Origin of the sequence: Aeromonas veronii bv. veronii (assembly GCF_000820225.1) — a bacterium.
Lineage (GTDB): Bacteria > Pseudomonadota > Gammaproteobacteria > Enterobacterales > Aeromonadaceae > Aeromonas > Aeromonas veronii.
The window spans coordinates 119,112-176,049 of sequence record NZ_CDDK01000025.1; the positions used below are offsets into that span (position 1 = coordinate 119,112).

52 protein-coding genes (2 of these 52 only partly in view) are annotated in these 56,938 nt (G+C 60.7%); 20 read left to right on the forward strand and 32 right to left on the reverse strand.

Annotated features, from left to right (window positions below; all coding sequences use genetic code 11):
- From BN1139_RS10855 to glnK, 4 genes are all read right to left on the reverse strand, one after another.
- Nucleotides 1-966, reverse strand: partial view of an ABC transporter ATP-binding protein gene (locus BN1139_RS10855; protein ID WP_005348891.1) — the 5' portion only. 69 nt of this gene lie to the left of the window's left edge; 966 of the gene's 1,035 nt are visible here — the first part of the coding sequence; the start codon lies at nt 964-966; its stop codon lies off the left edge, out of view.
- Nucleotides 967-1,047: 81 nt separating this feature from the next.
- Nucleotides 1,048-2,673, reverse strand: coding sequence for an ABC transporter permease (locus BN1139_RS10860; protein ID WP_005348889.1), 1,626 nt, complete (start codon nt 2,671-2,673; stop codon nt 1,048-1,050).
- A gap of 39 nt (nt 2,674-2,712) precedes the next feature.
- Nucleotides 2,713-3,720 carry a Fe(3+) ABC transporter substrate-binding protein gene (locus BN1139_RS10865; protein ID WP_005348888.1) on the reverse strand — a complete coding sequence of 336 codons (1,008 nt, stop codon included), beginning with the start codon at nt 3,718-3,720 and terminating at the stop codon, nt 2,713-2,715.
- A gap of 258 nt (nt 3,721-3,978) precedes the next feature.
- Nucleotides 3,979-4,317, reverse strand: a complete 339-nt coding sequence (gene glnK / locus BN1139_RS10870) for a P-II family nitrogen regulator (RefSeq protein ID WP_005341406.1) — start codon at nt 4,315-4,317, stop codon at nt 3,979-3,981.
- A 201-nt stretch (nt 4,318-4,518) separates the two neighbouring features.
- On the opposite strand from glnK, the gene arfB reads away from it, so the two are divergent.
- Together arfB and BN1139_RS10880 are read left to right on the forward strand one after the other, a co-directional pair.
- Nucleotides 4,519-4,935, forward strand: coding sequence for an alternative ribosome rescue aminoacyl-tRNA hydrolase ArfB (gene arfB, locus BN1139_RS10875; protein ID WP_005348886.1), 417 nt, complete (start codon nt 4,519-4,521; stop codon nt 4,933-4,935).
- A 30-nt stretch (nt 4,936-4,965) separates the two neighbouring features.
- Nucleotides 4,966-5,457, forward strand: coding sequence for a methylated-DNA--[protein]-cysteine S-methyltransferase (locus BN1139_RS10880; protein WP_005348884.1), 492 nt, complete (start codon nt 4,966-4,968; stop codon nt 5,455-5,457).
- Nucleotides 5,458-5,815: 358 nt separating this feature from the next.
- Here BN1139_RS10880 and BN1139_RS10885 read toward each other — a convergent pair whose 3' ends face one another.
- From BN1139_RS10885 to tapT, 4 genes are all read right to left on the reverse strand, one after another.
- Complete coding sequence (locus BN1139_RS10885; RefSeq protein ID WP_005340360.1) at nt 5,816-6,241, reverse strand: hypothetical protein; 426 nt, start codon at nt 6,239-6,241, stop codon at nt 5,816-5,818.
- 194 nt (nt 6,242-6,435) lie between these two features.
- The gene (yaaA, locus tag BN1139_RS10890) at nt 6,436-7,209 is read right to left on the reverse strand and encodes a peroxide stress protein YaaA (protein ID WP_005340358.1); all 774 of its coding nucleotides are present in this window, start codon (nt 7,207-7,209) and stop codon (nt 6,436-6,438) included.
- Nucleotides 7,210-7,256: 47 nt separating this feature from the next.
- Nucleotides 7,257-8,366, reverse strand: coding sequence for a type IVa pilus ATPase TapU (tapU, locus tag BN1139_RS10895; RefSeq protein ID WP_041202736.1), 1,110 nt, complete (start codon nt 8,364-8,366; stop codon nt 7,257-7,259).
- A 28-nt stretch (nt 8,367-8,394) separates the two neighbouring features.
- On the reverse strand, nt 8,395-9,429 hold the full coding sequence (tapT, locus tag BN1139_RS10900; RefSeq protein ID WP_005340354.1) for a type IVa pilus ATPase TapT: 1,035 nt from the start codon (nt 9,427-9,429) through the stop codon (nt 8,395-8,397).
- A 39-nt stretch (nt 9,430-9,468) separates the two neighbouring features.
- Here tapT and BN1139_RS10905 point away from each other — a divergent pair, with 39 nt between their 5' ends.
- The 5 genes from BN1139_RS10905 to BN1139_RS10925 all read left to right on the forward strand — a co-directional run bounded on the left by BN1139_RS10905 (nt 9,469) and on the right by BN1139_RS10925 (nt 12,465).
- The gene (locus BN1139_RS10905; RefSeq protein ID WP_005348880.1) at nt 9,469-10,170 is read left to right on the forward strand and encodes a YggS family pyridoxal phosphate-dependent enzyme; all 702 of its coding nucleotides are present in this window, start codon (nt 9,469-9,471) and stop codon (nt 10,168-10,170) included.
- Nucleotides 10,171-10,312: 142 nt separating this feature from the next.
- On the forward strand, nt 10,313-11,137 hold the full coding sequence (gene proC, locus BN1139_RS10910; RefSeq protein WP_005348877.1) for a pyrroline-5-carboxylate reductase: 825 nt from the start codon (nt 10,313-10,315) through the stop codon (nt 11,135-11,137).
- Nucleotides 11,138-11,148: 11 nt separating this feature from the next.
- Nucleotides 11,149-11,700: a YggT family protein gene (locus tag BN1139_RS10915; RefSeq protein ID WP_005341416.1), complete on the forward strand. Its 552-nt coding sequence runs from the start codon at nt 11,149-11,151 to the stop codon at nt 11,698-11,700.
- Complete coding sequence (gene yggU / locus BN1139_RS10920; RefSeq protein ID WP_005340341.1) at nt 11,700-12,002, forward strand: DUF167 family protein YggU; 303 nt, start codon at nt 11,700-11,702, stop codon at nt 12,000-12,002. Before BN1139_RS10915 ends, yggU begins: the two co-directional genes overlap by 1 nt.
- Before the next feature lie 43 nt (nt 12,003-12,045).
- Nucleotides 12,046-12,465, forward strand: a complete 420-nt coding sequence (locus BN1139_RS10925; protein WP_005340339.1) for a DUF4426 domain-containing protein — start codon at nt 12,046-12,048, stop codon at nt 12,463-12,465.
- A gap of 101 nt (nt 12,466-12,566) precedes the next feature.
- Here the strand turns inward: BN1139_RS10925 and BN1139_RS10930 are convergent, their stop codons facing one another.
- From BN1139_RS10930 to BN1139_RS10960, 7 genes are all read right to left on the reverse strand, one after another.
- Nucleotides 12,567-13,763 (reverse strand): NupC/NupG family nucleoside CNT transporter, encoded by a 1,197-nt coding sequence (locus BN1139_RS10930; protein WP_005348874.1) that lies wholly within the window; start codon nt 13,761-13,763, stop codon nt 12,567-12,569.
- 182 nt (nt 13,764-13,945) lie between these two features.
- Nucleotides 13,946-14,881 carry a LysR family transcriptional regulator gene (locus tag BN1139_RS10935; RefSeq protein WP_005348872.1) on the reverse strand — a complete coding sequence of 312 codons (936 nt, stop codon included), beginning with the start codon at nt 14,879-14,881 and terminating at the stop codon, nt 13,946-13,948.
- 82 nt (nt 14,882-14,963) lie between these two features.
- The gene (locus BN1139_RS10940; protein ID WP_005348870.1) at nt 14,964-15,500 is read right to left on the reverse strand and encodes a glutathione peroxidase; all 537 of its coding nucleotides are present in this window, start codon (nt 15,498-15,500) and stop codon (nt 14,964-14,966) included.
- Between the two features lie 58 nt (nt 15,501-15,558).
- Nucleotides 15,559-16,122, reverse strand: coding sequence for an NnrU family protein (locus BN1139_RS10945; protein ID WP_005348868.1), 564 nt, complete (start codon nt 16,120-16,122; stop codon nt 15,559-15,561).
- 232 nt (nt 16,123-16,354) lie between these two features.
- The gene (locus tag BN1139_RS10950) at nt 16,355-17,488 is read right to left on the reverse strand and encodes a glycerate kinase (RefSeq protein ID WP_005348866.1); all 1,134 of its coding nucleotides are present in this window, start codon (nt 17,486-17,488) and stop codon (nt 16,355-16,357) included.
- A 9-nt stretch (nt 17,489-17,497) separates the two neighbouring features.
- Nucleotides 17,498-18,760 carry a GntP family permease gene (locus BN1139_RS10955; protein WP_005340326.1) on the reverse strand — a complete coding sequence of 421 codons (1,263 nt, stop codon included), beginning with the start codon at nt 18,758-18,760 and terminating at the stop codon, nt 17,498-17,500.
- Between the two features lie 118 nt (nt 18,761-18,878).
- Complete coding sequence (locus tag BN1139_RS10960) at nt 18,879-19,994, reverse strand: sugar diacid recognition domain-containing protein (protein ID WP_005348863.1); 1,116 nt, start codon at nt 19,992-19,994, stop codon at nt 18,879-18,881.
- A 209-nt stretch (nt 19,995-20,203) separates the two neighbouring features.
- Between BN1139_RS10960 and BN1139_RS10965 the strand changes: the two genes are divergently transcribed.
- Entirely contained in the window at nt 20,204-20,578 is a 375-nt protein-coding gene (locus BN1139_RS10965) for a YacL family protein (protein WP_031227767.1), read from the forward strand.
- 66 nt (nt 20,579-20,644) lie between these two features.
- On the forward strand, nt 20,645-20,941 hold the full coding sequence (locus tag BN1139_RS10970; protein ID WP_005348860.1) for a hypothetical protein: 297 nt from the start codon (nt 20,645-20,647) through the stop codon (nt 20,939-20,941).
- 67 nt (nt 20,942-21,008) lie between these two features.
- Here BN1139_RS10970 and BN1139_RS10975 read toward each other — a convergent pair whose 3' ends face one another.
- The gene (locus BN1139_RS10975) at nt 21,009-21,746 is read right to left on the reverse strand and encodes a substrate-binding periplasmic protein (protein WP_005348858.1); all 738 of its coding nucleotides are present in this window, start codon (nt 21,744-21,746) and stop codon (nt 21,009-21,011) included.
- 120 nt (nt 21,747-21,866) lie between these two features.
- Between BN1139_RS10975 and BN1139_RS10980 the strand changes: the two genes are divergently transcribed.
- The 3 genes from BN1139_RS10980 (at nt 21,867) to BN1139_RS10990 (ending at nt 25,002) form a co-directional block, all read left to right on the forward strand.
- A complete protein-coding gene (locus tag BN1139_RS10980) occupies nt 21,867-22,697 on the forward strand; it encodes a CPBP family intramembrane glutamic endopeptidase (RefSeq protein WP_005348856.1) in 831 nt (276 codons plus the stop codon).
- A 206-nt stretch (nt 22,698-22,903) separates the two neighbouring features.
- Nucleotides 22,904-24,220 (forward strand): sphingomyelin phosphodiesterase, encoded by a 1,317-nt coding sequence (locus tag BN1139_RS10985; RefSeq protein ID WP_005348854.1) that lies wholly within the window; start codon nt 22,904-22,906, stop codon nt 24,218-24,220.
- Nucleotides 24,217-25,002 (forward strand): hypothetical protein, encoded by a 786-nt coding sequence (locus BN1139_RS10990; protein WP_005348852.1) that lies wholly within the window; start codon nt 24,217-24,219, stop codon nt 25,000-25,002. Before BN1139_RS10985 ends, BN1139_RS10990 begins: the two co-directional genes overlap by 4 nt.
- A 2-nt stretch (nt 25,003-25,004) precedes the next feature.
- On the opposite strand, the gene BN1139_RS10995 is transcribed toward BN1139_RS10990, so the two are convergent.
- Nucleotides 25,005-26,225 (reverse strand): DEAD/DEAH box helicase, encoded by a 1,221-nt coding sequence (locus BN1139_RS10995; RefSeq protein WP_005348850.1) that lies wholly within the window; start codon nt 26,223-26,225, stop codon nt 25,005-25,007.
- A 144-nt stretch (nt 26,226-26,369) separates the two neighbouring features.
- Between BN1139_RS10995 and BN1139_RS11000 the strand changes: the two genes are divergently transcribed.
- A complete protein-coding gene (locus BN1139_RS11000; protein WP_005348844.1) occupies nt 26,370-27,197 on the forward strand; it encodes a type 2 periplasmic-binding domain-containing protein in 828 nt (275 codons plus the stop codon).
- Between the two features lie 58 nt (nt 27,198-27,255).
- Here the strand turns inward: BN1139_RS11000 and tpx are convergent, their stop codons facing one another.
- Complete coding sequence (gene tpx / locus BN1139_RS11005) at nt 27,256-27,756, reverse strand: thiol peroxidase (RefSeq protein WP_005348842.1); 501 nt, start codon at nt 27,754-27,756, stop codon at nt 27,256-27,258.
- A 184-nt stretch (nt 27,757-27,940) separates the two neighbouring features.
- Between tpx and BN1139_RS11010 the strand changes: the two genes are divergently transcribed.
- Nucleotides 27,941-30,394: a zinc/cadmium/mercury/lead-transporting ATPase gene (locus tag BN1139_RS11010; protein ID WP_005348839.1), complete on the forward strand. Its 2,454-nt coding sequence runs from the start codon at nt 27,941-27,943 to the stop codon at nt 30,392-30,394.
- Nucleotides 30,395-30,594: 200 nt separating this feature from the next.
- Here the strand turns inward: BN1139_RS11010 and pulA are convergent, their stop codons facing one another.
- Complete coding sequence (gene pulA, locus BN1139_RS11015; RefSeq protein WP_013724136.1) at nt 30,595-34,659, reverse strand: pullulanase-type alpha-1,6-glucosidase; 4,065 nt, start codon at nt 34,657-34,659, stop codon at nt 30,595-30,597.
- Nucleotides 34,660-34,921: 262 nt separating this feature from the next.
- Between pulA and BN1139_RS11020 the strand changes: the two genes are divergently transcribed.
- A complete protein-coding gene (locus BN1139_RS11020) occupies nt 34,922-35,335 on the forward strand; it encodes a hypothetical protein (protein ID WP_005348835.1) in 414 nt (137 codons plus the stop codon).
- Nucleotides 35,336-35,382: 47 nt separating this feature from the next.
- On the opposite strand, the gene dmeF is transcribed toward BN1139_RS11020, so the two are convergent.
- Nucleotides 35,383-36,348, reverse strand: a complete 966-nt coding sequence (gene dmeF / locus BN1139_RS11025) for a CDF family Co(II)/Ni(II) efflux transporter DmeF (protein WP_005348833.1) — start codon at nt 36,346-36,348, stop codon at nt 35,383-35,385.
- A 71-nt stretch (nt 36,349-36,419) separates the two neighbouring features.
- Between dmeF and BN1139_RS11030 the strand changes: the two genes are divergently transcribed.
- The 3 genes from BN1139_RS11030 (at nt 36,420) to BN1139_RS11040 (ending at nt 39,012) form a co-directional block, all read left to right on the forward strand.
- Nucleotides 36,420-36,695, forward strand: a complete 276-nt coding sequence (locus tag BN1139_RS11030) for a metal/formaldehyde-sensitive transcriptional repressor (RefSeq protein ID WP_005348831.1) — start codon at nt 36,420-36,422, stop codon at nt 36,693-36,695.
- Between the two features lie 127 nt (nt 36,696-36,822).
- Complete coding sequence (locus BN1139_RS11035) at nt 36,823-38,019, forward strand: amino acid aminotransferase (protein WP_005348829.1); 1,197 nt, start codon at nt 36,823-36,825, stop codon at nt 38,017-38,019.
- A 60-nt stretch (nt 38,020-38,079) separates the two neighbouring features.
- Nucleotides 38,080-39,012, forward strand: coding sequence for a LysR family transcriptional regulator (locus tag BN1139_RS11040; protein ID WP_005348827.1), 933 nt, complete (start codon nt 38,080-38,082; stop codon nt 39,010-39,012).
- A gap of 63 nt (nt 39,013-39,075) precedes the next feature.
- On the opposite strand, the gene BN1139_RS11045 is transcribed toward BN1139_RS11040, so the two are convergent.
- From BN1139_RS11045 to BN1139_RS11070, 6 genes are all read right to left on the reverse strand, one after another.
- Nucleotides 39,076-39,399, reverse strand: coding sequence for a DUF1820 family protein (locus BN1139_RS11045; protein ID WP_005340296.1), 324 nt, complete (start codon nt 39,397-39,399; stop codon nt 39,076-39,078).
- A 138-nt stretch (nt 39,400-39,537) separates the two neighbouring features.
- Nucleotides 39,538-40,425 carry a YjjW family glycine radical enzyme activase gene (locus tag BN1139_RS11050; protein ID WP_005348824.1) on the reverse strand — a complete coding sequence of 296 codons (888 nt, stop codon included), beginning with the start codon at nt 40,423-40,425 and terminating at the stop codon, nt 39,538-39,540.
- 10 nt (nt 40,426-40,435) lie between these two features.
- On the reverse strand, nt 40,436-41,962 hold the full coding sequence (locus BN1139_RS11055; RefSeq protein WP_005348823.1) for a YjjI family glycine radical enzyme: 1,527 nt from the start codon (nt 41,960-41,962) through the stop codon (nt 40,436-40,438).
- 122 nt (nt 41,963-42,084) lie between these two features.
- The gene (locus tag BN1139_RS11060; protein WP_005340292.1) at nt 42,085-42,420 is read right to left on the reverse strand and encodes an AzlD domain-containing protein; all 336 of its coding nucleotides are present in this window, start codon (nt 42,418-42,420) and stop codon (nt 42,085-42,087) included.
- A gap of 1 nt (nt 42,421) precedes the next feature.
- Complete coding sequence (locus tag BN1139_RS11065) at nt 42,422-43,129, reverse strand: AzlC family ABC transporter permease (protein ID WP_005348822.1); 708 nt, start codon at nt 43,127-43,129, stop codon at nt 42,422-42,424.
- 120 nt (nt 43,130-43,249) lie between these two features.
- Nucleotides 43,250-43,729 carry a L,D-transpeptidase family protein gene (locus BN1139_RS11070; protein ID WP_005340284.1) on the reverse strand — a complete coding sequence of 160 codons (480 nt, stop codon included), beginning with the start codon at nt 43,727-43,729 and terminating at the stop codon, nt 43,250-43,252.
- Nucleotides 43,730-44,008: 279 nt separating this feature from the next.
- Between BN1139_RS11070 and BN1139_RS11075 the strand changes: the two genes are divergently transcribed.
- Nucleotides 44,009-47,176, forward strand: coding sequence for a S41 family peptidase (locus BN1139_RS11075; protein ID WP_005348821.1), 3,168 nt, complete (start codon nt 44,009-44,011; stop codon nt 47,174-47,176).
- A 15-nt stretch (nt 47,177-47,191) separates the two neighbouring features.
- Here the strand turns inward: BN1139_RS11075 and BN1139_RS11080 are convergent, their stop codons facing one another.
- The 6 genes from BN1139_RS11080 to BN1139_RS11105 form a co-directional block, all read right to left on the reverse strand.
- Nucleotides 47,192-48,484 carry a ferredoxin reductase family protein gene (locus BN1139_RS11080; protein WP_005348819.1) on the reverse strand — a complete coding sequence of 431 codons (1,293 nt, stop codon included), beginning with the start codon at nt 48,482-48,484 and terminating at the stop codon, nt 47,192-47,194.
- A 314-nt stretch (nt 48,485-48,798) separates the two neighbouring features.
- Nucleotides 48,799-49,134, reverse strand: a complete 336-nt coding sequence (locus tag BN1139_RS21545) for a hypothetical protein (RefSeq protein WP_158306550.1) — start codon at nt 49,132-49,134, stop codon at nt 48,799-48,801.
- The gene (locus BN1139_RS11090; protein WP_005348815.1) at nt 49,127-50,176 is read right to left on the reverse strand and encodes an HlyD family secretion protein; all 1,050 of its coding nucleotides are present in this window, start codon (nt 50,174-50,176) and stop codon (nt 49,127-49,129) included. Before BN1139_RS11090 ends, BN1139_RS21545 begins: the two co-directional genes overlap by 8 nt.
- Nucleotides 50,176-51,516 (reverse strand): glycosyltransferase family 2 protein, encoded by a 1,341-nt coding sequence (locus BN1139_RS11095; protein ID WP_005348812.1) that lies wholly within the window; start codon nt 51,514-51,516, stop codon nt 50,176-50,178. The genes BN1139_RS11090 and BN1139_RS11095 overlap by 1 nt, the downstream gene beginning before the upstream one ends.
- The gene (locus BN1139_RS11100) at nt 51,509-52,576 is read right to left on the reverse strand and encodes a TackOD1 domain-containing metal-binding protein (protein ID WP_013724139.1); all 1,068 of its coding nucleotides are present in this window, start codon (nt 52,574-52,576) and stop codon (nt 51,509-51,511) included. Before BN1139_RS11100 ends, BN1139_RS11095 begins: the two co-directional genes overlap by 8 nt.
- Nucleotides 52,577-53,336: 760 nt before the next feature.
- Entirely contained in the window at nt 53,337-55,169 is a 1,833-nt protein-coding gene (locus tag BN1139_RS11105) for a M3 family metallopeptidase (protein WP_005348808.1), read from the reverse strand.
- A 276-nt stretch (nt 55,170-55,445) separates the two neighbouring features.
- On the opposite strand from BN1139_RS11105, the gene BN1139_RS11110 reads away from it, so the two are divergent.
- On the forward strand, nt 55,446-56,938 hold the 5' portion of the coding sequence (locus BN1139_RS11110) for a methyl-accepting chemotaxis protein (protein ID WP_005348806.1). 190 nt of this gene lie beyond the right edge of the window; 1,493 of the gene's 1,683 nt are visible here — the first part of the coding sequence; it begins with the start codon at nt 55,446-55,448; its stop codon lies off the right edge, out of view.

A 56,938-nucleotide genomic window follows, 5' to 3' on the forward strand; every position in this document is an offset into this window, starting at 1 on the left:
GGGCTCGCCAATGCTCGCCTCCAGCTGCAGATCGCCACACTCGAACAGCACCCGGCAGTGGTGGCCGAGGAACTGCTGCTCCACCACCTTGAGCTCGCCATCTGCGGCGCTCTCCAGCAGCAGTTGCTGGGGTCTGAGCATCAGCTGCAACTGCTCACCCACCGCGCGGCCATGAGGCTCGCTGCCACAAATGACCCCGAGCGCCGTCTGTACGCAGTGGCTGTCCACCACCTCGGCAGCCAGATAGTTGACCCCGCCGAGAAACTCCGCCACGAAGCGGTTTTGCGGGCGGCGATAGAGCTGCTCAGGCTGGCCCACCTGCTCGATGTGACCGGCGCGAAACAGCGCCAGCCGATCGGCGAAGGCGAACGCCTCCTCCTTGCTGTGGCTGACGAAGATGGCGCCGATCCCCTGCTGCTTGAGCAGGGCGCGGATCTCGAGGATCAACTTCATCCGCACCTGGGTGTCGATGTTGGAGAAGGGCTCATCCAGCAGCATCAGCCGCGGCTTGCACACCAGCGCCCGGGCGATGGCTACCCGCTGCTGCTGACCACCGGAGAGCTGGTGCGGATAGCGATCCCCCAGCCCCTGCAGATTGACCAGCGCCAACGCCTCATCCACCTGCTGCTGGCGGACGCGGCGGTCGAGTTTGGTCAGACCGAAGCCAACATTGTCGGCCACCGTCAGGTGGGGGAAGAGGGCGTAATCCTGAAAGATCATCCCGATGTTGCGCGCCTCGGGCGGCACGCTGGCACCCGGCCCGTCGAGCAGGGTATCGCCGAGGCGAATCGAGCCCTCTGCCAGCGGCAGCAGCCCGGCGATGGCCTTGAGCAGCGTGGTTTTGCCGCAGCCACTGGCTCCCAGCAGGCAGACGATCTCGTTGTCTGCCACCGTCAGGGAGAGCTGCTCCAGCACATTGCGGCCGTTGTAACGGCAGCTGACATTTTCAACCTGCAAACAGGACAAGGCTGACTTCCTCTCGTTTCTGGCGGCGCGCTGCCTTGGGTTCAGCACACCGCATGCAATTTCATTGACCGACGCGGCGACTCAGTGGCCCGGACTGTCCAGAGTGCGGTTGACCCAGATCAGCGGCAACAGCCCCACCAGCACAATGACGATAGCCCCCAGCGCGCCGCGCTCCAGCATCTCGTCCGAGACAAACTGATAGACGTGGGTCGCCAGAGTATCGAAGTTGAACGGCCGCAGCAGCAGAGCGGCGGGCAGCTCCTTCATGGATTCGATGAATACCAGCATGGCACCGGCAAACAGACCACGGCGCACCAGCGGCAGATGGACCCGGCGCAGCATGCCGCCATCCCCCTGCCCCAAGGAGCGGGCTGCCATGTCGAGACTGGGGGAGATCTTGCCCATGCTGCTCTCCACCGAGCCGATGGCGATGGCCACGAAGCGCACCAAATAGCCGAACACGATGGCGGTAATGGTGCCGGTCAGCAGCAAGCCCGGCCCCTGACGCCCGAGCCACTCGGCCAGATCGTTGATGGCAAAGTCGAGGGCGGTGAGCGGCACCAGCACCCCGATGGCGAGCACGGTGCCCGGCATGGCGTAACCCATGGCGGCGATGCGCAGGGGCAACAGACTCTTTATACCGCCATCGAGGCGGCGGAAGAAGCCGAGCAGCAGGGCGATGCCCATCGCCAGCAGGGCGGTCAACGCCGAGATGAGCAAACTGTTACCGGCAAAACGAACGAACTCCGGTGTCCACGACAACTCGAAGTAGCGCACCCCGTAATCGAGCAGGATGACAAACGGCAGGCCGAAACCGGCCAGCACCAGCCCCCAGCACCAGAGACCGGCCAGAGCGCGACTCATCCCCTTGAGCGGATAGCGCAGCGGCTGCTCATGGCCCATCGACTTCTGGAACACCTGCTGCCGACTGCGCGAGCGGCGCTCCAGCGCGATCAGCAGCACCACAGCCAGCAGCATCAGGCAGGAGAGTTTGGCCGCGGTGGCTAGACTGCCGTAGCCGAGCCAAGTGTCGTAGACCGCCGTGGTCAGGGTGTTGATGGCAAAGAAGTGGACGGTGGCGAAATCGGCCAACGTCTCCATCGCCACCAGCGACACCGCCACCATGATGGCCGGGCGCGCCAGCGGCAGACTGAGGCGGCGAAAGCTCTGCCACGGGGTACAGCCGAGCAGGCGGCTGGAATGAATGAGGCTGACTGACTGCTCCAGAAAGGAGGCGCGGGTCAGCAAATAGACATAGGGGAACAGCACCAGTGCCAGCACCCAGGCTGCGCCGCCAAGGGAGCGAATGGCAGGAAACCAGTAATCGGCCGGACTGTTCCAGCCAAAGAGTGTTCGCAACCCGGCTTGTAGCGGGCCAGAGTAGTCGAGCAGGTCGGTATAGACGTAGGCGACGATATAGGAGGGCATGGCCATTGGCAGCATCAAAGCCCACTGCAGGGCGCGCCGCCCCGGTACCTGACACATGGCCACCAGCCAGGCGGTAGGCACGCCAAACAGCAGGCTGAGCAGCACCACGCCGACCACCAGCCCCAGGGTATTGCCCAAATAATCGAGCAACACGGTATCGGCGAGGTGGCGAAAGAGATCTCCCTCAGCCGAGAAGGCAGAGAAAAGCAGGGCTATAACCGGTAAACCCAGCAGCAGGGCGATGGCCCAGCTGCCGGTCATCCATCCAAAATTTTTCATGAGACCACAGATGTTGATGGGGCCGTTGGCCCCATCTGATTACAAGTCGAACTTCACTTCATCCAGCAACTGCAAGGCGTCCTTGCGGTGCTTGGCGTAATCGCTGACCGGTAGTGCGTCAGACTTGAAACTGCCCCAGGACTTGACCATGGCGGAAGGCTCGACTCCGGCCTTGACCGGATATTCGGCGTTCACGTCCGCATACATGTGCTGGGCGGTGTCACCAGCCAGAAACTCCATCAGCTTCTGGGCCTCAGCCTTGTTCTTGGCATATTTGGTCATGGCCACGCCGCTCACGTTGACGTGGGCACCGCGGTCAGCCTGGTTCGGGAAGTTGATATAGACCGCATCCGCCCAGGACTTCTGCGCCGGATCTTTCAACATGGCGCCCAGATAGTAGCTGTTGCCGAGTGACACGTCACAGATACCATCCTTGATCGCCTTGACCTGATCCCGGTCGTTGCCCTGCGGCTTGCGCGCCAGGTTGGCCTTGACCCCTTCCAGCCAGGTTTTGGTCTCGGCCATGCCGTGATGGGCAATCATGGAGGAGACCAGCGCCACATTGTACTCATGCTTGCCGCTACGGGTGCAGATTTTCCCTTTGAATTCCGGTTTGGCCAGATCTTCGTAACTGATGGTCTCGAGCTTGCCTAGGCGATCCTTGCTGGAGTAGATGGCGCGAACCCGGGTGGTCAGGGCGAACCAGCGATTCTCCGGATCACGATAGATGGTGGGGATGTTCTCCTGCAGGATCTTGCTATCCACCGGCTGCACCAGCCCCTTGTCCACCAGATCGGTCAGACGGCTGATATCGACGGTCAGCATCAGGTCGGCCGGAGAGAGCTTGCCTTCCCGCTCCAGACGCTCGTTCAACCCCTCTTTGGCGAACACCACGTTCACCTTGATGCCAGATTCCTTCTCGAACTGCTGGATGATGGGCTTGATCAGCTCATCCTGCCGGTTGGAGTAGACATTCACTTCTCCGGCCGCCAATGCCGACTGAGCTGCCAACGCAGAGAAAGCCAGTGCCAACATCTTCATTTTCATCATCCATTCCTTGATTAGCTATACAGAGTGATAACGATTTCCGTTTGCATTCTGCATACATCTTATAAGCGGATCAAGAAAGCTCGCCGTCGCCACATCACATATTTAATCGCCCATAAATGAAAAGGGCCGGATGGAATCCCATTCGGCCTCTTCTGAGCAAAACGTTATGTTGATCAGGCTTCAATAAGCGCTCACTCCATCTGGATTCCCCGAGATCGGGAGGTCAACAGATCTGTACGTCACGGATGCGGTTCATCACAGCGCCTCGTCGTCACTCTCGCCGGTGCGGATGCGCACCGCTTGCAGCAAGTCGTAGACAAAAATCTTGCCGTCGCCGATCTTGCCGGTATAGGCCGCCTTGCAGATCGCCTCGATCACCCCTTCCACGTTATCATCGGCGGTAGCAATCTCCAGCTTCACCTTGGGCAGGAAGTCGACCTGATATTCGGCTCCCCGGTATAATTCGGTGTGTCCCTTCTGGCGGCCAAATCCCTTGACCTCGGACACGGTCAGCCCTTCCACCCCCAGGTTGGCAATAGCCTCGCGGACATCGTCCAACTTGAACGGTTTGATAATCGCACTAATCAGCTTCATCTGGTTGCTCCCAATCCATGGTGTGTCATAAATCGGGTTTCAATTCTTATGCCAAGTATTTTTATTGTTTTATTTCATACAGATAGAGTTTAATGCCTACGCCATTCGCCAGGCACATCCCCATAACCGGCCAGCACGCCCCATAATGAGGCACCATGCTGCAGCGGTCAGCGGGTATGCACCAAACAAGAGCAAAACAGCATGTTAGTTATCTCCAACAGCGTCACGATTCCCTGGCATGAGCTGCAATTTCAGACCATGCGGGCACAGGGCAACGGTGGACAGCACGTCAACAAGACCGACTCCGCCGTCTGGTTGCGCTTCGATTACCGCAACTCTCCCAGCCTGACGCCCCTCTACAAGGAGGGTCTCGACAAGCTGAGCGACAGCCGGGTACACGATGGCTTTATCCTGATCCGGGTCGAGAGCCATCGCAGCCAGGACATGAACCGCAAGGAGGCGATGAGCCGTCTGGTGGAGTTGCTGAAGAAAGCAGCCTGGCGCCCCAAGGCTCGTCATGCCACCAAGCCGACCCGCAGCTCCCAGCGCAAACGGGTTGATACCAAAAAGCGCAAGGGTGATATCAAGTCCGCCCGCGGCAAGCCGGTGCTGGACTGAGCCCCCCCAGCCTCCAAAGGATGTCAGCCGATGAGATACAGTTTTTGCGACAGCGCCCGCGGCCCCCTGCTGGTCGCCATCGATCAGGATGGCCTGCGCCACGTGGAGTTCATGCACGGGGAGCGCCCCGTCATGCCGCAAACTGACTGGCAACGGGATGACAAGGCGCTGGCGCCCTATCTTGCCCAGTTCACCGCCTATTTCGCCGGAAAGTTGCAGCAGTTCGATCTGCCCATGGCAGCGAAGGGCACTCCGTTTCAGCAAACGGTATGGAACGCTTTGTGTGATATCCCCTATGGCGAGACCGTGAGCTATCTCGAGATTGCCCAGGCTATCGGCAACCCCAAGGCGGTACGGGCGGTGGGCGCTGCCAATGGGCGCAATCCGCTGAGCATCATAGTACCCTGCCATCGGGTGATCGGACGCAGCGGCGATCTGACCGGCTATGCTGGCGGCATTCCCATCAAGCGCTGGTTGCTGGCTCTGGAACAGACTGGCACAACATTCGAGCTGGCCCCATGAGACGATGAGCGCCTTGGAGAGGGCGGGACAATATGGTGACCAGAATGAAAAGGATTTCAGTCAGTGACCACGCTTTGCTGACAAGATGAACAGAAAATGAAGAATCGCCTCAGAACTACTTCAGATTGAGCTTGGCATGATGGCTCCATACTTGAATGGCACGGCTCATTCGCTGATTCAAGTAGCACCCATGTGACGCTTCCAATCTGTCTTTTTCCCCGCGCCTCCTCTGAGGCGCTTTTTTTGTGCAACACAACAGGCCACCACCCAAGCTGAATGGCCTGAACGCCACAAAATCTGCACCAGCCCAAAAACCAAGAGGCGAAGGATCATCCTTCGCCTCTGACGTAACAGCTGGCTACTCGCTCTGGGGCAGAAACTGCAGCTCCGGCGCCGAGGAGGTCAGCACATCGGCGCAATAATCCCAGGTCGAGATGCGATAGTGCTGCAGATCTTCATCCAGATGCAGGCCGTCCGACTCCTGATGGAACCAGCTGGCAAAACGGGATGGGGTGATGAGCTGGATCTGCTCTTCGATAGCGTGACTATCCTTCCCCTCGGCCAGATCGCAATCTTCGATGACCCGCAGGGCGTAGATATGGCGAAAATAGACCCGGCAGAGGATTTGCGGGGGCAGATCGATGCTGCGTGCCCGCCCCAGCATGATGGTCAGGGAGTCGCTCCAGAGATCCTGATGCAGCTCGGCAACGACCAGCCCGGGTGGGAGCTGGCGGGACGGAGCCCAAGGTACGGCAACCTGCCGAATGGCATTTTTCTGTTCCATATTCACCTCACGACGACTCGCTCCCTGTCTTGAGTCTATCTGAACCACATAGTCCCGGCGAAGGCAATCGATGGACAATAAAAACGGCAATAAAAAAGCCGACGTATCAAACGTCGGCGAATAAAAAGTGCTTACAACAGAGGATTCACATATTCAGACCCGCGGGTCGAAAGATTGGTTCCCTCTTTTTGTAATTAATTTTCGGCGCGTTTAAACATCAGGGTATTGGCGTCCGACTCTTCCGGCACGAAGTAGTAGCCCTCGGCGTTGAAACCGGTCAGCTGCTCCACCTCGGTCAGACGGTGCTTGATGATGTGGCGAGCCATCATGCCGCGCGCCTTCTTGGCGTAGAAGCTGATGATCTTGAACTGGCCGTTCTTCTCATCCTTGAACACCGGTGTGACAATCCGCCCTTTCAGGCTCTTGGGGCGTACCGACTTGAAATACTCGTCGGAGGCCAGATTGATCAACACTTCATCCCCCTGCGCTGCCAGCGCGTCGTTGAGATGGTGAGTGATCACCTCGCCCCAGAACTGGTAGAGATCCTTGCCGCGACTATTGTCGAGCTTGGTCCCCATCTCCAGCCGATAGGGCATCATCAGGTCGAGGGGGCGAAGCACGCCGTAGAGGCCGGAGAGCATCCGCAAGTGTGCCTGAGCGAAGTCAAAATCGGCCTCGCTAAAATCCTCCACCGCCAAACCGGTGTAGACATCCCCCTTGAAGGCCAGCAGCGCCTGACGGGCGTTGGCGGGGGTGAAATCTGGCTGCCACTCGGCAAAACGGGCGGCATTGAGACCGGCCAGCTTGTCGCTGATCTTCATCAGTGTGGCGATCTGGTCAGGGCTCAGTTGGCGGGCCCGGCTAATCAGTTCGGCGGAGTGATCCAGCAGCTCGGGTTGGGTGAAACGGGGAGTCACCAGCGGTGACTCGTAATCCAGCGTCTTGGCCGGGGAAACCACAATCAGCATAACGTTCCTTTATGGCGAGGGGCCGAACGGCGGAGCGGCCCCATGATTCATTCATCCAGCGTCACATTGTCCAGCGTGCCGGTGCCGAGCCGCTCGCGACCGGAGAGCTTGATCAGCAGTCGCAGGTCGTTGGCCGAGTCAGCGTGGGCGAGTGCCTCACTGTAGCCAATCTGGCCGGCGCAGAACAGGCTGAAGAGCGCCTGATCGAAGGTCTGCATACCCAGCTCGGTCGATTTGGTCATCACCTCCTTGAGGCGATGCATCTCTCCCTTGCGGATAATGTCGGTGATGAGCGGGGTATTGAGCAGGATCTCGAACGCGGCGCAGCGCCGCTTGCCATCCATACTCGGCACCAGCTGCTGGGCGACGATGGCCTTGAGGTTGAAAGAGAGATCGAACAGGAACTGGCGGTGTTTGTCTTGCGGCACCAGATGGAGGATGCGATCCAGCGCCTGGTTGGCATTGTTGGCATGCAAAGTGGCGAGACAAAGGTGTCCCGTCTCGGCGAATTGCAGGGCAAACTCCATGGTCTCCTGACTGCGGATCTCACCGATCAGGATCACGTCTGGCGCCTGACGCAGCGAGCTTTTCAGCGCCACATCGAACGACTCGGTGTCGATCCCCACCTCTCGCTGGGTCACCAGACTGCGACCATGCTGATGGACGAACTCCACCGGGTCTTCCACCGTCAGGATATGACCATCGGCATGCTGGTTGCGATAGCCGATCATCGCCGCCTGGGTAGTCGATTTGCCCGCCCCGGTGGCGCCAACAAACAGCACCAGCCCCCGCTTGGCCATCGCCACCTCTTGCAGAATTTTGGGTAGCTGCAGATCTTCAAAGGTGGGAATGCGGGTCTCGATACGCCGCACCACCATGCCGGGCAGCTCCTGCTGCCAGAAGGCGCTGACCCGAAAACGGCCAAGCGCCTCGCGATAGATCGCGTAGTTGGCCTCCTTGGTGCGGATATAGCGCTCGAAGTGATCGCTGCTGAGGGTATCCCTGACCAGCGTCAGAGCCCCCTTCTTGTCGAGCGCTTCCCCCCCCAGCGACACCAGATGGCCATTCACCTTGAGGGTGGGCGGCGAGCCCACCGTCACAAACAGATCCGATCCCTTTCGCTCGACCAGCTGGCTCAGCAGATCCTCCAGATTCATCATCTATCCCTCCCTGGGTGCGAGTCGCTTAAATGCTGTTGGGATCAACGGCCTTGGCCTTGGCATCGAGGGATGCTACTACGCCACGACTCACCAGCTGCTTGAGGCTCTGATCCATGGTCTGCATGCCGTGGGTCATCCCGGTCTGGATCACCGAGTAGAGCTGGGCAATCTTGTCCTCCCGGATGAGGTTACGCACCGCCGGAATGCCCATCATGATCTCGTGAGCCGCCACCCGGCCACCGCCAATGCGCTTGAGCAGGGTCTGGGAGATGACCGCCCGCAGGGATTCGGAGAGCATGGAGCGCACCATGTCCTTCTCCGCACCGGGGAAGACGTCGATGATACGGTCGATGGTCTTGGCCGCCGACGAGGTGTGTAGGGTGCCAAACACCAGATGGCCAGTTTCGGCGGCGGTCATGGCCAGACGGATGGTCTCCAGGTCGCGCATCTCGCCCACCAGAATGATGTCCGGGTCTTCCCGCAGTGCCGAGCGCAGGGCGTTGCTGAAGCTCTTGGTATCGCGGTGCACTTCCCGCTGGTTCACCAGACAGCGCTTGTTCTCGTGGACGAATTCGATGGGGTCTTCGATGGTGAGGATATGGTGATGGAAGTTCTCGTTGATGTAGTTGACCATGGCCGCCAGGGTGGTCGACTTACCGGAACCGGTCGGGCCGGTCACCAGCACCAGGCCCCGCGGGAACTCGGCGATCTTGCGGAAGATCTCCGGCGCATCGAGATCCTCGAGACTCAGCACAGTGCTGGGGATGGTACGAAATACCGCGCCCGAACCGCGCGCCTGCTGGAAGGCGTTGACCCGGAAACGGGCCAGATTGGGCACCTCGAACGAGAAGTCGACCTCGAAGTTTTCCTCCAGCTCCTTGCGCTGATGGTCGTTCATGATGTCGTAAATGAGGGCATGCACTTCCCGGTGTTCCAGGGCGGGCAAATTGATCTTGCGAACCTCACCATCAACCCTGATCATCGGGGGAACCCCGGCCGAGAGGTGTAGATCCGAGGCTTTATGCTTTACACTGAAAGCCAATAACTCTGTGATATCCATAGACTTGTCATTCTCCCATCACAAGATCACTAACGAAATATGAACCAGATTGCCCAGCACCTGTTTCAGGTAAAGGAACGTATTGCCCAGGCCGCCGAACGGGCGAGCCGCAACCTGCAGCAGATCCGCCTGCTGGCCGTGAGCAAGACCAAACCTGTCGAGGCCATCATGGCCGCCCATGCCGCAGGTCAGCGCTGCTTTGGCGAATCCTACGCTCAGGAAGCAGCGGCCAAGATCGATACCTTGCGCCAGCAGCCGGAATATAGCGACATAGAGTGGCACTTTATCGGCCCTTTGCAATCGAACAAATCCAAACTGGTCGCCGAACGGTTTGACTGGGTGCAGAGCGTGGATCGGGACAAGCTGATCGACCGCCTCAACAACCAGCGCCCAACTACAATGGCACCGCTAAATGTTTGTCTGCAAATCAATATTAGCGGAGAGAGCAGCAAATCCGGAACGTCGGAACAAGAGATTTTCCGCCTTGCCGAGCTGGTCTCTCACAGTGAGCAACTGGTGCTACGGGGGCTGATGGCCATTCCCGAACACACCAGCGACGAGGGCGTACTGGCCGCCCAAATGACCCGTATGCAGACTCTGTTCACCGAGCTTGCGCGACAATACCCCACGGTGGATACCCTCTCGATGGGCATGACCGAGGATCTTGAACTGGCGATAGCCCACGGCAGCACCATGGTGCGGGTTGGCACCGCCATCTTCGGCGCCCGTGACTACTCATAGGCAAGGCCAGCGGATAACCCATACGTCCGCCTCTTGCCGCGACTTCATCAACAGGAGCGTTTGATGGAACACCGAATTCTGGCGTCAGGTGGTGCAGGCAGCGCCAACCCCGCCGCGACCCCATGTGCAACAGGAGCATCTGATGCAGCATAGAACGCTGGCCTTTATCGGCGCGGGCAACATGAGCCGCAGCATCATCGCCGGACTGGTCAAGGCGGGTTATCCCGCCGGGCAGATCACGGCCGCCAACCCCAGTCTGCCCAAGCTGGAGGCGCTGGCGAGGGAACATGGCATTCGCATCACCCAGAGTAATGCCGAGGCGGCCCGCGATGCCGAAGTGATCGTGCTGGCGGTCAAACCGCAGCTGATGGCCGGCATGCTGTCAGCACTGGTTGAAGAGTTGGGCTCCCTTGAGGGCAAGCTGCTCATCTCCATCGCGGCTGGCATCAAGGTGGCGCGCCTTGGCGAGATGGCCGGTGGTCATGACCGCATCATACGCACTATGCCCAATACCCCGGCCCTGCTGGGTCTGGGCATGACCGGCCTCTATGCGCCCGAACATATTGCCGCCGCGGATCGCGAGTTTGCCGAGCAGATGATGCAGGCGGTCGGCAAGACCCTCTGGGTGGAGCAGGAGTCCGGCATCAACGGCGTCATCGCCGCGGCGGGCAGTGCTCCGGCCTACTTCTTCCTCTTTATGCAGGCGATCGCCGAAGAGGCAGAGGCGATGGGCTTCTCGCCCGAGCAGGCACGCCTGCTGGTGCAGCAGACCGCGCTGGGCGCAGCCGCCATGGTGGAGCAAAACCCGGAGCTGGCGCTGCAGACCCTGCGTGAGCAGGTGACCAGCAAGGGCGGCACCACAGCCGAAGCCATCAAGACATTCCATCAGCAGGGGCTGATGCCGCTGACTGCGCAAGCCATGCAGGCGGCCGTTACTCGCGCCACCGAAATGGAAACCCTCTTCTAACAGGAGCCCAGATGAACACTGCTTACTTTCTGATTAACACCGTTTTCGATCTCTACCTGATGGTGATCCTGCTGCGCGTCTGGCTGCAGTGGGCCCGTGCCGACTTCTACAACCCGATGAGCCAGATGGTGGTCAAGCTGACCAATCCGCTGGTGATCCCGCTGCGCCGTGTGATCCCGGGCTTTGGCGGCATAGATCTCGCTTCCGTGGTGCTGGCGCTGGCCATCGCCTTCGCCAAGCTGGCCCTGCTCAAGAGCATGAACGTGCTGCTGGCGGACTGGCTCAGCATCAGCCTGTTTGCCGCGCTGACCGTGCTGAAAAAAGCGGGCTCGATGATCTTCTGGGTACTGCTGATCCGCGCCATCCTGAGCTGGGTCAGCCAGGGCCGTAACCCCATCGAATACGTGATGCATCAGCTGACCGAGCCGTTCCTCGCTCCTATCCGCCGCGTACTGCCGGCACTGGGCGGGCTGGATCTCTCGGTGCTGGTCGCCTTTATCGGCCTGCAAGCCATCAACTACCTGCTGGGTGACCTGTTTGGCCAGCTGTGGTGGATGATTTGATGCCAGCCGTCCTGCAACAAGGGGATGAACTGGTACTGCATCTGGTGATCCAGCCCAAGGCGAGTCGGGATCAGATCATCGGATTGCATGGCGAAGAGCTGAAAGTGGCCATCACGGCGCCGCCGGTCGATGGCCAGGCCAACAGCCATCTGATCAAGTTTCTGGCCAAGCAGTTCAAGGTGGCCAAGGGACAGATCACCATAGTGCGGGGCGAGCTGGGGCGACACAAAACCGTCGCCATCGACAGCCCCAAACAGTTGCCGCAAGAAGTGAGTGCGCTGCTGAATGACACGCAAGGCTGAATGAATCGGCCTGCGCCAACCGTAGATATGAGAGGGATGACAGATGAAAACAGCCTGGATGAGTGGCCTGCTGGCACTGCTGATGACCCTGCCGCTCAAGGCAGAACAGATGAAGGAGCTGGGGCCCTGGCTGGTGCACTACAACGCCTTCAACTCCAGCTTCCTCACCCCCGAGGTCGCCAAAGCGTATGGACTGGAGCGCAGCCGCTACAACGCCATCATCAATATCGCGGTACAGGACAAGCAGAAAGTGGCGCAAGCCGTGGGGATCACCGGTGAGGCCAAGAACCTGACCGGCACCATCCGCACCCTGAACTTTCAGGAGGTAAAAGAGGGGGATGCTATCTACTATCTGGCAACCCTCCCCTACCGCAACGAAGATACCTATCAGTTCACCCTGAAGATCATGGGCGGTGGGCAGCAGCAGAACCTCAGCTTCCAGCAGACCTTCTACGTCGACTGAGCAGCAACAAGAAGCCCCGAACAAGGTCGGGGCTTCATTTTATCCATATGACAAGGGCGCCATCAGGGCGCCCTTGTTACATCTATCCCGTACCGCAGCGGTTACAGGGCGAGGAACAGACCGGCCAGACAGGCACTCATCAGGTTCGCCAGTACGCCGGAGAGAATGGCGCGCATGCCGTAACGGGCGATGAAGGATTTGCGCTCCGGCACCATGGAGCCCAGACCGCCGATCAGGATCGCCATGGAGGAGATGTTGGCAAAACCACACAGGGCGAAGGTCACGATGGCCTTGCTCGACTCGCTCAGGGTCTGATCCTGCACCAGACCGATGAAGGCGACGAACTCGTTGACCACGATCTTGGTACCGATCAGGGCGCCAGCGGCTTGCGCCTGATCCCAGGGCACACCGATCAGCCATGAGACAGGGGCAAACAGCCAACCCAGAATGATCTGGAAGCTCAGATCCAGCCCTACCAAACCGCCAGCCCAGCCGAGCAGGCCATTAAGCATGGCGATCACGCCAACGAAGGCCAACAGGGTGGCACCGACTGCCACCGCGATATTGAGGCCAGACATGGCGCCATCGGCCGCCGCTTCAATCACGTTGGTGGCGCGGGGGATCTCGACATCCTGATGGTGATCGACCTCTTCAGCTCCCGGCGGCACCAGGATTTTGGCCATCGCCAGACCGGCAGGGGCTGACATGAAGGCGGCAGCGATCAGGTATTTCAGCTCAACCCCGAGGCTGGCATAGCCCACCAGGGTGCCACCGGCGACGGAAGCGAGACCACAACTCATCACAGCGAAGAACTGGGAGTCGGACATCTTGGAGAGGTAGGGTTTGACCACCAGCGGCGCTTCCACCATGCCAACGAAGATGTTGGCGGTCGCGGAAAGACTCTCGGCACGGCCGGTGCCCAGCAGCTTCTGCAAGCCACCACCCAGCAGGGCGATCACCCGCGGCATGATACCGATGTGGTAGAGGATGGCGATCACCGCGGAGAAGAAGATGATGACCGGCAACACGTTGAAGGCAAAGATGAAGCCCAGCTTGAACTTGGCCAGATCGCCGAACAGGAAGGCGATCCCCTCCTGACCATAACCGATCACGCTACTTACGCTCTCACTGACCCCGTTCAGCACATGCTGACCGGCAGGCAGCCAGAGCACCAGACCGGCAAACATGATTTGCAGGCAGAGGGCAAGGCCAACTGTTCGCAACGGGATACGACGACGATTATCAGAGCAGATGACGGCAAGCGCCAGGATACTCAGGATGCCGAGCAGGGCAATCATAGGGACTCCATCAGGTGGGGCAAAAGATGGGCGCGGATTCTGCGCCTCTCCCCCCGTCACTGCAAGTCCGTTTGGTTACAAGCCTGTTAGAAAAAACGTTTGCACGATATCGGTTGCGCCAACTGGCTGATTTGGTTCGATTTTAGTATCAGGAGAAATCGAGAGTTCTTATATGGAAACAATCATTCCTCACCGCCGGACAATTTACCCCCGAGCCAGGGGGCCAGTCGCTGCTCCCAATAGGGTTCGGGGCCAAAGCGGGCCTTGAGGAAATCGATGAAGAGACGGATCTTGGGATCCAGATGTTCGCGACGGGCATAAACGGCGTGTACCGCCATCTGCTGGTTCGGTCGCCACTCTGGCAACACCGGGATTAGCTTGCCGCTCTGTAACTCCTTGTCCAACAAGTAGTTGGCGATATAGGCGATGCCGAGCCCGGCCAGTGCCGCATCCCGCACCGCCTCCGCCATATCCACCCGATAGTTGCCCGCGACCTGCACCGTCTGACGCTCCTTGCCCTGGCGAAACGACCACTGGTGATAGCGCCGCTCCCGACTCTGGTAAGTGATGCAGTTGTGTTGGGCCAGATCCTTGGGATGAAGCGGCGTGCCGTGGCTCAGCAGGTAATCCGGCGAAGCCGCCACCACGAAGCCAATGTCGGCCAGCCGCTGTCCCACCAGCCCTTCCGGCTTGTCCTCATAGGTGGTGAGCCAGAGATCCAGCCCCTCATCCACCAGATTGGTTCTGTGGTCGAACAGCGAGACCTCCAGCTCCAGCTCGGGATAGCGATCCTGAAACGCCTTGAGATGAGGAATGACGTGCAGACGACCAAATGATTGGCCCACCCCGAGATGGAGCACGCCGCTCACCTTGCCGCGCCGCTCGGCGATCATGGAGTCCGCCTCCTGCGCCACCGCCACCAGCGCATGGCAGTGACGGGCATACTCCTGACCCAGCTCGGTCAGGACGAAGCGGCGGGTGGTGCGCTGTACCAGCTGGGCGCCAAGGGTGGTCTCCAGCAGCGCCAGCTGCTTGCTGATATGGGATTTGGAGACCCCGAGACGACGGGCAGCGGCAGAGATCCCCTGCTCGCGCACCAGCGCATCGAAGATCACCATTTGAGGAAGACGTTGCAGCACAGGATAACCGGGTTGAGTGGCGGGAGCCCATTATTCCAGAGCCGCCCGCCAAGGGGTAGGGTCAGAGCCCCAGCGCCCGGGTGATCTGCAGTTTGAGGGGGTCGTCAGCCGGATTCTGGTTGGCGCCGTAGCTGGCGATCAGCTTGCCATCGCGCCCCACCAGATACTTGTGGAAGTTCCAGTTCGGCTCATCCCCATCAGCGGCCGCCGCCAGCCCCTTGAACAATGGCACTGCATCGGAGCCCCGCACCGCTACCCGATTGAACATCGGGAAGGTGACGCCATAGTCGCGGCGGCATACCTCGGCGGTCTTGGTCTCGTTGCCCGCCTCCTGCCAGAAGTCGTTGGAGGGGAAACCGAGAATAATCAGCCCCTTATCCTTGTAGCTCTGGTAGAGCTTCTCCAGATCGCGAAACTGGCCGCTGTAGCCGCAATAGGAGGCGGTATTGACCACCAGTACCACCTTGCCCTCGGTCAGCTGACAGAGGTTGTGGCGCTGGGCATTGTTGAGCTCCCGCATCTCCACATTGAAATAATCTGGGCACGCCGCAGAGGCCGCGCTGGCCCCCAATAACAGCAACAGAGTGAACCATTTCATCGCCAAGACTCCTTTTGTTTTGTCCATCATACGCGGTTACCAGAGCCGCAGTTCACTCTCAATGCAATGGAATGCCGGTCAGCCAGCCGTGGCCCCAGAACACCAGCAGCGCGGTGGCAGCCAGGCCCGCCCCGACGCAGATGCCGGTGCCAGTCCAGTTGGCCGCCGGGCGGGGATATCGCTGCCAGTCCCGCACAGAAATCCAGAACATGCTCACCAACGCCCAGAGCCCGATGCCGCCAAACAGCACCAGAGATCTAGCCTCGCTGTTGACCAGCAGATGGGCCACCGCCCAGAGCAGGGTACCGAGCAGTTGGGGATGCACCAGCCAACGGCGCAGATGGTTGGGCCCCTGGCCGGAGAAGAAGAGGATCAGCGCAAAGGGCATCATCACCGTCATGGTCATCGGCCCCCACTCCGGCAGGAAGTAGAGCGGCAGCGAGCTGGCCGACCGCCAACCGGCGATGATGCAGGCAATGGCGATAAACACCAGCAGGGAGAAGAGCCCCTTGTAGCGATTCTCACCCAGCCGTTCTCTCAGTCGCGCCCGATGGGCCACCGCAAAACAGGGGTAGAGATGGATCAGGGTAAACAGCGCAACCCCCAGGGTCAGCAGGAACATGAGTCTCTCCTTGTACTTGGTACGACCACTATGCCGTAAAGGGAGATGTGCGCCTATCAAAACCGCGCTTACCCATGGAGTCAAAAGTGTGGCAAGACAAAGGAACGGAAAGAAAAGAGCCGATCACGATGGATCGGCAAATAAGTGCCAGGGCAGTCAGACATCTCGCAGGATGGGAGATGTCCCATACGGGAATATTAGGTGGCCGATGGCGCCCATCGGCCGAACCGGATCAACCCTTGAGTTGATAGAGTGCCGCGACGTTGCGCGCAGTGAGTTGAATGTTGGTGCTGGCGCTCTCCAGCGCCTCCGGCAGAGACATGGCGCGGTTGACCACGGCGAATACCGCGTCCAGCCCGTGATCATGTACCACACCGCAATCGTCGGTCAGGCAACCGGAGATGCCGATCACCGGCTTGCCGAACTGCTTGGCGCAACGTGCGACACCGATTGGCGTCTTGCCATGGATGGTCTGGCTGTCGATACGACCTTCGCCGGTGATAACCAGGTCCGCATCGGCCACTTCCTCGGCCAGCTTCAGGGCTTCAATCACGATCTGGATACCTGGCTTGAGCTCGGCACCAAGCAGACCGACCAGCGCGGCCCCCATGCCACCGGCAGCGCCCGCCCCCGGAATATCCTTCACCTGCTTGCCAAGGGCCTGCTCAATGCAGTCGGCATAACGGGAGAGGTTGACATCGAGTTGCGCCACCATCTCGGGGGTCGCCCCCTTTTGCGGGCCAAACACTGCAGAGGCGCCTTTCGGGCCGCACAGCGGGTTGTTCACATCGCACGCCACCTCGATAACCAGCTCGCTCAGTCGCGGATCCAGACCGTTCAGATCGATGGTTGCGAGCTCACTGAGACCTGCGCCGCCCAACTCGATAGCGGAGCCATCGGCTTTGAGCAGCTTGCCGCCGAGCGCCTGGATCATGCCGGCACCGCCGTCATTGGTGGCGCTGCCGCCGATACCGAGAATAAGGTGCTTCACCCCCATCTCCAGCGCGGCCAGGATCAGCTCGCCGGTGCCGAAGCTGGAGGTGAGCAGCGGATTGCGCTGCTCGGGAGCGACCAGATGGATGCCGGAAGCGGCGGCCATCTCGATGACGGCACGCTCGCCATCACCCAGCAGACCGACGAAGCCCTGCACCTTGTTGCCAAGGGGCGCGGTCACTTCGACCGGCAGGATCCGGCCACCGGTGGCATCGACCAGCGATTGCACCGTGCCCTCACCGCCATCGGCCATCGGCAATTTGACGTAGGTGGCGTTTGGCAGCACCTGCTTGAAACCGGCCTCGATGGCATCAGCCACCGCCATGGCGCTCAGACTCTCCTTGAATGAATCGGGGGCAATAACAATTTTCATATCAATTCCTTAGGCGAGGCCAAACACGCCAAACATCAGGGTGGAGACAGTGGCAATGGTCAGACCGACTGCTGTTTCGTAAGGGATAAGTTTCAGGCGCTCCCCCACCCCCATGTGGACGCTGCCACCGGTGGCATGGAAAAAAGAGCCGTGGGGCATGTGGTCAAACACGGTGGCACCGGCATGGATCATCGCCGCCCCGGCCAGACTGCTGATCCCCAATTCAATCAGGGTGGAGCTGAATACGTTGGAGGCCACCACGGTACCGGCGGTAGTCGAGGCGGTTGCCAGCGACATCAGGGCACCGGAGATAGGCGCCAGCAGGTAAGAAGGCAGACCGGAGGCGGTCAGGCCGCTGATCAGCACATCTTTCAGGCCGGAGTTGGCAATGATGCCCGCCAGGGTACCGGTACCCAGCAGCATGATGGCGACCGGCGCCATACGAGCGAGACCGGAGACCGCAAACTGGTTCACCTTGCTGAATTTACCCATCATCAGGGCACCGACCAGACCACCAAGCGGCAGCGCAATCAGCGGATCCACCACGATACCGGCGACCGGCCGCAGGGCCAGCAGCAGGATGGCGACCAACGGTGCGCTGATGGCGGCGGCAAAGCCCGGCAATTTGGCACCGGCAAAGCTCACCACCTCGTCGGCAGCAACCTTGCTGCCCTTGTTGTTGAGGCGCTTTGCCAGCCAGTAGGCCATCACCAGACCGAACAAACCCGGGATGATGCCCGCCGCCATCACTGAGGTCAGGGGCAGATGGAAGGCATCAGCCGCGGCAATGGCGTTGGGGTTGGGGGACATGACGTTACCCGCCTTGCCGCCGCCGATCATCGCCAGCAGGATGGCCGCCTTGGAGAGGTCGGCACGGCGGGCGATGGCCAGCGCGATGGGGGCGACCGTGATAACGGCCACATCCACGAATACGCCGACCGCAGTCAGGATCAGGGTTGCCAGTGCCAGCGCCAGCAGGGCGCGGGTTTCACCGAGTTTCTTGACGATGGTCTCGGCGATAGTGGTAGCCGCGCCCGATTCGATCAGCACGCCCGCCAGTACACCGGCCGCCAGGATCCGCATCACAGCAGTGGTGATCCCCTGGGCACCGCCGATCATCAGGGCGACGGTCTGGGTCAGATCGGCACCGCCAATCAGGCCACCGGCCAGGGCACCCACGATCATGCCGTAAGCGGGCGGCACCTTTTTCAAAATGAGGATGATGGCGATGGAGAGCGCCGCGATGGCGCCAAGGGCTGTAACCGGGATCATGACGGACACCTTCAATGGGAGTGAATGGCCGCCATTATGGAGATCTGCAATCAGAATGCCTTGGCTTACAAACCAAAAATTGCGTCATGTAAAAGTGTTTTTTTGTCCAACTTCACAATCACAAGTCGAGATTAAGGCCGAGATAGAGCAAAAATTTGTCGTCTAACTTGTTGAAATTCAACCCGGTTATCTGCTCGATCCGGTTTAGTCGGTAACGCAAGGTATTGGGGTGAATGAACAGCGCTTCGGCACAGCGATGCAGATCACAATCCTGCAAGAAATAGTGGCGCAGGGTCTTCTGCAGCGCCCCTTTGCCATCTTCACGGGCCAGTTTCTGCAGCGGTGTGCGCAGCTGATCCGCCTGCCATGAGTCCGCCAGACTGCCGAGCAGCACCGGCAAACGGTAGTCCTCAAAGAAGTAGACCTGTTTACGTGGCGCCTGCCGCATGCCACGGCGCAGGGTATCCCGCGCCGTCTGGTAAGAGCGCGCCAGCCCGTCGATCCCGGCGAAGTAATCGCCCACCGCGATATGCACCTTGAAGTGGGGAATGCGCGCCAGTAGTTGCTTGATCCGGCTGCGCTCCTGCGCCGATTGCCAGACACCCTCACTCAATTGCGCCGGTTTGAGCACCACTATCTCGTCGAGCCCGTTGATGGCGACCAGATTGTCCCGCTCCGGATTTTCCAGCTGATGAACCAGCTCCCGCAGACGAGCCGGATCGGCCTCCTCCAGCGCCAGCACGGCCACCACCCTGGGCTGGGCCAACTCCAGCCCGAGAAAACGGGCCGCCTGCTGCAGCTGATCGTCCCGCCCTTCACCACGGATTAGCTGCAGCACCAGCTCCTCCTTGTGGCGCTTGTCCCACTGCAGCTGCTCGGTGAGCGCCGCCTGCTCCAGAATGAGCTCGGCGGTCATTCGCACCAGCTCGGCGTAAGCACGCACTTCCTCCGGATCGCCGGAGATGCCGATCACCCCGATCAGCTCTCCCTGATAGGAGATGGGTAAATTGATGCCGGGTCGCACCCCTTTGAGCTGCAGGGCGGTCGCTTCGCTGATCTCCACCACTCGGTTTTCGGTGAGCGCCAGCACGGCCCCTTCGTGGCGCTGATGGATCCGCTCCGGATTGCCGGACGCAATGATGAGACCATGTTCGTCCATCACGTTGACCGAGAACGACAGGATCTTCATCGCCCGTGCGACGATCTGGCGGGCAAGGTTATCGTTTAGCTGCATAACATCTCCGGACAAGGGGCTGATCTGACTACGTCACCACGAGGCGATTCAGGGCACATGGGCGCAAAGATGCCACATCATCAAGACAAGCGAGAGGGGGATCGCTAGAATAGGCCACTTTACCCGATGTGTGCCCCGCCATGGAGCAGGAATTGCGTGCTTGCACCCGCCTGCCCGTGATGGCCCATCCCTCCGATCTGGACTGTGCTATGGATTATGAATTTCGCCGCGACCCGTTTGGTGGCTATCGCGCCCGGTTCTCCATGGGCCATGAAGCCATCGGTCAGTGGCTGATCGACGAGGTTGGCAAGGATGAGGAGAAGCTCGACGAGCTCTTCTCCATCATTGATCAGCTCTCCAACCGCACCCGAGTCGAATACCGGCTCAACGGCGGTGACTACTCCCTGCTGCTGACCCATGAAGAGGCGGAGGTGAAAGCCAACGCCCTCAATATCGAGCTGGGTGAGGATCTTGACGATCTCGCCTACTACGATGATGAACAGCTGGCCATGTGCGGGCTGGAAGATTTTGCCCAGGTGCTCGGCTCCTGGCGCGCCTTTATCCGTAACGAGGATATGGGCTGATTGACCCAATGTCGGATTACTATGTCGGGCAAACGTGCCCTTTTGCCTAACTCAACAGGATTGACTATGTCTATTTACGATTTTGATGACGAACTGCCGGAAGACGAAGAACAGGAATCTACCAAGAAAGCAGCTGCACCAGCCAAGAAGAAAGGCAAGCAGGTGATGAACACTCAGGTCAACCTGAGCCCGCGCGATGCCAGTCGTCTGAACGGCATGCACGTTGAAGCGATCGCCACACTGGACGACGTCAGCCTGCCGAAGAACGTCATCTTCAAGGCTGGCCTGATCGCCCTGGGCGAACTGGAAGCCGGCAAGCGCGCCGATATCATCGCACGCGTGATCGCAGAATCAGGCCGCTAATCGCCCCTGAAGGTATAAAGAAAGCCGGAGCCACTGCTCCGGCTTTTTGTTTGCCGCCCAGGTACTCTCAACGGCAATCGATCCCCTTTCCGGCTCGGGAGACCAGTTGGTCATAGCGACCATCGGCACGGGCGGCAGCTAGGGCATGATTGAAGCGCTCAAGCAGGCTGGCGGCCTCCGGGTACTGCCGTGAAATGATCAGATAAAAAGTGTCGCTCTGACGAAAGTGGGGCAATGCCTGCAGATGGCAGGGGTCGCCAAACAGCTGACGGCTGGCATCCCGGGTCACCGTCTCGTTCATCGGCAGCAGATCGATCCGTTTGCGATCCAGCAGTTGCAGACATTGTGCCAGGGTCTTGGGGCGCTGCAGATCCAGCCCGAAACGCTTGATCACCCCGTCGGCATGGCTGGTGCTCCACCCCAGCGGAATGCAGACACGCAGCCCTTGCCAACGGCCAGCCTGAATGGCCTCACTCCCCCGATAGGTGAACCAGGAGAGGCGATCTATATGAATGGGAGCGCTGTAGTGGAAGAGCTTGGCCCGCTCGGCAGTCCAGGCGTAGGGGAAGGTGGCCGCGACCAACCCATTGCGGGTCAACTGATAGCCGCGGGGCCAGGGCAGGTAGTCGACCTGGAGCTCTCGATACCCGGCCTCTTGCAGCAGGGTCGTCACCAGCCGGGTGCTCTCGCCGCCTTCAGGCAGTGCTTTGCCGGTATAGGGGGTGAACTCACCGGTCACCAGCAGCAAGGGCGCGGCCTGCAGCCAGACACACCAACAACACAACAACCACAGACAGTGCTTCATCAGCTGCTCTCCCTTTACCCTGTTGATGAGTATAGAGAAGGGATCCGACCACCTCCTGCGCGGTTGTCCTGCTGACGCCCACTTGTTAAGGTTGCCGCCTGCCTCGATCAAGGAGATCCAATGTTACCCCTCCCCGACTCATTTATCTGGGGCGCGCTGGCGCTGGCCGTGCTGCTTGCCCTCTTCCGCCAACGTCTTCCCGCCTTTGCCCTGCTGGGACTCTCCCTGCTGCTGGCACTGTGGCTTGACCGAATGACACTACCCGCCCTGCTGGTCTCGGTCGCAGGATTACTGTTGGCATGGCGTACGCCAACCCTCCCCGCCCGCTGGGCGATGGCGGCCAGAGTGGTGCTGATCCTCTGGGCGATTGCGCTGACCCTGCACCTGATCCCCGGCTTCAACAATCTCAAGGTGCTGGATCAGGCGCTGGCAGGCCCCGCCAGCGTGCCGTTCAACATGTATCTGAACCTCGACAAGCCGCTGCTGCTCTTTGGCTTGCTGCTGGCCTGCCCGATGCTGCTGGGCAAGGGGGGCGCAATCCGCTGGCGCCCGCTGGCCCTGTTGCTGCTGCCGCTGGGTGCCCTGCTGGTCATCGCCTGGCAGTTGGGGGCACTGAAACCGGAAGTGGGTCTGCCCCACTGGTGGTGGCTGTTTGCACTCAACAATCTGCTGTTCACCTGCGTGGCGGAAGAGGCGCTGTTTCGCGGCGCGATCCAGCAGGGGCTGACCGAACGTTACCGCCCCTGGATTGGCATCGTCGTGGCTGCGCTACTGTTCGGAGCCATCCACCTGCCCGGTGGCCCCCTGCTAGCGCTGTTTGCGACTCTGGCAGGCTGCTGCTATGGCCTGGCATTCCAGCTCAGCGGGCGACTCTCCGTGGCCATCCTGATCCACTTCGCCTTCAACTTCTCCCATCTGGCGCTCTTCACCTACCCGCTGGCCCACCGCTAACTCCTGAAGTGAAGGCGCCCGACACGGGCGCCTTCCTTCGCACCTCCCCCCTCTCTCTTTAAGCCTGCTGCCTCGCTCGCTTTACACCTCCACAAAGCTCCAAACAAAACCAATTCATTTACTTGTAACCAAAATGTAAACAAACTGACCTCTGCATTCGCCATAACAGTCACTTTCCATTGCCCTGCAACCAAAAGGATCCTGTGATGCAGAAAACCCTCAGTTATGCCGCCCTGCTGCTGGTCAGCCAGTTCCCGCAACTGGCACTGGCCGATACCGATGTCTACCTCACCAACAACAGTCCTGAACCGCTCCAGATCGACATCCGCCAAAGCGGCAGCGGCCAGCTGCAACCCGGCAGTCAGTGGAGCCAGCACCGCACCGAGCTGGGCCCGTGGGAGAGCGCCATGGTACTCAGCTTCAATCGCTATGAGGGGGTAAAAGCGGGCAAGAGCTATCTGTTCGAAACCCGCGTGACCACAGCGGGTGGCGACGTCTATCGGCTCAATCAGCTGATGGAGGGAACCTGGTGGAACACCACCTTGCAGCACGGTGGCGAGACGCCGACCGGCGCATCCGGTTGGCAAAACGATCGAGCGATCCATCGCGTTGCCGGGCCACAAGAGCTGGCCTTTGCCGCCAAGTTCACCGGCCGCTACGACGATCTGCACTATATGCTGACCCCCGCCAAATCCTTGGAGCAGCCCGACCCCGCAGAAAACCGGTTGAAAGTAGCCAGCTACAACGTCTGGGCGCTGCCGGTGATCGCCTCCAGCATCGGCGAGCGGTTGACCTTGCTGCCTGATTATCTCAAGGGTTATGACGCCCTGCTGCTGCAAGAGGTATTCGATGGCCGCCGCGAGGGTTTTTTACAGGCGCTGGCGAAAGAGTACCCCTACCAGACCAAGGTACTCGACAAGCCCGGGATCAACGTCCACGACGGCGGCGTGGTGATCGTCAGCCGCTATCCCATAGTGCGGGAGGCCCAACTGGTCTATCCCCAATGCACCGGCACCGACTGCTTCGCCGACAAGGGGGTGATGTACGCCGAGGTGATCAAAGGGGGCAAGGCGTGGCACCTGTTCGCCACCCACACCGCCAGCTTCGACACCGACGAGGCCCGCAAGCTGCGCCAGATCCAGTTCGGTCAGATCCGCTCTCTGGCAGCCAGCCTCAAGATCCCTGCCACGGACACCGTCATCTACGGCGGTGACTTCAACGTCAACAAACGCAAGTTTGCCGATGACTACGCTAATATGCTGGCCAATCTGAACGCCCATGAACCCGCCTATGGCGGCTATACCGAAGCCACCTTCGATCCCAGGATCAACCCCTATGCCGGTGGCCCACTCTCCGGTGGCGCCAACGTCGAGTATCTGGACTATCTGGTAGTGAGTCGGGAGTACGGCAACGCCAGCCACAACCTCAACACGGTCTGGATCCCGCGCAGCAGCGATGGCAGCCTCTGGCCCGCCAGCAACCTCTCAGACCACTTCCCGGTCAAGGGAGAGATCAGCCGATGACTCGCCGTTACGGGATACTGGCGCTGGCTATCCTGACCCTTTTACTGGTGAATCTGGGCTGGCAGGAAGAGCCGTCTTCAATATCGCCAGAACGGTCGGAGGCGCCTTCTCCGGCCGATGTGCAGTTGCCAGCAGAACCGGGGAGCCCGCCTCCCCGAATGCCAAACGCCGAGGGGATGGATGGCAAAAGCAAAGAAGTGCCCAGCAGCTGGCAGGCGATGCCGGATGAACTGATCAACCAGCTTGCCAGCGAGATCAGCGACAGCGAGTTGCCGCTGGCGCAGCGTGTGAGCAATCTGGAAGCAACAGAGGCCGGGTGGCTTAGCGAGGGTGAGAGTCTGATCCGGCTACAGGGACGCTATGCCCTGGCGCTGGATCAGTTGGCGCAGGAGAGCGAGCAGTTGCCGCTGGCCGAGCGGCTGGACACCCTCACCCGCTTGCAGGATCGGTGGGCGGCGGATCATCCGGATCTGGCGGTGGATCTGTTCAACCCGGATGCCCGCCTGCAGCAAGCTCGTCAGCTTTGGGGAGATGAGGAGCTGGCCACCCTGGCCCATCACTTCCTGCCCGCAGAGAAGGCCGAAGCCACGCTGGCGTTTGCCGGGGCGCGCCAGCAACAGCTCGATCAACGCAGTCGCTACCAGCGAGAGCTGGCCGAGCTGGAGCAGCAACTGGCGGCCAGCCAACAGCAGATGGATCCTGCCCTGTGGCAACAACACAAGGAGGAGGTGTTGAGCCAGTGGCGTCGTGACTTTTTCGCGCGGGAGCAAGGCACACCCTGAGGTCAGCGCTTGCCCTTGAACTGCTTGACGCTGCGCTTGGCCTGAGTACGGCGATTGGCCTGCTTGTCACGCGGGGGGCGCTTGCCCTCCCCGCTGGCAGGCTGGTCGGTAACCGGGAATCCAGCCAGATCGCCCAACGGTAGCTCGCGGCCGGTCAGGGTGCGAATGGCTTGCAGCATGTCACTCTCGCCATGACAGACCAGCGAGATGGCCAGCCCCTCGCGGCCAGCCCGGGCGGTACGACCGATGCGGTGTACATAGACGGGGGCGCTGGCGGGCAAGTCCAAATTGATCACCACCGGCAGCGCCTCCACATGGATGCCGCGCGCCATCAGGTCGGTGGCCACCAGCACCCGAATTTTGCCCTCTTTGAAATCGCCGAGCGCCTGCTCGCGCACCGCCTGCTCCTTCTCGCCATGAAGGGCGGCCACCGCAATGCCCGCCTTGGCCAGCTTTCTGGCAACCCCGTCGGCATCATCCCGCGCACTGATAAAGACCAGCACCTGCGGCCACGCCTGCTCCTTGAGCAGGCTGATGAGCGCCGGGACCTTGCTGCTCTTGTTGACCAGATAGAGCCGCTCTTCGATCTCGTTTACCACGCTGTTAAGGGGGTTGGCCTCGATACGGGTTGGCTCGCGCAGCAAGCCGTTGGCCAGCGTCTCCAGCTCGGCAGGCAAGGTGGCGGAGAAGAGCAGGGTCTGGCGATCCGCCGGAATAAAGCCGAGCAGCGCCTTGATGTCGGGAGCAAAGCCCATCTCCAGCAGGCGATCCGCCTCATCCAGCACCAAGAGTTGCAAACCATCCAGCCCCAGCACCTGTTGGGTCAGCAGATCCCGCAACCGCCCCGGCGTGGCCACCAGCAGCTGTGGCCCCAGCGCCAGCTCGGCCTGTTGCCGTTCCTGCGCTACGCCCCCACACAACGTCACGATGCGCAGCCCCAGCGCCTCGGCACCCTCTTTTAGCGCGGCAGTGACCTGAATCGCCAGCTCGCGGGTCGGCACCAGCACCAGACCCTGCACCTGACTGGAGGCGGGATCCAGCCGTTGCAGCAGCGGCAAGCCAAACGCCAGCGTCTTGCCGCTACCGGTCTGGGCCAGTGCCAGCAGATCTTGCCCCGCCAGTGCAGCCGGAATGGCAAGCTGCTGGATGCGGGTCGGCGTCTGCAAGGTGACGGGCAAAGAGGCAAGCAAGTCGGGATGAAGGGCAAGTTCGCTAAAGGTCATGGCGCTACGTCAACAAAGAAGTGGGAGGCGAAGTCTAGTGAGCGGGGGCCGAGAAGTAAAACCCTATCCATGATGGCCTGACCGAGGGGGGCTGGCGACCGGCTGACTACACTTTAGCTGACCCATCACCAAGAGAGACACGCCATGACCAGACACATCCCCCTTCTGCTGCTCGTGGTCACCCTGCTCGGCAGCGCGACTCTCGGCCTGTCGCAGACTCCGGAGAACGACGCCGCCCCCGAGCCGCCTAAACCGGTGCGCATCCTCAATGCCCACCTTGGCGAGCTGCCGGGGCTGATCAATGCCGACAAGACAGGCCCCTTTGTCGACCTGGTACACGCCATCGATGACCTCTACCCCGATGTGACCATCAAGATCACCATCTACCCCATCGCCCGTGCCATGGCTGGGGTGATCTCCGGCAAGGCTGACCTGGGGCTGCCCGCCATCCGCAACCTCAAGGATATCGATATGCTGGCTTATCGCTTCAGCACCCGCAGTTTTGGCAAGGTTGCCCATGTGATTTACAGCAATACCGCCTATCCGGTCACCACGGATATGGCCTATGGCATAGTGCCCACCAAACGGGACCTGCTGATTGAAGCCGTTCCCGACTATATGCCCTTCCCGGTGCAGCGCTCGATGAGTATCGAGCAGTCACTGCGCAAGCTCTCACGCGGCCGTATCGACGCCTTTGTCTGGGCACAAGAGGAGGCCGACCTGATGCTCAAGCAGCTGGGGCTGACCAATATCAGGCGAGAATTTTTCGGAGATTTCGAGGATGTCTTCATCATCCAGAAAGGGGCTGCAGGTGATGAGATGGACGAATTTCTCCGGCAAGCCATCGATCAGCTGGCTGCAACCGGCAAACTGGCCGAGATCTACGAGAAGATCCACCGCCCCTATGTGGAGTGGCAACCCTCCCCAACCGCCAAGGCTGAACCGGCGACCACCCCGCCCGCTACGCCCTGAACGGACAATTCCCGCATAAAAAATCCCGCCGAAGCGGGATTTTTTATGGCTTGCAGCCTTACAGCACGGCCAGCGCCGCAGCGTAGTTCGGCTCGTCGGCCACTTCGGCGACCAGCTCGCTGTGCAGCACCTTGTTGTCACCATCCAGCACCACGATGGCGCGAGCGGTCAGACCGACCAGCGGGCCGGAAGAGAAGGCAACGCCGTAATCTTCCATGAAGGCCGCACCGCGCAGGGTGGAGAGAGTCACTACCTTGTCCAGACCTTCGGCGCCGCAGAAGCGGGACTGGGCGAACGGCAGATCGGCGGAGATGCACAGCACAACTGTGTTCTCCAGCGCGCTGGCCTGCTCGTTGAACTTGCGCACAGAGGTCGCGCAGGTCGGGGTATCGACGCTCGGGAAAATATTCAGGATTTTGCGCTGACCGGCAAAGCTTGCCAGGGTCACGTCGGAAAGATCCTTGGCCACCAGGGAGAAGGGCTTGGCTTGCTCACCGACGACCGGGAAGTGACCAGCGACGGAAACCGGGTTGCCTTGCAGAGTGACTGAGTTGCTCATGTGTTATGTCCTTTATTGGTGTAGTAAAAATCCGGGTGATCAGTATAGGGGCGGCGGGACCAGACAAACACCCGCGAAGACAAGGGATATAAAGGGGTTGACCTTGGACTTAACACCAAGGTTTAGACTCCTTCTCGGTAATCAGGGATCTCGCAGGGGCGGGATCCATCAAGAGGGACTCATCATGAGCAAATCCTGCTGCAATCATCAGCACGCCGCCCCCATCAAGGCCGTCAGCAAGGCGGCCCCCGGCCAGAGTGAGCATCACCACGATAGCCACTGCTGCGACAACACCACGCCCGTCAGTTGCTGTTCAACCCCGACGCCTCATGAGCACGCATCCCGTGACGGCAATGAATCCCCCGGGGATGAAGAGCCTCCCCGAGGAAGCTGTCACGATCAAGCGTGCTGCAGCGCCCCCTTATCGCCAGCTCACGATCATAAGCATGAGCATGAGCATGAGCACGATATGCCCCCTGCCGACCCGCTGGTTGCGCCGGAGCAAGGCAACAGCCGCCATAGCTGGCAGGTGATGGGAATGGATTGCCCCAGCTGCGCCCGCAAGATCGAGACCGCCGTCAGCCGGGTGAGCGGCGTGCAGCAGGCGCGCGTGCTGTTTGCCACCGAGAAGCTGGTGGTGGATCTGGCACCCGGCCTCTCCCCCGATCCCGTCACCGCCGCCGTGCTGGCCGCAGGTTTCCAGCTCAAGGGGGAAAGCGCTGACAAGCAGGCCGCTGGCCGCAAGCAAGCTTCACAACAGCCCCTGCAAGGCAATCTATTCGGTAACTTGTTGGGCAAATATTGGCAGCCCCTGTCACTGGCCGGCCTGATGCTGGTCGCCGCCCTGCTGCCGAAAGAGCTCGGTCAGCCACTCTTTACCTTGGCAACCCTGTGGGGGCTGTGGCCCATCTCCCGCAAAGCGTGGGCGCTGACCAAAAGCGGCTCTCCCTTCGCCATCGAGACCCTGATGACGGTCGCTGCCGTGGGGGCCCTGTTCCTCGGCGAAACCGCGGAAGCGGCCATGGTGCTGCTGCTCTTTATGCTGGGTGAACATCTGGAGGCCTACGCCGCCGGACGCGCCCGGGCCGGAGTGACCGCGCTGATGGCGCTGGTGCCTGACAAGGCGCTGCGGATCCGTACCACTGCCGAGGGCGAGGTGCGCGAAGAGGTCGGCGCCGATGAGCTACGTCCCGGCAACATTATCGAAATCGCTCCGGGTGCGCGCCTCCCGGCCGATGCCCGCCTGCTCGATGAGCTTGGTGCGTTTGACGAGAGCGCCCTGACCGGTGAGTCTATTCCGGTGGAACGCCGTCAGGGTGACAAGGTGCCGGCCGGCAGTCTGGCTGCAGATCGAGTGCTGCGCCTTGAAGTCGTCTCCGAGCCCGGCAACAACGCCATCGACCGCATTCTGCACCTCATCGAGGAGGCCGAAAGCCAGCGCGCGCCCATCGAGCGCTTTATCGACCGCTTCAGCCGCTGGTACACCCCGGCCATGATGCTGGTCGCCCTGCTGGTGGTGCTGGTGCCGCCCCTTGCCTTCGGCCAGAGCTGGGACGAGTGGATCTATCGCGGGCTGGCGCTGCTGCTCATCGGCTGCCCCTGCGCGCTGGTCATCTCCACCCCGGCAGCGGTTACCTCGGCGCTGGCCGCGGCCACCCGTCAGGGGGCACTGATCAAGGGTGGTGCTGCGCTGGAGCGACTGGCCCATATCGACACCGTCGCCTTTGACAAGACTGGCACCCTGACCCTGGGCAAGCCGCAGCTGACCGAGCTGGTCAGCCTTAATGGCCAGCCGGAAACCGAACTGCTGGCACTGGCGGCTGCCATCGAGCAGGGCTCCCACCACCCACTGGCCCGCGCCGTGGTCGCCAACGCGACCGAACAGGGATTGACGCTGGCGGAGGCCCGCGACCTGCGCGCACTGCCGGGCATGGGGGTTGAGGGACGCGTCAACGGTGAACTGTGGCAACTGCTGGCACCGAGCCGGGTGGCGGCCCTGAATATGGAACAGCAAACCCGGATTGCTTCGCTGGAGCGGCAGGGCAAGACCGTTGTGGTGCTCTGCCAGAGCAGCGATGCTCAGGCGTTGCCGGTTGCCCTGCTGGCGCTGCGGGATCAGATCCGGCCGGAGGCGGCAGCCGCGCTGCAAGAGCTCAACCGACTCGGGCTCAACAGCATCATGTTAACCGGGGATAACCCCCGTGCCGCCGAGGCGATCGCCACCGAGCTGGGCATGGGCTGGCGTGCCGGTCTGCTGCCGGAAAACAAGGTAGAAGAGATCGCCAAGCTGGCCAGCACTCGGAAGGTTGCCATGATCGGCGATGGTATCAACGATGCCCCCGCCATGAAGCGGGCCAGTATCGGCATCGCCATGGGAGGCGGCACCGATGTGGCGCTGGAGACCGCAGATGCGGCGCTGACCCACAACCAGCTCGGCGGTATTGCCGCGATGATCCGGTTGTCGCGGGCGGCACTGGCCAATATTCACCAGAATATCGCGCTGGCACTGGGGCTGAAGGCCATCTTCCTGGTCACCAGCCTGCTCGGCATCACCGGCCTGTGGATTGCGGTGCTGGCCGATACCGGCGCCACCGCGCTGGTGACCGCCAACGCCTTGCGGCTGCTGCGCAAGCGTTAAGCCAGCCGATAGCATCCTGGTCACAAGCCGTCCCCAACCGGGACGGCTTTTCTCTGCCTCCCCTCCTGACACCTGCAAAGAAAAAGCGCGTCTGCCGGTCGGCAGTCGCGCTTTGCTTACTCTCTCGGAGTTATCCCACCCTTGGCGAGGTGGAATTCAACCCGGGGACGCCGAGCCATCCCCCAGACTCAATGGCTTGCTTACTTGACGCTGCACTCCTGAATGACGGCAGTACCCGCTTTGACGCCAGCCGGGTCAACCTTCACCAGCACACTCCACAGCCCCTGCGGCAGGGTGATGCTGTTATTGGCACTGCCCCCCTTGGAGAAGGCGAACGAATAGCCGGTTTCAGCGTTCACCGCGCCGCCACCGTTGAGCAGGTACTCCTTGCTCCAGTCCTCGTTGGCCACCTTGAACTCGGTGCTGCCGGCGTAGTTGAACGCCGCCTGATAGATGGCGAGATCGCCGTCCATCCCCTTGTAGCTCAGCTGGTACTGAGGTTGGGCTCCCCAGCCGGAGAGCTCACCCTTGACGAACAGGTTGTAGCCGAGCGGATTGCCCGCCACCGTATCCAGCACCTTGCAGCTCTGCACCGGCTCGGTGAAGCTGACGCTCAGGGTCGGTTTGTCCTTGTTCATGGCGGTAAAGACAAACTTGTAGCTGCCTGCCTTGGCCAGATCGACACCGATATTGCCGGTTTCTCCCCCCTTGCAAAGGGTCAGCGGAGTGCCAACCACCAGCTTGTCACCAGCGTTGCAGCTGCCGTAGTTGACCGGCCCCCAACTGGCGTCAGCGATCTTGACGTTGGTGGTACCCAGCTTGTCGGTGCTCACCTCGGTAGTGAACTCGTACATAAAGTTGCCGCTGAAGGTCATCTGGTTGGTGTTGCCCCACTCATTGAGGAACCCCTTCAGATAAACATCGGTGTTGCCAAACGGTGGCAGGGTGCTCAGGTCGGTCTTCTTGCTGACCGGCAGGCCCGCGCCCTGGGCGCCATTCTGCGGCTTGACGAACACGGCGGCAGACCAGGCCCCCAGCGTCAGCTGGCCATTATCATAGGCGGCGCCGCTGGCGATGCTGTCGACTGCGCGATGCTTGCTGCTAAGCACCATACCGCTCAGATCGATGGGCTGATCGTTGCCGTCACGGAAGTCGCCGATGCTCTGGCTCTGGTTGCTGGCGTTGATCATCACCACCAGACCGTCGATGGCCGGATCCAGATCCGTCCCGGCACTGACGCCATCATCCACCGTCATGACGATAAGGCCGGGCACCTGATCCGGGCCGGTATTGCGGAAGTCGACCCGCTTGATCACCTCGGCACCGCTGCCCAGACGCAGCAGACGGGAAGAGTTGCGCAGCTCCGCCAACTCCTGATAGAAGCTCACCATCTGCGCCATCTCGGCCGAGCCCGGCTTGGCATGCTTGCCAAGCACCTGCTCGATCAGCGGATAGTTGTCGCCATCCTTGTCCTTGCGCGGCAACCCCTTGTCGAAGTTGTTGTCGCCCAGGGTGTAGTCGACCTTGTTGTACCAGTCGCCCGAGTCATAGCTGTCCCGCTCCATGGATTTGGAACGCAGCAGCTCGACACCGGCGTGGGTGAAGGGAATGCCCTGACCCAGCATGGCAGTCGCCAGCGAGACCCCCTGCATCCGCACCAGATCGGCTCCGGCAGGCGCCTTGTAGATCAGGTTGTCGAACAGAGTCTGGTTGTCGTGCTTGTCGACATAGTTCTGCACTTCCACCGGATCCTGGGCATAACCGGCGCTCTGACCGTTGTAGTCGATCTCGGCGCCTTTCTTTGGCATGCCATCCTTGTCGGTCAGCACGAACTCCTTGAGGTTGCCCGCCATGCCGAGCCGCACCAGATCGGACTGGTGCAAGGCCGTAGCCAGATCCACCTTGCTCATTTCGTTAGGATCGACGAAAGCACCGTTGCCAAAGCCCTGGGTCTTGCGAATGGTATCGCCGCCGTCGAACGGACTGCCGCCGCGCACCGCATCGCGCAAGCGGTCCGAGAAGGAGCCGATACCGGTACCGCCCAGATGCTTCTGGGTCGCCTGCACGAAACGCTTGTCATCCTGCACTTCGCCGAAGTTCCACCCCTCGCCGTAGAAGTACATCTCGGGATTGACCTTCTTCACCGCGGCCAGCGCCTGCACCATCTGATCTTTCGGATGGTGGCCCATCAGGTCGAAGCGGAAGGCGTCGATCTTGTAGTCGCGCGCCCAGGTGACCAAGGAGTCATCCATCAGTTTGGCGAACATGGCATGTTCCGGCGCCGTGTTGGAGCAGCAGGTGGAGTTCTCCACCGAGCCGGTCTCCGGATTGAGGCGCTGATAGTACCAGGGCACTATCTTGTCGAGCACCGACTTGGGGCCGAGCCCGGATTCGTTGGTGTGGTTGTAGACCACGTCCATCACCACGTTCATGCCGATGTTCTGCTTGATGGCCTTGACCATCTCTCGGAACTCCAGAATACGTTTGGTGCCCTCGGCGTTGGTGGCGTAGGAGCCTTCCGGCGTGGTGTAGTGGTAGGGATCATAACCCCAGTTGAAGGAGTCGACGCCGCGCAGGTAACCGGAAAGCTCCTGCACCTGCGGATTATCCTTGCTGTCGCCCCCTTGCAGGTCGGCCAGCACATCCCCCACGGTCTGACCGCCACCGCAGTAGCTGCCAAACTTCGAGGTTTTCACATCCGGATTGACCTGACAGAGCTTGCTGAAGTCATCGCCGAGATTGGCCACCTTGGCCGGATCCTCGTTGACGGTGGCGATATCGAACACCGGCAGCAGGTGCAGGTGGCTGACGCCGCTTTTTGCCAGCGCTTTCAGATGGTTGACCGGTACAGAGTCGGGCTGGGTCAGACCGACAAATTTGCCGCGCTTCTCTTCATCGGTGGAGGCATCGTTCCCGGTCAGGTCGCGAACATGGGCCTCATAGATGGTGATATCGGCGGGGTTCTGCTGGCTGTGGGGCGCCTTGAGACTGTCCCATCCTTCCGGTTTCAGGGCCGGATCGTCGAGATCCACTACCTGACTGAACTCGGAGTTCATCGCCAGGCTCAAGGAGTAGGGATCGGTCACCTCATAGTGCTCAACCTTGCGGCTCAGCGGATGGTAAACCTCCATGTCGTAGCGGTAGAACTGACCGATCAGCTCGCTGCTCCCCTCGTAGCTCCAGCTGCCGCTGGCGCTGTCGAAGGTCATCGCCACTTCACCACTCTTCTGGTGGCTGGCGTTGTAGAGGGCCAGCTTGACCGACTTGGCGGTCGGCGCCCAGAGGCGGAAGGTCACCCGGTTGCCCTCTACCACGGCGCCATAGCTCAGCTTGGTCGCCTCTGGGGCATAGAGCGCATCGAGGGCGTCGGCGCTCTGCACTAGGGTCGCTCCTTGCAGGATACCGTCGGCATCGGTGCCGATAGCCACCAGTTCCCCCTTGAGCAGGGGCTTGAGATCTTTACCGGCAGGCAGGGCAAAGGCGGCGGCATCCTTGAGATGCGGATATTTGGCCTGCTGCTCGGCAGTGAGGCTGGTCGCGGTCAGGCTGATATAGGGGAAATCGAACACCCCATCGGCATTAGCCTTGATGGTGCCCGAGTCGGTGTAATAGAGGCGAACGTGGGGCTTGTCCTTGCCCCCTTGCCAAATCAGGGTATTGCCATCGATAAGATGAGCGCTGGCCCCCGCCACGCCAAAGGCGGCGGTAAAGGCTTCGGCACGGCTGCCAAACAGATCTTTCTTGCCCGCGACGATAGCCACGGTGCGATCCGGATGCTCACTGAAGCTCACCTTCATATCGCTGCCGGTCAGGTTGGCCAGATCGCCGTTGCGAGCGATAAAGTTGATGCACCCTTCCACATTTTTGAGCGGCACGACCCAGGCCGGACCAAAGCTGTCGGCAGTGGCAGGAGTCTTGCTCTTGTCATCCCACCCGGTATTCAGGCCGCTATCAGAGGTAGCGTTACAGGCATCGTTGTTCCAAAGGTGCAGGCTGTGGCTGTCAAACGGTGCCTTGGCCCCTTTGGCTGCCGACTGGGTATCCACCAGCGCAATGACCACCTGATTTTCGCCGGCAACCAGCAACTCTTTCGGGGGATCCATCTTGGGCAGACGAGCGACAGGCCCATCGGTGACTTCAGGTGTAGGCGGTGTAGGGGGGACGGGGTTCACACCGGAGGCATCAGAGCTGTTGTCATTACAGCCAGACAAAAGCGCGAGCAGTGAGGCTGTTACCAGCGCCACTTTGGTCTTTTTCATATCCATATTTTTATAATTCCCGCTGTAGTTAGTCTCGATAGTCGAGCACCCGGTCATTGCCAGGCGGTGCCATATTAATCAGCGGAAATCGATTCAAATGTGAGCGGAAAGGCAAAAAAACCATCCAGTTTCAACAAGATAACGTTTTCAGACTGAAATTTCGATCCGGCTCACAGACCTCGCGGCCATTTGGCCTCATATCTGGAAAACGGCAGTCACGGGGTCAGAAAAGCAATGTCTGATCAAGTGGATAGACAAGGAGTAAACAATGAAACGGATTGAAGAACAGGCAAGACGACTCGATCAGGAGTATCAGGCGATCGGGCAGCTGTTCGACCAGTTTTGCCAGCAGGCTGGCACCCTGGCCGAGCAGTATCACTTCTTCAACTGGCCCGATTATGAAGACTCGCCCCCGCTGAGCCGCGCCTTCACCCTGCTGGGGGAACCCCGCGAACTGCGGCTGCGCTGTCAGCCCGGTGAGCGATCCGCCCTCAATGGCCTGATCCAGGTGGTCTCGGAGGATGGCACCATAGATGCCAGCCTCGGGTTTCGCGCAGATGGTCAGCTGCTGCTGGAGTCCGGCAAGCTGCTGGACAACCCGCCCGGACTACTGCTCAAGCTGCTGCTCGGCGCTGTGTGGCAACACAAGCCCCAGGATGAAATCACCGGGCAGCCGCACTGACATCAGAGTGCCAACGGCACTGAAACCAAGGGGGCCAAGGGCCCCCGTTATTTATCCTGTTCGCTGGCGATTTCGATGGTCACATGCACCAGCTCTTCATGGATCGCCAACCGTTCGCGGATCTGCTGCGCCGGTAGCGGATTGACCATCAGCAAAGAGAGCACGCAGGCATACTGCTGCTGCCCTACCCGCCAGACATGCAGATCGCGAATATCAGTGCCCGGCAGTTCGGCAATGACCTCGCGGATCTCCGCCACCAGCGGGGTATCCATCTCGGCATCCAGCAGCACCCGACCGGAGTCGCGCAACAGGCCCCAAGCCCATACAGCAACCAGCCCTGCACCCACTATGCCCATCAGCGGATCCAGCCAGTCGGCCCCCCACAACATACCCCCAGTCAGCGCCAGAATCGCCAGCACGGAAGTGGCCGCATCCGCCAGCACGTGGATATAGGCGGCGCGCAGGTTGAGATCCTGATGGCCGTGGTGATCGTCATGGTCATGATGATGGTCGTGGCCGTGATGCTCATGATGGTGGTCATGCCCATGGTGATGGTGGCCGTGATCATCCTTGAGCAGCCAGGCACAGGCGAGATTCACCAGCAGCCCCACCAGCGCGATGGCGATCGCCTGTTGATAGTGGATCGGGCTGGGATCGAGCAGCCGGAACACCGACTCGAACAGCATCAACCCGGCCACTCCTACCAGCAACAGGGCGCTGGTGAAGCCACCCAGCACCTCGATCTTCCAGGTGCCGAAGCTGAATCTGTGGTCGCTGGCGAAATGGCGGGCGGCGCGGTAGGCCAGCACAGAGAGACCGAGCGCCAGTGCGTGGGAGCTCATGTGCCAGCCATCCGCCAACAGCGCCATGGAGTTGTAGAACCAGCCGCCGCCAATCTCCGCCATCATCATGATGACGGTCAACAATACGGCCCAGCGGGTCTTCTGTTCGGCCAGCGGATTGCCCTCGTGGATGACGGGTTGATGACAGTGTGATTGAGCGAGGGATGACATGGATTTCTCCTGAGAGCGATGATGCAATATACTATACCCCAGTATAGTTTTATTGATCGAGAGGATCCGTCATGTCCCACACCATTCACGACAAAAAAAAGCTGCTGGCACGGGTGCGCCGCATCAAGGGACAGGCCGGTGCGCTGGAGAGCGCGCTGGAGCAGGAGAGCGACTGCGCCGCCATTTTGCAGCAGATCGCCGCCATCCGCGGAGCCGTCAACGGCCTGATGCTGGAGGTGCTGGAGGGACATATGCGCGAGCATCTCGGCGCCGCCGATGCCACCCCGGCCGAGCGGCTGGAGGATCTGGATCAGGTGGTCAGCGTCCTGCGATCCTATTTGAAGTAAGCAGGATCGCGGCGACATCCCTTCAGGCTCGACCAGCGTCGGGCTTGAGCCACCGCCAGCTTTGCGCCATGATGTCCAGCCCGGCTGACCGCCGGTTTTACTGGACAGTCAATTTCAAGGATCCCCCATGTTTGAACACGTCGATGCCTATGCTGGCGACCCCATCCTGACTTTGGTCGAGACCTTCCACAAAGACACCCGCGAGCAGAAGGTGAACCTGGGGATCGGCCTCTATTACGACGAGCAGGGCCGCATTCCGCTGTTGCCGTCGGTGCAGCAGGCCGAAGCCCAGCGCGCCGCCGCCCCGGCCCCGCGCCCCTACCAGCCGATGGAAGGCGCCGCCAACTACCGCACTGCGGTGCAGCACCTGCTGTTCGGTGCCGACCATGAAGCGGTCAAGGCGGGACGTATCGCCACCATCCAGACCATCGGCGGCTCGGGCGCCCTGAAGATCGGCGCAGATCTGCTCAAGCGCTACTTCCCGACCTCCGAGGTGTGGGTCAGCAATCCCACTTGGGACAACCACAAGGCGATGTTCGAGGGGGCCGGCATCAAGGTGCATGACTACCCCTACTACGATGCTGCCACTGGCGGCGTGCAGTTTGATGCGATGATCGACTGCCTGAGCAGCCTGCCGGCCAAGAGCATCGTGCTGCTGCACCCCTGCTGCCACAACCCGACCGGGGTGGATCTCTCCTGTGCCCAGTGGGATCGGGTGATCGCGCTGGTGGTCGAGAAGAACCTGATCCCCTTTATGGACATCGCCTATCAGGGCTTCGGTGATGGACTGGAAGAGGACGCCTACGCCATCCGCGCCATGGTGGCCGCCGGTGTCAGCTTCTTTGTCAGCAACTCGTTTTCCAAGAACCTCTCCTTCTACGGCGAGCGCTGCGGTGGCCTGTCGGTCATCTGCAAAGATGCCGAAGAGGCGAGCCGGGTGCTGGGCCAGATGAAGGCCACCGTACGCCGCAACTACTCCAGCCCTCCCACTCACGGTGGCCAGATCACCGCGGCGGTGATGAGCCAGCCCGAGCTGCACGCCATGTGGGTCGATGAAGTGACCGAGATGCGCACCCGCATCAAGGCGATGCGCCAGAAGCTGTTCGAGGTGCTGAGCGCCAAGGTGCCGGGCCGCGATTTCAGCTACTTCATCAACCAGCGCGGCATGTTCAGCTACACCGGCTTCACCCCGGAGCAGGTAGATCGCCTGCGCGAGGAGTTCGCCGTCTATCTGGTACGCTCCGGCCGCATGTGCGTGGCGGGCCTCAATAGCCGCAACGTCGACTACGTAGCTGACGCCATGGCGGCGGTGCTCAAGGGCTAATCCGCATCAGCCCCGCTTTGGCGGGGCTTTTTGTCTGTTTCATTCGCTTGTGGAGTCGTTATGGATCTGATCGCACTCTCGAGATTGGGCGGTCGCCATCTGGTCACCCTGCACCTGCTGCTCGACAACCAGAGCGTCACCCGCACCGCCGAGCGGCTCTGCACCACCCCTTCCACCGTCAGCAAGACCCTCAACCAACTGCGGGATCTGCTGGGGGATCAACTGCTCTACCGTCAGGGAAACCAGCTGTTGCTCACCCCCATGGCCGAGCGACTGGCTCCCACCCTGCACCGGTTGTTGGGGGAGCTGAACGGCCTCACTCGCCAGAACGCCTTCAACCCGCAGCAGTGGCAGGGCAGCTTGCGGCTGGGATTGCGCGAGAGCGTCATGACCTGGCCGGTGGGCCCCATTCTGGGTCAGCTGATGCAGGAGGTGCCGGGCATGGTGCCGGAGATCTGGAACAAGGATGAGCAGGGGCTGGAGGCGCTGACAGCGGGCAAACTCGACTTCGTGATCCTGCCCCATGACCAGAGCCAGCCGTTGCCGCGCCAGCCCGGGCTGGTGTGGGAGACCCTGCGGGAAGAAAAACTGGTCTGCCTGCTGCGCAAAGACCACCCAGCGCTGGCCAAGCCCTGGGATCTCGATGCCTACCTGAGCTGGCGCCATATCGCCATCCGGGATCAGGAGCTGGCCAACCCCTTCTTCGAGCAGAGCCTGGCCCAGCAGCAGGTGCGTCGCCAGATTGGCGCCACTCTGCCCGATTTTGCCAGCGCGGCGGCCCTGCTGCCCCAGACCGATCTGATCCTCACCGCCATCGGTGGCTGGGCGGCCTGCATGGCCAGTCAGCCGGATCTGGTGATGCGTCCGGCACCGTTCGATTACGGCAAGGTGAGTCACAGTCTGGTCTGGTATGGCCCGGCCGGTGATGGCTCGGCCCGTCACTGGTTCCGCCAGCGGATCCTGCAACTGGGTCGCGAATTGATTGAGCCCTGAGCCGGACGACAACGAGCAGAGATTGATGTTTCACCGCGGCGAAACATCAAGGGCAATAAGGGATTAGGGACGTTTGGTATAGATGGGGCTGGGGAAGGAGGCGACGTTGCTGCCCAGATCCGTGATGCGGGCAGCCCCCTGCTTTTTCACCTGATCGATGCGCAGCACCTGATGCATGGGAATAAGGGTCTGGCGCACATCGGCAAATTCGCTCTTGAGCTTCTCGTGACTGGGATCGACGATAAGCGCCGTATGGTTATCCCAGACAAAATCGGCAATCTCGATAAAACCGAACAGCTGGCCCTGATTGACTTCGCGCACATACACTTCGTAGCGCTCGCTGTGGCAAATAAACTGAACTCGATATAACGCCTTGCTTTCACTCATGATTATCTGTCATTGAGGGGTAAGAAGATGGCCATTATTCTAGCCGCCGTTCTCGCCCCCTCCAATAGACAGAAATCACAGTTGCGGCCTTTCCATGCCACACCTAACGCCATGACGGTCACCGGATGACGCAGCCACTCAACCCATCAAGGCAGGCAGTGAGACCAGCCCCAATCCCGCTGCACGCAAACGGCTGGCCAGCTGTTCCAGCTCGGTTTGGCTAGCCTCTGGCCATTGCATCGCCTCCCCCCGCACCCCGTGGTGGCGAAAGCCGTTGAGGCGAATGGGCACAGGCCCAAGCTGCTGCAAGAAGGCGGCAAGATCCGCGTCCAGCTCACCATTCGCATCCAGAAAATCGCTCTTGCCCGGCACATGGAGCAGCCGCAACTCGGCCAGCTTGCCGTGGCGTGCCAGCAGTTGCAGCGATCCCAGCACCCGCTCGCGACCATAGCCGGTCAGAGTGTGATGCACCGAGTCACGCCACCCCTTGAGGTCGATCATGGCGCCGTCGAGCACCGGCAGCAGCCGCTGCCAGCCGGTTTCGGCCAGCGAACCGTTGCTGTCGAGCAGGCAAGTGAGATGGGTCAGATCCGGCGCGGCCTTGATGGCGGTAAACAGAGCCGCCACGAAAGGAAGCCGGGTGGTCGCCTCACCGCCGGAGACGGTAATTCCGCTCAGCAATGGACCATAGCGGCGCAGCAGGGCCAGCACATCGTCCACCGTCATGGTGGCAGTCTTGGGGTTGGCACTGCGCGGGCAGACATCCAGACAAGCGTCGCAGTCGGTGCAGAGCGCCGTCTGCCATTGTACCTTGCCTTCGCTCAAGGTGAGGGCGCCGCTCGGGCAGACCGCAAGGCAGTCACCGCAATCGTCGCACAGCCCTATGGTGTGCGGGTTGTGGCAGCCGGGGCAGCGAAAGTTGCAACCCTGCAGAAACAGCACCAGCCGGTTGCCCGGCCCGTCGACACAGGAGAACGGCAGCACCCTGCTTACCAGGGCGCTGCGTGTTGGCAAAACATCAGCCATCGGTGCGAACTCAATACTCGCCGATGGTCGATTCGTGGGCGACCACTCGCGGAGCTCGCTGACGAATGGCGGTCACTTCACTCGCCTCCGCACCGAGACAGGTGGTCTGCAACCGCGAGCCTTCTTCTGCAAAGCGGGCCACGTCGCTCTTGCGGATCATGTAGCCGGTCACCCGCACCAGATCGCTGTCGGCCACGTTGGCGGTGAACTCGCGCATACCGATGGCGAGCGCCCCTTTGCAGAGCTGCAGCAGTGCCTGCGGGTTCTGACGGATGGTGGGATCCAGCGTCAGGATCTCGCTGATCCCCGAATGGTAATAAGTGTGGTGCGGCGCCAGTGCCAGCACATGGCTTGCCGGATCCGGCTCATGCCCGTAGGGGATGCGCACCCCGGGAGTGACCGCTACATCGATGCTGAGGCCACCCTGTGAGTGCAGCAGCGCGCGACCACCCCAAGCATGGGTTTGCGGCGTCGCAGTGACATATTCCGAGAGCTGGGCCGAGATGCGATAGCCAAGCTGGTTCGCCTCCTCGCCATGGCCGTAGCGATCCGGCAGATTCTCTTTATCCATCAGGATATTGACCGCTTCCGCCATGCCGTAGATGCCGAACATGGGGACAAAGCGATCCTCATCCAGCAGCCCCTCTTTCACCAGGAAGCTGTCGAAGAAACCGGACTCATCGTGAAGGAAGGCGGCCCGCGCGTCGATCAGCTGAGAGGCCAAGCGGCAGTAATGGGGCAGCAGGCAACCGAGGAAATCATCGATCCCCTGACACTGCTCGGCGACCCGCTTGAGGGAGATGCGCACCAGGGTATTGGCGCCACCCGCCTGCGGCAGGGCGTTGTAGCAGCTGACGATACCAAAACCACGAGCGTCGAAGGTATCGCGGTGGATCGGGTAGTTGGCGATGTGCGGCTTGCTGCACTCGGCGATGTTCTTCACCGCCTGCAGCAGCAGATCGTCCGGGGTCTGCTCCGGATCGTGGAAGAAGGTGAGGTTCGGCGCCACCTGCTTGAGCTCGTTGTCGATACGCAGGATCAGGCGGCAGATGCGGTTGTCATCCGGCCCGATGTTGACGTGCATGAAGGCGTCCGGCAGCACCCTGTCCAGATAGACCCAGAACCCCTTCAGCTTGTGATAGAGGGTCTCGTCATCCAGTTCGCCGACGAAGGGCAGCAGCAGGTGGTCGAGCCGCCCCAGCCAGACCGGCATGCCGGTAACGGAGGGGACATGGTGATAGAGGATGCGCAGGGCGTTGAGCGCCTCGTCGAAATCCTGCGGCGCCGCCAGCTCAAGCCAGGCAGAGCCCTGAGTCAGAAATTTTTCATAGTCCGGCAGCACATAACGCGGCTTGTAGGGGGCGTGCCCTTCGAACATGTCGCAGATAAATCCCTGCTCCATCGCCTCGGCGACTGCGGCAGGCAGGTCGGGGTAGGGCAACGCATTCTCGGCGGCCAGCGCCAGCGCGTGGCTCTTCTGGGCAGCGGAGAGATGGGGATCGCGCACGATACGCTGACAGGTTTCGATCAAAGACATGGGACACTCCTTCACGGACAGAGCCCATATCCTTACCATTTGCAGGCTTTTTTTGAAGTGACATTCATGACATGACGGATGTCGAATAATGACATCCATTACACAAGATCACGGCTCACGCTTCACCAAGGTAGGAGCTCGGCTATGCCTCCCAGCCAGCGCAGCAGGAAGAAGCCCCCCATTCCACCCACCACCACAACCAGAGTCGGCAGCCGCAACAGGGTCAAGAGCATCACCCACAGGGTGGCGGTCAGGTAGTCAGGATCCCAGTCAAGACCTATCCCCGGCTCGTAGCTAAAGACGATGGGCAACCAGATGGCAGTCAGCACCGACTGGGCCGAGAAGCCGAGAAACGCCCCCATCTCGGCACCCGGCTGATATCGGGTCAACCGAGAAAAGAAGGCGAAGCGGTTGAAAAAGGTGATCAGGGCCAGCAGGCCAATCATCAGCCAGCTCACGCTACCTCCTCATCCGGTGCAACACATAGCCCACCACCATGCCAGCCAGAGCCGAGACGATGATGTGGATCTCCGCCAGCAGCGGCTTGGTAAGCAACGCTGTGCCGCCGCTCACCAGAGTGGCCGCCACCATGGGCAAGTTTTTCATGGCGGGAATGGTCATGGCGATGAAGGTGGCCGCGATGGCAAAATCCAGCCCCATGCTGTCCAGTCCATCGATGTACTGGCCGGCCGCGATGCCGAGCAGGGTCGCCAGATTCCAGAACAGATAGAAGACGAATCCCGCGATGAGCGCGTAGGCCGGATCAAAGTGGCCGCTGCGCTCCCGGTCTTTCAGCGCCACAGCGAACATCTCATCAGTCAGGAAAAAAGCAAGGCTGGCCCGCCAGCGCAGGGAGAGCGGCAATACGTCACGGCGGAAGGTGAAGCCGTATAGTAGATGCTGGGAAGTGATCACCATGGTGGAGCCCATGATGGGCAGCAGGGGCGTGCCCGCCCCGAACAGGGTCGTGGCCGAGAGCTGGGCGGCTCCGGCGTAGACCAGCAACGACATCAGCTGAGCCTGAAGCGGACTCAGCCCTGCCTGCAACGCCAAAGCGCCACACAGGATCCCCCAGGGGATCACCGAAATGGAGAGCGGGAGCATATCCAGTGTGGCACGCCACCAGAGCATCCCCGTTCGCTCGGGCACGCTCGTTACTGACATCATGTGATCTTCCTTGTCACAGCCAAAGCGAGCCGAAAAAACTAGCACGGGACAGCAAGCGCTGTCACGTCATCACTGGCGGGAAATAAAACGCCCGCGGAGTCGCGGGCGTGCACAAGGGGATCAGGGCTCGATGACGATGGGCGTACCCGGATCAATAGCGTCCCACACCTCATCCAGCTCGTGGTTGAGCATGGCGATACAGCCGTTGGTCCAGTTGGAAGGCTGAACCCTGCGGTTGCCAATGCTGTTGCGCTGGCCGTGGATCATGATCATGCCACCCGGACGAACACCCAGCTCATTGGCGCGCTTGATGTCATCCAGGTTCGGATAGTTGATATGGATGGCTTTGTAGTAGCCGGAATTGGTCTTCTTGTAGTCGAGGGTGTAGCGCCCTTCCGGCGTACGCTGATCCCCTTCCTGCTGCTTGTGCCCCTTGGGCGCCGGGCCCAGAGCAATCCAGTAGCGCTTCAGTTCTTTGCCATCCTTCATCAGGGTCAGGCTGTAGGTCGACTTCTTGACCACCACCAAATCGGCTTTTTCGGTCAAGGCAAAACTCAATGCGGGCCAAAGCCCCAACAAACACAGTAATACGGCTCTCATTCCATCCCTCGACAAGCCTCTGGTGCGGGCTTTTCTTGTTACCAGATCATCTGAACGATGCCCGCCGAGCGGCGAGCGAGCGCCATGATATTGGATCGCCATCAATACTCAATATGCCCGGCAAAACATATCTTGCCGCAGCCAGGCCATCTTCCTTGAACGCTGTCATTTTGCATTGGTAATTAATAGTTAAAACAACAAGATACAAAAAATTATCGCGCTGGCACCCGGGGCAATGATCGGCGAAGATAACACTCCACTCCCCGACAGGATCATGCCATGCGCTCTTCGTGCCGCCTCGCCACCCTGCTGTTCTCGCCACTCCTGCTCTGGCTGCCCGCCAGTGTCGCCGCCGATGCACTCTGGCTGCACGAGCCCGCCCTCTCCCCCGATGGCAAGCAGCTTGCCTTCACCTGGCAGGGGCGCATTTTTGTCGCCAGTGCCGAGGGTGGCCCCGCTACGGCGCTCACCGGCAGCGACTACCTGAGCCAGCGGCCGATCTGGTCGCCGGATGGCAAACGGCTCGCCTTTGCCGCCAATCTCTACGGCAACGAGGATGTGTTCGTGGTACCCGCCAGCGGCGGCGAGATGGTGCGCCTCACTCGCGATTCGCGCACCGATCTGCCGCAAGCCTTCAGCGCCGATGGCAAACGGCTGTTGCTGAGCAGCCAGCGCCTGGGGGCGCCCGATGCCGACCATTTTGTCGCGGAAGGCTACCAATGGGGCGAGCTCTACTGGACCCCGATCACCGGCGGCACCTTGCAGGCCGATCTGCCGCTGCCTGCGACTCTCGCCCGTCCCCACGGGGAGCGGCTCGTCTACCAGATGCCCGCGGCGGATCAACCCTTTCGCAAGCATCAGCACTCGTTTGCGGTGCCCCGCCTCTGGCTGTTTGATGGCAAGCAGCACAAGCAGCTGACCGAAGATCGGGTGGCGGCCACCGATCCGGTCTGGAGCGACAAGGGAGATGCTCTCTTTTACCTGAGCGAGCGCAGCGGTGATTTCAACGTCTGGCGCCGGGATCTCGCCAGCGGCAAGGAGCAACAGCTGACCCACTATCAGGGCCATCCGGTGCGGGGGCTCAGCGCCTCTCGCAATGGCGATCTGGTCTGGTCATGGCTGGGGGAACTCTATCGCCTCGATGCCGATAGCAGCGAGCCACGCAAGCTGACCCTCACCCCGCAAGTGGCCAGCGCGCCGGATGAGGCGAGCGAGGCCCTGACCCTGGCAGACGAAGCGCTGGTCAGCGAAGAGGCGGATGAGCTGATCCTGGTGAGCGAGGGCAACCTGTTTGCCGTTGACCCCGAGCGGGATCGGGTGCGCCAGCTGACCCGCGATCCGAGCGAGCAGTCCAGCCCCCTCTTCGCCGAGCAGGGCCGCGCCCTCATCTATCTGTCGGAGCAGCAGGGGCACGCCGCCCTCTATCGCCTGCGCAAGGGGGATCCGGATCTGCTGTTCAGCGATCCTGGCACTCTGACCGAGAGTCTGCTGCTGGCGATTCCCGACAAGGGGATCAGCCGTCCGGTGCTATCCCCCGACGGCAAACAGCTCGCCTTCGTGGTCGATGGTCAGGCCATTCATCTGCTCGATCTGGCGAGCAACAAGCAGCGGGAGCTGGTCCCTGCCAGCCTCAACCCCTCGCGCCACGAGGTGCATCTCGCCTTTGCCCCAGACTCCCGCCATCTGGCGCTCACCTTCCGCCCCGATGCGGCAGAGCAGGAGATCGCGGTGATCGACACGGCCAACCCCAAGGCCAAACCGGTCAATGTCAGCCTCAACGGCTATCAGGATGGACAACCGGGCTGGAGTCAGGATGGCGCCATCCTCTACTGGCAATCGACCCGGTTTGGCGCACTGGGGCCCGATGGCGAGCCCCTCGTCACCAACCTGCTCGGCATTTACAGCAGCCGCGCCGCCAGAGCCGATGCGATTGCCGAGCTGGAGCCGCCGAAAGGGGGATACGGTTTTGAGAGCGATCGTCTCAACCATAGAGAAGCACTGCTGCTGCAACCCACCGGCACCATGCTCGCCAGCCGCATCATCGGCGACCAGCTGATCTATCTGGTGGAGGAGATGGGGGTCAACAGCGAGAGCGAGATCAAGGGCTACAGCCAGGATCTGCGCAAAGGCAAAACCAGCGAACTGTTTGGCGAGCAGCCCGGCCCAGCGCTGGCAAGCCTCAACCAGCAGGGCACCCTGGCTACCCTGGTGCGGGATGGGGAGATCACCCGGATCCACCTCGACTCCGGCGAGGCCACCAGCGCCCCCTTCGCCTTGCAGCCCACCAGCCGCTGGCAGGCACGCATGACCGCCGCCTTCGATCAGATCGCCCGGCTCACCCGGGACGAGTTCTATCTGGACGATATGAACGGGGTGAACTGGGATAGCTATGTCGCCGCTTACCGCCGCCTGCTGCCGGGCATCGGCAACCCGCGGGACTTTGGCAACCTGCTGGCGGAGCTGGCTGGCGAGCTCAATGTCTCCCACACCTGGGGCAGCGGCCCCGCCCCCTTCCCGCGCATGGCGGACGAGACCGCCAGCCTTGGCGGCTACTGGCAGGATGGCGAGCAAGGGGTGATGCTCACCGCCCTGCTCTCTGGCGGCCCGCTGGATCAGGAGAGCGATATCGCCCCGGGCGCCCGCCTGCTCGCCATCAACGGCGTCCCGATTGCCAATCTGGCCGAGCTGGATCAAGCCCTTAACCATCAGGCCGGTGCCCGGCTCGCCCTCATCTTCCAGCAGGAGGGCAACAAGCAAACTGACGAGGTGGTGCTCACCGCCATCGACAAACAGCAGGAGTACCAGCTGCAACAGGATCGCTGGATTGAGAAACGGCGGGAGCTGGTGGCCAGCCTGAGCGGAGGACGGGTCGGCTACGTCTATCTGCCGGCAATGAATAGCGAGGTCTACGATGCGGTGGTGGCGGATGCCCTCGGCAGACAGCGCAATCGCGATGCGCTGATCGTCGATGTCCGCTTCAACAGCGGCGGCTATCTCGCCAATACCCTGGTAGAGTTTCTGACCGGCAGCGGCAGCACCAAGGGGATGGCCAGCAGCTGGCCCCGTCAGGGCAAGGGGGAAACCGATGCCGCCACTCGCCAGTGGACCAAGCCCTCGGTGGTGCTGGTCAACGCTGGCAGCTACTCGGAAGGCTCCGCCTTCCCCGAGTACTACCGCACCCTCAAGGTCGGCCCCATCGTCGGCGATCCGGTGCCCGGCACCGGCACCATGGTCTACAGCCACGACTCCCGGCTAATCCCGGGACTCTCCTACGGCATTCCGACCCTGGGGCTGCGCAAACCGGACGGTACCTTCTACGAAAATCAGGAACTGACCCCGGATCTGCAGGTGCCCCTCACCCCCGCCGACATGGTGGCCGGGCGCGACCCGCAACTGGAGGCGGCAGTACAAGCCGCCCTCAAGCAGTTGCCAGCCAACGCCAAATAACGGCGCCCATCGAGCTCAACGAAAGCGAAACAGCTCGCGATGCAGATGCCCGTCCGGCAACAACCGGGTCAGGGCATCTGCCATCCCCTCCGGCCCGCAAAACCACACCTGCTCGGGTGCATCCTGCGCAATGCGGGCAAGCTCCAGTCGCCCGGCCGCCTTGTCCAGATGCAGCTGATAGCGCACGCCGGTGCGATGACAGAGCTCGACCAACCGCTGGTGGTAGACAGCCCCCGCCAGATCCGGCGCACACTGGATCAGGGTGATCCCCTCGCCCCGCTCCCCACGGGCTGCCAGCCCCTCCAGCCAGGCGACGAACGGCGTGATACCTATCCCGGCCCCCAGCCAGAGGGCTCTACCTCCCCCTTGCGGGGCGACAAAGGCGCCATAGGGCCCGGTCACCACCACCCCATCCCCGACGCGCGCCTCTGCCACCAGCTGACGGGTATGATCCCCGAGCGCCCGCACCGCGATCACCAGCTGGCGCCGATCCGCTGACACCCGCACCAGGGTAAAGGGATGCGGCCCCTCCTTGGCATCAAATTCGAAGAAGGCAAACTGACCCGGGCGGTAATGGGCGAGCGACCGCTCCAGCTGCATGGTCAGCTCGCAGGTCTGATCCGCCAGCGCCCGCACCGCAATGACACGGCCCGGATGGCGATCCCGCGCTCCCACTTGTCCCAACAGGGAGTAGAGGGCCCCGATAGCGCCGATCCCGCCGATCAACCAGATCGATACCCCAACCGGCGTCATGGCTCCCACCTGAGGCAACAAGCAGAGCCCGTGCCCCCACCCCACCAGATAGATGAGCGGCGCCAGCCGGTGGATCAGCCGAAAGCGACCATAACTCACCAGCGCCAGCAAGCTCACCACCACCAGCGCGATCAGCAGATAGAAACTCCACTCACCCAGGGTATTGCCAAGGGCATGGAGCGAGATGCCATTACCTGCGCCAGCCCCAGCACCGCTGGCCCCACGCCGCGCGGGACGACTCAGTAAACCTGCCGAGACCGCCCACTTGGGCGCCTCCACCAGCAGCCAGTGGGCGGTCAGCGCCAATGCACCGCCGATGGCCGTTTGGCGGTGCCATCGCAACATCCGGTCCAGACCGCCACACCACACCTCCAGCTGCGGCAGGCGCAATGCCAGCAACAACGAAATCGCCATATAGGCCATCCCCAGCAGACCCGTCAGCAGCAACATCTCATGGCGCCAGGGCCACACCCCGTTGGCATCCCCCGCATAACCCAGCCACCAGACTCCGACCGCCAGCAGCGGCAACAGCCACCACATCCATTTGTTCGTCATAACATGCTCCCTGGTTCCATCGCGGCAGGGCCTCATCTCCCTGCTCATGGCGCCATTGCACACCCGTCCGGTCACAAGACTTTGCCAGAGGGGGAAGCTTGTGTGGCAATGTGTGACAAACGGAAACAAAAGAGGGGCCGACTGGCCCCTCGTGATCACCCTTGTTGGCTCGCCCCTCTTCACAGGAGATGGCGCACAATCCACCTCCGCTGTGATTGACGACCTGCCAGAAAAAGGAATCAAATGGGGACGTTACATATCTGCGGCGGAAAACCTGCTGCCCACTCTTCTGCACAAGGAGTCCCCCCTTGCTTTCATCCACTGAACAACGCGTCTGCCCGAGTTGTCAGCGCGAGACCAACCATGTCGTGGTGCTGGTCGACAAATCCTTTGGCCAGCAGCTGACACCGGAGCAAAAGCGCAAAGCGTTTATCAAGGACTTCATTACCGGCTGGGCCGCCGGCCCCTTTCTGGCAAACATGGATCGCTTTGAACGCCACACCATCTGTGAAAATTGCGGAAATAAAGTTATTGATGAATGAAAAAGGGGGGGGGCAATTGCGGGCGTCAATACACCAGCCACCTTTTATGGCCGAAATCCAAAAGAAGGCGTTGCGATTCAGGATCACAACGCCATAGACATCAATCAAACAACACGGTCACCGGCAACCCTTCCACTTGCAGGTTCGGGGGTAATTTTTCATCCAGCGAGAGTGCGACCTTGAGGGTTGCTTTCTCCCCTTCAAACGGTGCTGCAAGCTGGGCTGGCAGCTTGTCTGCAAGCTCCACAGGTCTGGCAACCCTAGCCGCCAAACGCTCACCACTGGGCAACTTGACGATAGCCTTATGACCCGGCTTCATCGAGGAGAGGTATTTTGGCAATACGTAGGCAATGACCAACGGGTCTTCCCGCTTAGCGATCAACGCGAGGGGGGCCCCCGAGAAGACCCAGTCCCCCTCCTGCACCAGCACATCTGAGACCTTGCCGGTAGCTGGGGAAAGGGGTTGCTGCTGCCTAGTGATAGCTTGCATCTCGGTTAGCTCCTGCACCAACTGGTGGCGCGCACTGGCCAGTGGCCCTGTCAGCTGATCTTCTTTGATCTGCAACTCTTGCTGCATTTTTTCAGATCTTGCCTTCTGCAAATCGATACGAGACTGGGTCCAGCTCAGCAAGGCACTGGCATACTCGGCGCTGGAAACCAGTTTCTCCTTCCTATACCCCGCGTACTCCTGATAGATCCCCTCCTGCTCATTAGCCCCCCGCTCTGCGATACGAATCTGCTCATCCAGGTTACTCAATATCGCCTGTTCGGCAGCGCTCTTGTCCAGCTCGATCGCTTTTAGACGTGCTTTACGCCCCTCTATATTGGCCCGTAGCGTCGGCGACTCGAATCGCATCAGGGCATCCCCTTGCGAGACGGCTTGACCGGGAGACATATAAATGTTGCGAATGAAGCCATCTCCATTGGCCACCACAAGTTGAGGTTCCGTCGTGATGATGGCAGGCGCCTGGGTCAGCCACCACTCTCGTCCCAGATACCAGAGCAGTATGATGACGGGGCTGAATGCCAACAGCAGGATCAGATACCAGCGGGCCCGAAATGCGATGCGCTTGGCGGGGGCATAGAGCACCCGAATCCCTTGATCAGAGGTAGCGTCCTGTTTCTTGGGGGGATTAAATGTGACTTTCATCAGAATTTGTTTCCTCGTTTTAATACCCACCAGGGAGCCATACTGCTCTCCTCATGACCGCGACGGAAAATTTCGTTGAGCAGTGCCACGGCACACCATAGACGCATCAGCAGGGTATAGAGCGGATACAGCAACAACCATGGCAACATACGCATATCCGCTTTAGGCCGCTCGGAAATGGCAAGCAAAAACACCATAAAATTGACCAGAGTAAGAAGCAGATAGACCTGGTAGAGGCACAGCATCAAGGCCGTAACGAACGGACCAGGATAACTTAACACCAGCCACCAGCTGTACCCCATGACCAACAGCGGCAACACCACGTTTTGTGCCACCCCGTAGATCAGAGTGAACAAAAAGGTCTTCCATCCCAAGATGCGCGGAGTCAGCGATAGCTTGTGTTTGCGCAGGTAGAGAAACAGCAAATCCCCATCCCAGCGCAGACGCTGGTTTGCCAGGGTCACCAAATCTGCAGGGGCGTCCGTGTGACCAATGGCTCTGGGGGCAAAGCCGATCTTCAGATTGGGATGGCGTTTGAGGTAGTGCTTGATCCGCACCGTTAAATCCAGATCTTCTGCTGTGTGGGTATCCCACCCTCCAATCTGGCGCAGGAAATCGAGGCGAAAAGCCCCGAATGCCCCCGAAATATTGTTGATCAGGTTCCATTCGCTCAGACCCGTTTTGCCCCCCTGCATGGAGATCATGTACTCGATCCCCTGCATACGGGTCAGCAAACCATCGCGCAGGTTGCGCACCCGCAACGCCCCACCAACGGCGGGCACGTTCGGGTCATCGAAGCAGGCGACAATCTCATCGATCATGTTGTTGTCGAAGGAAGTGTCCCCGTCTGCATTCATGACTATCTCGCCTGTTGCCGCCGACAAGCCAGCATTGAGGGTCGATACCCGCCCGCCACGCTGCCACTTGGGCAGTAGCACTAGGGTACGTCTCTCACATCCCTCAAACTCGGCGATACAGTTTAAGGCCGCCTGATAGGTATGGGCATTGGCCTTGGCACCATCGATCACCGCAATGATCTCCAGATGGCCGCGATAGAGCTGTTCCTTGAGGGTCAGAATGGTCGAGCGGATCGCCTCCCCCTCGCCGTAACAGGTGATGATGCAGGAGACCTTGGGACAACGATGTGACAGGGGTAAATCAGACTTTTTGGGCAACTGACGGGCAAACCACTTGAGGATCCCGGTCAGGGTCAGCGCCATCAGGGGCACCTCCATCAGCAGCAACATGGGAAGCAGCAGCAGGATCATCCTGGGCGAAAACTGCAGACTGCCCAGGATCTCGGTCAGGATGTACCGAACCGTACTCATCCACTCAGGCATCCTGAAGGCTCCCATCCAGCCAGCGGCTCAACCAGAGGGCAGTATCTTCACCCAGCGTGGTAGGGAGCGGCTCTACCTGCACATTCAGCGTCAAGGCATCCAGCCCCTCGACATTGTTGAGCGCCAGGATCCGCCCCTGCAAGATCTGCCAATCCTCCACACTGGTGTGCGGCAGCAACAACAGCAGTCGATCATCGGCATACTGGCAAACCACATCGGTATCCCGAAACAATGCCTGCAGACGAGCCAGCAAGGCCCCCAATCTCTGCTGAGTCTTCAACAGGCCCAATTCGGCGCGCAGCTCGGCGAGCTGCTCGATCTGGATAGCCAAAAGGGTATGGTTGCCGCCGTGGCGCTGCAGCAGCCGGTTGCTCCATTGCAGCAGCCAAGGGAAGTGATCCATCGCCATCGGAGCCCCCCAAGTCAGGGGCAGATGCAACTGCTGAGTACCCTCGCGAGCAATATGGCGAGCCAGTTTGCCGATGCGGTACTCATAGATGGGAGACACCAACAGATCATCGGGTTTGTGAGCCCGCCCACACTCATGACATCGCGCCTGTACTGCCGCCTCCATGAAACGGGCATGGCAAGAGAGACAGCGGTACTTTTCCAGTGGTCTGTCGTAGTCGACCCCTATATGACGCAGGGTTGTCACACACTTGGGACAACGCAGCAAACCCTGTTGCATGAAGACATCCTGATCGTCCACATGACCGCAGGTGAAACAGTGCACCGCAGGCTTGGCCTGGATGGCGATATGGGAACATTCTGGACATACGTCGACAAAATTAAGATGAGCAGAGCTGCAACTGCTGCACAGGCGTACTCGATCGACCAGTTGTTCAATCTGCAATAGCCGCTCGGAGACCAGTTGCGGCAAGGATGCAGTTGCATCGGCCCCCAGCAAACAATCCAGCAGCGGGTAGCTGTAGCCCTGGCGACAACCTGCCTGCCAGCGAGGTAACAAACGGAAATGAGCCCTCGGCCAGCTGTACCAGGCCAGCTTCTCCATTTCGTCGGGGTGTTCACGCGGCGTCAGCAATGACAGTCGCTCCAGCATGTCTGGTGCTCTCTCATCCAACTGTGACAGAAGGCCATCAGACAGAATCGGAGATAGCGGGCTTTGCGTCACGCAAAATACGGGATACAGAAAGCGAGAAGAATCGCGACGGATCGCCAGCAAGATTCGATCCTGCTCTTCACTGGGTAAGTTAAGCAGCAATACCGGCAGTTCGGCTGGCCGCCACTGGGACAAGTCACTGAGAGACCGGGTGTTTCGCTCTACCGGTGTCCCCAGCAAGGAGACTAGGCTGAGCGGTTCACTTGTACTCGTCATGGAAAAATCACCTCATTCAGCAGGCAAAAATAGGGGATGGCCCGATGGGGCTTTTACCTCAGTATCAACCTAGATAGAAAAAGTGGAGAACAGACTCACCATCCAGGCCGGTGCAAGTGTCACAGCCGACACAAATGACCGATGTTTGGAACATTAGAGGAACCAGAAGAGAGCCAACGATAACCAAGGCCATATTCCTATATGCCACCCAGCCATCTCCGGGCGGAGCCCTGAGGCTTTCTGAAGCGGGTTAACACCTGGGGAGGCAAGAGCGCCAGCGCTGTCCAAAGAATAATAATCAGCAAACGCTATAGTGTAATTACTTATTACTTCATCCATTGAACTCTACGCAACATCAAAATACTGAAATATTGGGGTTACACGGATTTTTCTGCAGAATTATTGCGCTGATATGATATAGCCCTGCACGGGTTGCAGGACTATATCCACATAAATGGCTCAACCTTAGGAGCCGCATCCCGCGTCAATGCTTGATGCGCTGGGCTACCCACGCTTCGAAATCGGCCAGCATACGGGTTTCCGACTCGCTGTTGTCGGCAATAAGCTCGGCGCCGTGTACCACCCGGATATGGGCATCAAGCGGGCTTCCCTCACCCGCCGCGGGGCGCTGCTGCGCGGCGGCCATGCAGGCTTGTGCCTGTTGCCACGCTTCGGCGACGCTCAGGTTGCACGCCTCGGCCAGCGGCACGGCACTGAAGCCTTCACCGGTCAGGCTGCGCAATGTCTCATCATGAGTCATGCCATTGCCCGGCCCCCAGTAGTGGGCAGCCAGATCCGGCCCGATACGCGGGTTGTCGGTGAGGTAGCCATCACGCTTGAGGAAGTAGGCGCGGGTCTGCTCCACCGCCATCAGCGCCAGCAGGTAGCCGTGATAGGCGCAGGCCGACTCCTGATTAAGGAGGTGCGGAATGGCCAGCAGCGGGCGCGGGCTCTCGACACCGAGGATCTTGCGCTCCCACTTGCGGGCCAGCGCCAGCACAGCCTCGGGAGTACGTTCAGCCTCATCCATGGCGTAAAGATCCCGCTCGAAGTAGGCCACCAGCGCGATCTGACGTTCGTTAAAAGCGCGAAACGGCTGACGCGCTTCAATCATCTCCTTGATGAGGGCATCAGGCACAGCCTCTCCCGCCGCATTTCTGGCGTAGCGTTTGAGCCAGTCGGCATCGTCCAGCAGGCTGTCGCAGAACATTGACTGGGTCTCGGCATAGGCCATGGAGGTGGGCGGAAACTCCTGTGAGAAGCAGGGGGCGTTGCCGGTGACATTGGCAAAATGCGCGGCGTGGCCTCCCTCGTGGAACAGGGTGTTGAGGCCACTCCAGCCGCTGCCCACCTGCGCCGGATCGGCCAGGCTGGTGAAGTTGACCACAGCTGGCACCCACTCCCCCTGTTGGAAGAAGCTCGGTACCGGGCCGTGGCAGAAGCCGTTCTCGTATTTCCCCTCCCGGGTCAGCAAATCCAGGGTCAGGGTCGCCCCGCGATACTGGATGCCGAGCCGACGGAAACTCTCAACCCAATCCCGCAGCGCCCGTGAGAAGGGCACGTAAGGATCGAGCTGGCGGGTGACGTCGCCGCTCACGCTGTAACGCAGGTTGTGGGGCAGCAGGGCCGCCTCGCCCTTGGCGGCCTTCAGCTCGGCCAGGCTCTGCTGCAACCGAGCGTCGGTGCGGGCAATAAAGTCGTCGAGGATGGCGAACAGCTGCTCCGGGCTCATCTGCTCGTTCTTGCGCACCTTGTAGTCGAAGTAGTCGCGATAGCCCATGGCGCGGGCAAAGCGGTTGCGGATCGCCACCACCTCGAGAAAACCGTTGCCGACCACCCACTGCTCCAGGGTGTGGAACATGGCGAGCGCGCTCTGGCGCACCGCCTCGTTCGGGCTGGCGGCAAGGGAGGTACTCGCGGCGGGCAGGCTGCCTGCGACCTGCTGGCCCTGCTCATCCAGCAGGGTCAGTTTCAGCCCCTTGCGGCGGGCGAACAGCGCCGCCTCGGCAGCCACCAACTCATCCATCAGGGCGGATGCGGCGGGATCTTCAATCACATTGCACTCGAAGAAGGCGATCCAGCCTTGCAGACCGCGCTTGAGATCATCCTCGTCGGCCTGCGCCAACATCTCCCGCAATTCGGGCAGACGGGCCGGATTGGCACAAAAGGCCTTGTAGGCCTGCTCGGCCGCGGTGAAACCGGCCTGATCGTCGCTGGTGCCCATATAGGTGGACCAGAAGAGATCCTCCTTGCGCCTGTGCACCTGTAGGTAGTCGGCGTTGAGCTGGTTGAAGTAATTCCTGGCAATGGAACTCATAAATTCCCTCTTGTTATGGGGTCACCCGCAGCGGGGCCCACTCCTTTTTTTAGTGAAATGCCAAATGATTCACACTCTTTGGCAAAAATTGCGCAGGGATGCGCATCAACACGCTACCAAAAAGTGGGGGTTGCTGTCTGCTGACTATACTGATGTTAAAACGCTCATTTGAGAAAGCTCGGCAAGAGACTGAAAGTAAATGAGTTGTTAACTCTTACGAACTGGCTGCCGCAGTACAGAGCCACATAAAATCAACAGGGAAATGAGGGTTTAGTCATGTTCAAGCTCGGTGATATTACCGTGAGCCGCAAATTGATTTTGCTGCTCGCACTGGCGTTTGTCGGTTTTGTCTCGCTGCTGCTTATCTCGGCCAACGCGCTCCAACGCAATCTGATGAGCGAGCGAGAGGCGCGGCTCAATGCGGTACTGGAGCAGGCCATGAGCCAGATCCAGTTTCTGGCCAGCACCCTGCCAGCAGAGCAGGCTCAGCAGGAGGCACGCAAGCTGCTGACCAACACCCGCTTTGATGGCAACAACTATTTATTCGTCATCGACGAGAACCGCACCATGGTGGTTCACCCCATCCGTCCCGAACTGGTCGGCCAGAAGATGGGTGAAGGGGGCGCCGCCACCGCCGGGCAGTTCTGGTATCAGATGGTGGATATCGCCAAAGGGGGCAAACAAGGCACTCTGCAATATGTGTGGGTCGGCCCGTCGGGTGAGACCGCCGACAAGCTATCCATGGTCTCCGGCTATCAGCCCTGGGGCTGGATCCTCGGTTCCGGCATGCTGCTGCAAGATATTCAGCAGACCATCTGGGCCCAGTACATGAAGATGGGGACCGCCACCGCCATCGTGATCCTGCTGATGGGGCTGCTGGGCTGGCGTATTACCCATTCCATCGTCTCCCCCCTCAGCCAGATCAACCACGCCATGCAGCGGGTCGCCAAGGGGGATCTGGTGGTAAGCATCCCGGTACAGGGCAAGGATGAGCTGGGAGTGGTCGCCCGCTGCACCAACCAGAGTCTCGATGCCATCCGTCACGCCCTGCTGGAAGCCAGCCAGGGGGCTCGCAACGTGGCGGATGCCGCCCTGCGCATCGCCGCCTCTGCCGAGCAGACCAATCAGGCGGTCACCAGCCAGCGGGATCAGCTGGCCCAGCTCGCTACCGCCATGAACGAGATGAGCGCCACCATCTCCGATGTGGCCGGACACGCCGAAAATACCGCGCGGGATACCCAGGAAGCGACCGGTGAAGCGGGCCTCGGCAACCGTGATGTTCATGCCAGCGTGCACGGCATCAAGGCGCTGGCCACCGAGGTGGAGCAGGCCACCCAGCAGGTCAACCAGCTCAAAGAGGGAGTGATGCAGATCAGCGAAGTGACCGCCGTCATCAGCGCCATTTCGGAGCAGACCAACCTGCTGGCCCTCAACGCCGCCATCGAAGCAGCACGGGCTGGCGAGCAGGGCCGCGGTTTTGCCGTGGTGGCCGACGAGGTGCGCCAGCTGGCCAGCCGCACTCGCCAATCCACCGAAGAGATCCAGAGTACCATTGCCCAACTGCAGCAACGGGCCGTCACCGCCGCCAACGCCATGGATACCAGCCGCAAACTGGCAGAGAGCAGCGTCAACCAGTCCCAGCAGGCGGGGCAGGATCTCACCCTGATCGTCAACCACATCCAGCATGTAAGCGACATGGCAACCCAGATCGCGACCGCCGCCGAGCAGCAGAGCATGGTGGCCGAGGATATGAACCGCAACGTCAGCGG

Excerpts from the sequence above, each read along its gene's own strand:
- BN1139_RS10860 (WP_005348889.1), bottom strand. The coding sequence starts at position 2,673 with ATGAAAAATTTTGGATGGATGACCGGCAGCTGGGCCATCGCCCTGCTG.
- BN1139_RS10865 (WP_005348888.1), bottom strand. The coding sequence starts at position 3,720 with ATGAAAATGAAGATGTTGGCACTGGCTTTCTCTGCGTTGGCAGCTCAG.
- glnK (WP_005341406.1), bottom strand. The coding sequence starts at position 4,317 with ATGAAGCTGATTAGTGCGATTATCAAACCGTTCAAGTTGGACGATGTC.
- arfB (WP_005348886.1), top strand. The coding sequence starts at position 4,519 with ATGTTAGTTATCTCCAACAGCGTCACGATTCCCTGGCATGAGCTGCAA.
- BN1139_RS10880 (WP_005348884.1), top strand. The coding sequence starts at position 4,966 with ATGAGATACAGTTTTTGCGACAGCGCCCGCGGCCCCCTGCTGGTCGCC.
- BN1139_RS10885 (WP_005340360.1), bottom strand. The coding sequence starts at position 6,241 with ATGGAACAGAAAAATGCCATTCGGCAGGTTGCCGTACCTTGGGCTCCG.
- yaaA (WP_005340358.1), bottom strand. The coding sequence starts at position 7,209 with ATGCTGATTGTGGTTTCCCCGGCCAAGACGCTGGATTACGAGTCACCG.
- tapU (WP_041202736.1), bottom strand. The coding sequence starts at position 8,366 with ATGAATCTGGAGGATCTGCTGAGCCAGCTGGTCGAGCGAAAGGGATCG.
- tapT (WP_005340354.1), bottom strand. The coding sequence starts at position 9,429 with ATGGATATCACAGAGTTATTGGCTTTCAGTGTAAAGCATAAAGCCTCG.
- BN1139_RS10905 (WP_005348880.1), top strand. The coding sequence starts at position 9,469 with ATGAACCAGATTGCCCAGCACCTGTTTCAGGTAAAGGAACGTATTGCC.
- proC (WP_005348877.1), top strand. The coding sequence starts at position 10,313 with ATGCAGCATAGAACGCTGGCCTTTATCGGCGCGGGCAACATGAGCCGC.
- BN1139_RS10915 (WP_005341416.1), top strand. The coding sequence starts at position 11,149 with ATGAACACTGCTTACTTTCTGATTAACACCGTTTTCGATCTCTACCTG.
- yggU (WP_005340341.1), top strand. The coding sequence starts at position 11,700 with ATGCCAGCCGTCCTGCAACAAGGGGATGAACTGGTACTGCATCTGGTG.
- BN1139_RS10925 (WP_005340339.1), top strand. The coding sequence starts at position 12,046 with ATGAAAACAGCCTGGATGAGTGGCCTGCTGGCACTGCTGATGACCCTG.
- BN1139_RS10930 (WP_005348874.1), bottom strand. The coding sequence starts at position 13,763 with ATGATTGCCCTGCTCGGCATCCTGAGTATCCTGGCGCTTGCCGTCATC.
- BN1139_RS10935 (WP_005348872.1), bottom strand. The coding sequence starts at position 14,881 with ATGGTGATCTTCGATGCGCTGGTGCGCGAGCAGGGGATCTCTGCCGCT.
- BN1139_RS10940 (WP_005348870.1), bottom strand. The coding sequence starts at position 15,500 with ATGAAATGGTTCACTCTGTTGCTGTTATTGGGGGCCAGCGCGGCCTCT.
- BN1139_RS10945 (WP_005348868.1), bottom strand. The coding sequence starts at position 16,122 with ATGTTCCTGCTGACCCTGGGGGTTGCGCTGTTTACCCTGATCCATCTC.
- BN1139_RS10950 (WP_005348866.1), bottom strand. The coding sequence starts at position 17,488 with ATGAAAATTGTTATTGCCCCCGATTCATTCAAGGAGAGTCTGAGCGCC.
- BN1139_RS10955 (WP_005340326.1), bottom strand. The coding sequence starts at position 18,760 with ATGATCCCGGTTACAGCCCTTGGCGCCATCGCGGCGCTCTCCATCGCC.
- BN1139_RS10960 (WP_005348863.1), bottom strand. The coding sequence starts at position 19,994 with ATGCAGCTAAACGATAACCTTGCCCGCCAGATCGTCGCACGGGCGATG.
- BN1139_RS10965 (WP_031227767.1), top strand. The coding sequence starts at position 20,204 with ATGGATTATGAATTTCGCCGCGACCCGTTTGGTGGCTATCGCGCCCGG.
- BN1139_RS10970 (WP_005348860.1), top strand. The coding sequence starts at position 20,645 with ATGTCTATTTACGATTTTGATGACGAACTGCCGGAAGACGAAGAACAG.
- BN1139_RS10975 (WP_005348858.1), bottom strand. The coding sequence starts at position 21,746 with ATGAAGCACTGTCTGTGGTTGTTGTGTTGTTGGTGTGTCTGGCTGCAG.
- BN1139_RS10980 (WP_005348856.1), top strand. The coding sequence starts at position 21,867 with ATGTTACCCCTCCCCGACTCATTTATCTGGGGCGCGCTGGCGCTGGCC.
- BN1139_RS10985 (WP_005348854.1), top strand. The coding sequence starts at position 22,904 with ATGCAGAAAACCCTCAGTTATGCCGCCCTGCTGCTGGTCAGCCAGTTC.
- BN1139_RS10990 (WP_005348852.1), top strand. The coding sequence starts at position 24,217 with ATGACTCGCCGTTACGGGATACTGGCGCTGGCTATCCTGACCCTTTTA.
- BN1139_RS10995 (WP_005348850.1), bottom strand. The coding sequence starts at position 26,225 with ATGACCTTTAGCGAACTTGCCCTTCATCCCGACTTGCTTGCCTCTTTG.
- BN1139_RS11000 (WP_005348844.1), top strand. The coding sequence starts at position 26,370 with ATGACCAGACACATCCCCCTTCTGCTGCTCGTGGTCACCCTGCTCGGC.
- tpx (WP_005348842.1), bottom strand. The coding sequence starts at position 27,756 with ATGAGCAACTCAGTCACTCTGCAAGGCAACCCGGTTTCCGTCGCTGGT.
- BN1139_RS11010 (WP_005348839.1), top strand. The coding sequence starts at position 27,941 with ATGAGCAAATCCTGCTGCAATCATCAGCACGCCGCCCCCATCAAGGCC.
- pulA (WP_013724136.1), bottom strand. The coding sequence starts at position 34,659 with ATGGATATGAAAAAGACCAAAGTGGCGCTGGTAACAGCCTCACTGCTC.
- BN1139_RS11020 (WP_005348835.1), top strand. The coding sequence starts at position 34,922 with ATGAAACGGATTGAAGAACAGGCAAGACGACTCGATCAGGAGTATCAG.
- dmeF (WP_005348833.1), bottom strand. The coding sequence starts at position 36,348 with ATGTCATCCCTCGCTCAATCACACTGTCATCAACCCGTCATCCACGAG.
- BN1139_RS11030 (WP_005348831.1), top strand. The coding sequence starts at position 36,420 with ATGTCCCACACCATTCACGACAAAAAAAAGCTGCTGGCACGGGTGCGC.
- BN1139_RS11035 (WP_005348829.1), top strand. The coding sequence starts at position 36,823 with ATGTTTGAACACGTCGATGCCTATGCTGGCGACCCCATCCTGACTTTG.
- BN1139_RS11040 (WP_005348827.1), top strand. The coding sequence starts at position 38,080 with ATGGATCTGATCGCACTCTCGAGATTGGGCGGTCGCCATCTGGTCACC.
- BN1139_RS11045 (WP_005340296.1), bottom strand. The coding sequence starts at position 39,399 with ATGAGTGAAAGCAAGGCGTTATATCGAGTTCAGTTTATTTGCCACAGC.
- BN1139_RS11050 (WP_005348824.1), bottom strand. The coding sequence starts at position 40,425 with ATGGCTGATGTTTTGCCAACACGCAGCGCCCTGGTAAGCAGGGTGCTG.
- BN1139_RS11055 (WP_005348823.1), bottom strand. The coding sequence starts at position 41,962 with ATGTCTTTGATCGAAACCTGTCAGCGTATCGTGCGCGATCCCCATCTC.
- BN1139_RS11065 (WP_005348822.1), bottom strand. The coding sequence starts at position 43,129 with ATGATGTCAGTAACGAGCGTGCCCGAGCGAACGGGGATGCTCTGGTGG.
- BN1139_RS11070 (WP_005340284.1), bottom strand. The coding sequence starts at position 43,729 with ATGAGAGCCGTATTACTGTGTTTGTTGGGGCTTTGGCCCGCATTGAGT.
- BN1139_RS11075 (WP_005348821.1), top strand. The coding sequence starts at position 44,009 with ATGCGCTCTTCGTGCCGCCTCGCCACCCTGCTGTTCTCGCCACTCCTG.
- BN1139_RS11080 (WP_005348819.1), bottom strand. The coding sequence starts at position 48,484 with ATGACGAACAAATGGATGTGGTGGCTGTTGCCGCTGCTGGCGGTCGGA.
- BN1139_RS11090 (WP_005348815.1), bottom strand. The coding sequence starts at position 50,176 with ATGAAAGTCACATTTAATCCCCCCAAGAAACAGGACGCTACCTCTGAT.
- BN1139_RS11095 (WP_005348812.1), bottom strand. The coding sequence starts at position 51,516 with ATGCCTGAGTGGATGAGTACGGTTCGGTACATCCTGACCGAGATCCTG.
- BN1139_RS11100 (WP_013724139.1), bottom strand. The coding sequence starts at position 52,576 with ATGCTGGAGCGACTGTCATTGCTGACGCCGCGTGAACACCCCGACGAA.
- BN1139_RS11105 (WP_005348808.1), bottom strand. The coding sequence starts at position 55,169 with ATGAGTTCCATTGCCAGGAATTACTTCAACCAGCTCAACGCCGACTAC.